Origin of the sequence: Mesorhizobium sp. LNHC209A00 (assembly GCF_000502915.1) — a bacterium.
GTDB lineage: Bacteria > Pseudomonadota > Alphaproteobacteria > Rhizobiales > Rhizobiaceae > Mesorhizobium.
On sequence record NZ_AYWT01000001.1, the window covers coordinates 57,672 to 113,995 of the forward strand.

The following is a 56,324-nucleotide window of genomic DNA, read 5'->3' on the forward strand; positions in this document are numbered from 1 at the left end:
TCAGTTCCTGCTGGTCGATCGGCCGCATCAGATAATCGTTGATGCCCAGTTCGAGCCCTCGGATGATGCGCTCCTCCTCGCCCTCCTCCGCCAGCAGGATGATCGGCACGAAACGGGTGCGGTCGAGGGAGCGCAGTTGCGAGCAGAGCCTGAGCGGGTCGAAATCAGCGAAGGCCGTCGAGATCATCACGCATTCATAGGGCGTCTCCGCGGCCTGGAAGAATCCGGCATGCGGATCGCCGGTGACGTCGAGGTCGGCTCGGTCGCGCAGCATCTTCTGGAGGCGCTCGACCGACGATTTGCGCTCGTCGATCAAAAGTACCTTCGGCGTCGTGTCCTCGGACGCGAAATTGCGGCTCAAAAGTTCTTCGATGCCGATGTTGCGCGTGGTCGAGGCGCGCAGCCGAAGCTCGTCGGTCAGTGACTTCAGTCGCACCAAGCTCTTGACGCGCGTCATCAGCTGCAAGTCGTTGACCGGCTTGGTCAGGAAATCGTCGGCGCCGGCCTCGAGCCCGCGCACGCGGTCGGTGACTTGGTCGAGCGCGGTGATCATCACCACCGGAATGTGCGACGTCGCCGGATCGCTCTTCAATCGCCGGCAGACCTCGAACCCGTCCATGTCGGGCATCATTACGTCGAGCAGCACGACATCGACCTTGCCGTTCTCGCAGGTCTCGATCGCATCGGACCCATTGGTGGCGGTCAGAACCTCGAAATACTCGGCCAGCAGCCGGACTTCCAGCAGCCTCACATTGGCAGGGATGTCGTCGACGACGAGGATCCGTGCAGTCATTTCACAACGCTCCGGCTCGGCTGGAAGGGTACATCAGGCATCGCCCAGATAAGATTTGATGGTTTCGATGAAACGCGGCACCGAGATCGGCTTCGAAATATACGCCTCGCAGCCGCCTTGGCGGATGCGTTCCTCATCGCCCTTCATCGCAAAGGCAGTCACCGCAATCACCGGGATGACGTGAAGATCGTCGTCCTCTTTCAGCCATTTGGTCACCTCCAGTCCCGACACTTCGGGCAGTTGGATGTCCATCAGGATGAGGTCCGGCCGGTGCTGGCGCGCCAGATCGAGCGCCTCCAGACCGTTTCGGGTGCGCACCGTCTCGTAACCGCTTGCTTCGATGAGGTCCCGAAAGAGCTTCATATTGAGCTCATTGTCCTCGACGATCATGACCTTCTTAGGCATCGACATCCCGTCCCGACCGTCCTCCGCCGGAGGTGGCCGTCATGCGCTCTTTCCTTGAACGCACCAAACCCTGCTTCACTATACGGCAATATCATTGACGAAACGGAAACCCGAAGCCTGCAAAGCAGCATGAATTCCGCCTCGCCTCCCTGCGCGTCCAAAGGGCGCGCCCTACGCTAATGGCTTGCCGCAAGCAATTCTTGCCATTACTGCGGGAGAGACTCATTCCACACACCGAAGGTAGTGATGGCAAACGCAGCGTCAATGCGCGAGGAGGCGGAAACCATTGCCGTGAAGGCACTGGGCTTCGTTGCCGCCGATCCGGAGCTTTTACCGCGCTTTCTGGCGATCACGGGAATAGAGGCGCATTCGATCCGCCGGGCGGCCGGCGAGCCGGGTTTCCTGGCCGGCGTCCTGCAGTTCATTCTCGCCCACGAGCCGACCTTGATGCGCTTCGCCGAGGAAACCGGCACGCCACCAGCGGCTGTCGGCAAGGCGTTGCGCGCCTTGCCGCTTGGCGATGACAATCACGAGTATTCCACATGAGCGATGATCCCGAAACCGCGCGCCAGATCGAGGAACTGGCGGCTGACGACCGACCACTGCTGGTGCTCGACGTCGATGACGTGGTGCTCGAATTCATCCGGCCTTTCCCGCATTTTCTCAAGGCGCGCGGCTATGGCCTGACGCTGGCTTCCTTCCGGCTGACCGGCAACATTGCCGAGACAGCGAGCGGCCGCCTGATCGAACAACCCGAAGTCACCGCACTCCTGGGCGATTTCTTCGACGCGCAAGCCGATTGGCAAAGCATCACCGATGGCGCCGCGGAAGCCCTGACGGGGCTCGGAGACCGCGCGGAAATTATATTGCTGACAGCCATGCCGCACCGGCATCGTGCCGTGCGACGCGCCCATCTCGATGCACTGGGGCTAGCCTATCCGCTGCTGACCACCGAGATGGCCAAGGGACCGGCGGTAGCCAAACTGCGCGGCAAGAGCGGCAGGCCGGTGGTCTTCGTCGACGATCAGCCGGCCAATCTGGCGTCGGTGCGTGACTCGGTCGCCGACGCAAATCTTTTCCATCTGATGGCCGACAATTCGCTGCGCAGATTCCTGCCATCGGTCCCGGACGATGTCATCGTCGTCCAGGATTGGCACGAAGCCGCGCCTAAGATCGCTGGCGCGCTGGGGTTCTAATCCAGGCGTTTTGGTGCGATCCCGGACAGAAAAACGGTTCGCACTGTTCCGGAATTGCTCGAGGGCAGAACACTCAAGGATTGAGCTTCGCCCCCGCCCCGCCGTCAGCGCCGCCGCCATTATCGCTGCCGCCATTATCGCTACCGCCATTGTGTCCGCCGCTCTCATCGTCCGAGCCGTCACCGCCGTCGACGCCATCGTCCACCGCAGGGTCGGCGGGCTTCAGCATGACACCGTTGACAGTGACCGAGCCGTCGGCCTTGGTGTTGATAGCCCATTCCAGCTTGCCGTCCGGCAGCGTCTTGGCAAAACCCTTCGCCATGAGAGCGACAGGCACATACTGCCCGACCTCAGGCTCCGCCTTCGCCGCTTCCTGCAGATGCTCCATGATCTTGTCGAAGCCGGCGACATCGACAGTGAGATTTGCGTCGGGTTTCTGGCCGAAGCTTGTCATCTCACCTTCCAGTGCGATCTCCATGTCCTTGTTCTTCACGATACTGTGGCCGATGACGACCTTCGGCGTCTTGGCGAGGAAGTCGGCTTTGAGCTGGTCGCCGAACTCGGCCGGCAGCGGCGGATCCTGGTTGAGATCAAAGGCTTCGATGGCCTTCTTCGCCATGCTGTCGAGATCGATGTTGGCGCCACCGAAATTCAGGTCGATATCGGTGGGCAGCAATGCCACGCTCCAACTCGGCAAAAGCTGCTGCGGCACGGTCAACCCCGAAGCCTTGATGCCATAGCTGACCTTACCGTTCTGGGCGACGCCGTCGGAACCGAACGCTATGCCGAACTGGGTTGCTCCGAACGTGCCGATCGGGCTGTCGACCCCGAAGTCCTTGAAGCCATAGGTTCCGTCGACACGCTCCCACACCGGAAGCGCTGCAAGCAGAAGCGACTTGAGCCGCGCCTGGTTTGCCTTCAGCGTCTTCTCGTCCTCGTTGGCCACGGCAAACGCCAGAAGATCGAGCAGAGGCTTGGTCTGCACGCCCTTGCCGCTGGCCTCCACGGAAAATTCCGGCGACTTCACGGTGACGGGAAAATTCAGCCCGCTCTCGGGATCGTTGAATTTTATCGCTTCGACGAAGTTCGAAATCTTTTGCGACGTCGTGAAATCGACGCCGCCATTGGTCGCCTTGGTCGCGGAAAGCGTCACGGAGCCGGCGCCGGCGGTCACATCCATCTTTTGCTTGGCATCCTGCGACGACATCGTCATCCCGGCCATCGAACTCGTGGCGTTGGTGAAGGCCGCCAGCTTGGGGTCGTAGACGCCGTTGCCCTTGCCGTCCTTGATCGAGAACTGCGTGCTCTGCTTTCCCTGAGGGCCGTTGAATTCAAAGGAGGCGCTCTGCGAAAAATCCATCGAGACATCCCAAGACCCGTCGCTGCGCGGCTTGACCAGCAGGGCGTAGGGCGCAAAGTCGAATTTCACCAGCTTCTGGTCGGGAAAGCTGCTGGCCAGCGCCTTGAAATCAAATTCGATCTTGTAGGCGTCCCCTTCTGTCGAAACCTTCAGGATCCCCTTGTCGAGCGCCTGTTTGCCGACATAGCGCGACAGATCATCGGACAATTGCTTGGCGCCCTGACTGTCGACGGACTGGCCGAAAGCAGGCGCGCTCAGCAGGAGCGCGGTAAAGGCAATAGGCAGCATACGGTTCACGGGAATTCTCCGTTCGCTCGAAAGGCAAAAATGGTTTCGTATCTCTGGTAGGGAAATACCATCGCGACTGCAAGCCGATGACAGTCAGGCAATCGGCTTCAACACCAGCCGCATCAGCGGCCGACCGGCCTTGCGCTCCACAAGCCTTTCGAACCCGGCTGTCTCGAACACCCCCGATGACCCGACAAACAGGCCGATCGAACGCGAATCGCGGGACAGGTCGATCGGGCAGGCCTCGACGAGCCGCGCCCCGTTCCTGCGGGCGAACTCGATGCCACTTTCGACGAGGCGGTGCGTGATGCCCCTGCCGCGCGCCTTGGCGCGGATGAAAAAGCACGAGATCGCCCAAACGGCCGGATCGGACGCGTCGGTGGGATCGATCGGCGCCGAGCCCCTACCCTTGTTGTTCCATTCGGGCACGTCGGCGCGTGGCCCGATCTGCATCCAGCCGACCGCCTTGCCGTCCTCGAAAGCCAGCAGGCCGGGCGGCGGGCCGGCTTCGATGCGCGCCTTGATGTGATCCTTGTTGCGTTCACGGCTGCTCTCGCGCCGCGCGGCCGGTGCCAGCCGGAAATGCGTACACCAGCAGCCGTAGCAGGCGCCCTGCTTGCCGAAAAGGTCCTCGAATTCAGGCCAGAGCTCCGGCGCCAGCGGCACTACGGTCGTGCTCATGCGTTCTCCCCAGGCCAGGCTTGTCGCTGGCCTTGCGCTGTCGTACCATTGGTTCTGTTCTCTTTATGTTCGCAGCGATGGCGGCCCCTGTCAACAATCCCGACCACGGTTTTTGTCGTGACTGCCTGACCTTTCAGCGCAGTGAAACGGGCCGTTGCGAACGCTGCGGCAGCCCTCGTCTTGCCCGCCATCCCGAGCTTTACCGGCTGCACCTTGCCCATATCGATTGCGACGCCTTCTACGCGGCCATCGAAAAGCGCGACAACCCTGCGCTCAAGGACAAGCCGCTGATCATCGGCGGCGGCAAGCGCGGGGTCGTCTCCACCGCCTGCTACATCGCTCGCATCCGCGGCGTGCGCTCCGCCATGCCGATGTTCAAGGCGCTCGAGGCCTGCCCGGAGGCCGTCGTGATCACGCCCAACATGGAAAAGTACGTGGCCGTCGGCCGCGAGGTACGCGCCATGATGCAGGCGTTGACACCGCTGGTCGAGCCGCTGTCGATCGATGAGGCCTTCCTCGATCTTGCCGGCACCGAGCGCCTGCACGGACTGCCACCGGCCGTGGTGCTGGCGCGCTTTTCGCTGGCGGTGGAGAAGGAGATCGGCATCACCGTTTCATCAGGCCTGTCCTATTGCAAATTCCTCGCCAAGATAGCGTCCGATTTCCGCAAACCGCGCGGCTTTTCCGTTATCGGCGAGGCGGAGGCGGTCGGCTTTCTGGCCACGCAGCCGGTGACCATGATCTGGGGCGTCGGCAAGGCGTTCAACGCCACGCTGGAACAGGATGGCATCCGCACCATCGGCCAGCTCCAGAAGATGGAGCGTGGCGACCTGATGCGCCGCTATGGGGTGATGGGCGAACGACTCTACCGGCTTTCGCGCGGTGAGGATGTCCGCCGCGTCGACCCCGACCAGGACGCCAAGAGCGTATCGGCCGAAACCACTTTCGACACCGATATCGCCTCACTGGACGAGCTTGTCTCGGTGCTGAGGGGCCTTTCGGAAAAAGTCTCGGCGAGGCTGAAGAAATCAGGTATCGCCGGGCGCACCGTGGTGCTGAAGCTGAAGACCCAGGATTTCAGGCTGCGCACGCGCAACCGTCAGCTCGGCGACCCGACCCGGCTCGCCGACCGCATCTTTTCGACCGGCGTGGAACTTCTTCGCAAGGAGACCGACGGAACGAAATTCCGATTGCTCGGCATCGGCGTCAGCGACCTCTCCGACGACGACAAGGCCGATCCGCCGGATTTGGTCGATCTGCAGTCGCGCAAGCGCGCCATGGCCGAAGGTGCCATCGATGCGCTACGCGACAAGTTCGGCCGCAAGGCGGTGCAAACCGGCTACACCTTCGGCAAGGGCCGCGACGCCCATCCGCCGGAGCCGCTGGAAGATTGAACCCGATCAGCTGCGTCGAAGATCGATGCGGCTGGTCACCACGCTCTTACCGGTCTTGGGATCGCGGTCGACCACGGTCAAGACAATGCCGTCCGCACCGTTTTTCTGCACGGTAAGCTGCGCGGCGCGGTCGCCATTGACCTCCTTGGCCCAGCGGATGGCAAGGTTTATCGCATTGCCGGAACGGCTTCCGTTCAACTGCGCCGGTCCGGTGCGCGATCCCACATAGACACCGCTGTATTTGGCGCCGCTGGTCTTCAGGCGAGCACTGATGGCGCGTGTCACCAGGATCAGGCCGCGGCAATTGCCGTCGAGGGACAGCGAAGACGATGTCGCATTCGATTTGAACGTACAGGAAACGCTGACCGTTGGCGCCTGCGTCGTCACCTGAACGGTTCCCTTGCCGGCGAAATTGCCCTTGAATGATTGGAGAAATTTGCTCTCGTCCGCATGCGCGGCAGTGGCCGCGACGGCCAGGCACCCGGCAAGCACAAACCGCGTGAGTAATGTCATCGAAGGTCTCCTTGTGACGGGTGGAACGGCGATCGGTGATGCTCAGGCGGACATCGCGACTCAACGCGGCTTGCCATGTCAGGTTCCGCCCGCGACAGGGCCGTTTTGCAACGTCGCGTCGATATCCCTGGCCCAGTCAAATGCGGCGGCTAGTGGTTGCGGCAAAAACCCCGGCTTGCGAGATAACTGACATGGCACCTACCCCCTCGATCCCCAAGGCCGCTTTCTGGATGGCGCTGTCGATCGCCTCGTTCCTGGCGATGTCGGTCGCCGGGCGCGCCACGACCGCCGAGCTCAACGTCTTCCAGGTGCTGGAACTGCGTTCGGTCATCGGGCTCTTCATTCTGCTGCCGCTGGTGATGATGAGCGGCGGCTTCGCAGCGATGCGCACGCAGCGTCCCACCGCTCATATCGCCAGAAACGTCATCCACTATACCGGGCAGGCGGCATGGCTCTACGCATTGACCTTGATTCCGTTGGCCGTGCTGATTTCGATCGAATTCACCACACCGATCTGGACGGCGATCCTGGCGGCGACCTTTCTTGGTGAAAGGCTGTCCCGGCCAAAGCTTGCCGCGATCGTGCTGGGCCTGATCGGGGTGGTGATCATCGTTCGCCCCGGTGTGGGCTCGATCGATCCTGGCCATCTCATCGTACTCGGCGCCGCGGTTTGCTTCGGGATCTCGGTGGTCCTGGTCAAGTCGCTGACGCGGACGGACAGCGTCGTGCGCATCATCTTCTGGATGCTGATCATCCAGTCCGTGGTCGGCCTCGTTCCAGCCCTTTACGAGTGGCGCAACCCGCCGCTGGAACTGTGGCCATGGATCGTGCTGATTGCCTTCACCGGCATGTCGTCGCATTTCTGCATGGCCCGTGCGCTTGGCTATGCCGACGCCACCGTCATTTCGCCGATGGATTTCCTGCGTGTACCGTTGTCGGCGCTCATCGGCTGGCTGCTTTACAGCGAGCAGATCGACGCCTTCACCGCTGGCGGTGCATTGCTGATCCTGACGGGCAATCTGCTCAACTTGCAGCGCAAGGCAGTCAAGCCGGCAGAGGTCGCGGCGTCGTAGCGTTGCCGGTCAGTTCCCTTCGTCTGGAATGTTGAGCACGTGTCCGCACGCCTTGCAGTGTACTGCGTCCGGCTCATGACGCTGCAACCCGCATTGCGGGCAGGGAAAGAACACCTTGGCCGGCCGAAAGATCGCCTGCGCCAGCCTCACGAACAGCGATATGCCGATGATCATGGTGACGATCGCCGTCAGCTTGCCGGCTATGCCCGGCAGCACGATGTCGCCGAAGCCTGTGGTCGTCACGGTCGCGACGGTGAAGTAAAGCGCGTCGATGTAGTTTTCCAGTCCGGCTCCGTCGCGAAAAAAGAACGTGTAGACGAAGCCCGTGATGACAAAGAGAAAGGTCAAAAGGCTGATGACCGCTTGGCTTGCCTGGCGCCAGGGCCGCAGACCGCGCATCTCGAAATGCCGCCAGATCGAACCGCTGCGCGACAGCGACCATAGCCGCAGGATGCGCAGAAAGCCGAGGCTCGCGAGAGCCGTCGGCATCAGCAGCGTCAGAAGGATGAAGGCATCCACCCATAGGGTCGGCTGCTTCATCAGGCGCTGCATGTCGTTGGAGGCGAGCAGCCTGGCAATCAGATCGAAGGCGACGAGAGCCGCCACGGCATAGTCCAGCCACAAAAACGAGGCCGACTGCTGGATGACCGGGGTGGCGATGAAAAAGCCGATGATGGCGAGGTCGATGATGACAGCCACCAGTTGAAACCGGAACGCGGCCGGCGAGCGTCCGTGATAGAGCCTGCGCAGCCTGTCGCGTAATCGCGCCGTCGCGGAAAGGTCCTGCGATGGGCGCCTCTCCTTGGCCTTCATGCTGGCATGAGCAGCCGGTGCTGGCCCGCGGATAGCCGCCTGTCAAGCGCGCGGATCACACCAGTTCCACTTCAATCACGCCCGGCACGGCGCGCATCGCCGAGGCGATCTGTGGCGAGACGCGATAGCCGCCTTGCAGAGCGATCTCGACCTCGCCCTGCGCCTCTTCCTTGATCACGATGATGCTCACCTGGCTTTCACCGCGCTGTGTGAGCTGGGATTGGATCATCGAGGCAGGTCCATCGTTCCTGACGAAAATGCGCAGCGCCTTCTGGATGCGGCTTGCCTCGTCTTCCAGCGATTGCACCGAGTTGATGCGCAGGTTGACGCCCTCGGGCCTGTCCTCCGCCGCGACGGTGATGACAACCGAGCGGCCGGCCTCGAGGAGGTCACGGTACTGCGCCAGCCCTTCCGAAAACAGCACCGCCTCGTACTGGCCGGAGGTGTCGGAAAAGGCCACCACGCCCATCTTGTTGCCGGTGCGCGTCTTGCGCTCCTGCTTGCTGGTAACAGTGCCGGCAAGCCGGCCGGCGGAAGCGCCGCGCTTGACGGCGGCGGAGAACTCCGCCCAGTTCTGCACCCGCATCTTCTGCAGCGCCGCCTTGTACTCGTCGAGCGGATGCGCCGAGAGATAGAAGCCGACGACCTGGAATTCACGGTGCAGCCGGTCGGCGGCGAGCCACGTATCGGTCGCCGGCAGATTGAGCGCCTGGGACTGTGCGCCGAGCGAGGCGCCGAAGATGTCGGCCTGACCCGAAACGGCGTTCTGCTGGGCGAGCGACGCCAGCCCCATCATCCGTTCGACGCCAGCCAACATCTGGGCGCGGTCGTGGCCGAAGCAGTCGAGCGCGCCGGCCATTATCAGGCTTTCGAAAACCCGTTTGCCGACGATCTTCGGGTCGACCCTTTCACAGAAATCGGCCAGGCTCTTGAACGGCTTTTCGCCGCGAACGGCGACGATGTGCTCCACCGCGGCATCGCCGACGCCCTTCAGCGCCGCCATCGAATAATAGATCCGGTTCTCGCCGACCTCGAAGGCACGGAAACTCGTCATCACCGACGGCGCCAGGACTTCGATGCCGAGGCGCAGCGCATCCTGGCGGAAGTCGGCGAGCTTGTCGGTGTTGCCCATGTCTAGCGTCATCGACGCCGCCAGGAACTCGACCGGATAATGCGCCTTCAGATAGGCGGTCTGGTAGGAGACGACGGCGTAAGCGGCCGCGTGAGACTTGTTGAAACCGTAGTCGGCGAACTTTGCCAGCAGGTCGAAAATGAAGTCGGCTTGCGGCTTTGCGACGCCGCGCTCGACCGCGCCGGAGACAAAGCGTTCGCGCTGCTTGTCCATCTCGGCGCGGATTTTCTTGCCCATGGCGCGGCGCAGAAGGTCGGCTTCGCCAAGCGAATAGCCTGACAGCTCCTGCGCGATCTGCATCACCTGTTCCTGGTAGACGATGACGCCTTGCGTCTCCTTCACGAGATGATCGATCTTGGGATGGATCGAGGCCATCTCCTCCTCGCCATGCTTTCTGGCGTTGTAGGTCGGGATGTTCTCCATCGGTCCCGGCCGGTAGAGGGCAACCAGCGCGATGATGTCCTCGATGCAGTCGGGCCGCATGCCGATCAGCGCCTTGCGCATGCCGGCACTTTCCACCTGGAACACGCCAACCACCTCGCCGCGCGACAGCATTGCGTAGGTCTCGGGATCGTCGAGCGGGATGGTCGCCAGATCGATATCGATGCCGCGCCGGCGGATCAACTTGACGGCCGTCTCCAGCACCGTCAGCGTCTTCAGGCCGAGGAAGTCGAACTTCACCAACCCTGCCTGCTCGACATATTTCATGTTGAACTGGGTGACAGGCATGTCCGAACGCGGATCGCGGTACATCGGCACCAGTTCCGACAAAGGTCTGTCGCCGATGACGATGCCGGCGGCGTGCGTCGAGGCGTGGCGGTAGAGGCCCTCCAGCTTCTGCGCCATGTCGAGCAGCGTCTGGACGATCGGCTCCTTCTCGGCCTCCTCGGCAAAGCGCGGCTCGTTGGCGATGGCATCGGCGAGCTTGACCGGATTGGCCGGATTCTGCGGCACCATTTTCGAGAGTTTGTCGACCTGGCCATAGGGCATCTGCAGCACACGGCCGACGTCGCGCAGCACGGCGCGCGCCTGCAGCGTACCGAAAGTGATGATCTGGCCGACCTGGTCGCGGCCGTATTTCTGCTGGACGTAGCGGATCACCTCTTCCCGGCGGTCCTGGCAGAAATCGATGTCGAAATCGGGCATCGACACGCGGTCCGGATTGAGGAAGCGTTCGAACAGCAGCGAGAAACGCAGCGGATCGATGTCGGTGATGGTGGTCGAATAGGCAACCAGCGAACCAGCGCCCGAACCACGCCCCGGGCCGACCGGAATGCCTTGCGCCTTGGCCCATTTGATGAAATCGGCAACGATCAGGAAGTAGCCGGGGAATTTCATCTTTTCGATGATGCCAAGCTCGAATTCGAGCCTCTCACGATACTGCTCGACCGTGTAGCCCGGCGTCGGTCCGTGCAGGGCGAGCCGCGCATCGAGCCCCTCGCGCGCCTGACGGGCCAGTTCCTCGGCCTCGGCCTTTTCGGCGGCGTCCTTGTCGGAGGCATCTCCGCCCGTGAAACGCGGCAGGATCGGACTGCGGGTTTTTGGATAGTAGGAGCAGCGCAGCGCGATCTCGACAGTGTTGTCGATGGCTTCAGGCAGGTCGGCGAACAATTTCGCCATATCGGCCTGACTGCGCAGGAAATTGTCCGGCGACAGCCGGCGGCGGGTGTCGACGGCGACAACCGACCCCTCGGCGATGGCGATCAACGCATCATGCGCCTCATACTCGTCGCGCGATGAGAAGAAAGCTTCGTTGGTGGCAACCAGCGGCAATTCATGGGCATAGGCGAGATCGATCGAGGATCTCTCGATCATCCGGTCGTAGCCCGAAACCCGGTCCAGTTCGACATAGAGGCGGTCGCCAAACATCGCCTTGAGCGTGAGCAGGCGCACTTCGGCAAGATCGCGGCGATCTTCCTTCAGGGCCATGCCGATCGGGCCGCGCGGCCCGCCACTAAGACAAATCAGGCCGTCACATTGGCCGTCCATCATTTCGGTGGTCAGGTGCACCGCTTCGCCGGGCGGTGTTTCGAGATAAACGCGGCTGACCAGTCTGACGAGGTTGGAATAGCCGGTTTCCGTGGCCGCGATCAGCACGACCGGCCGCATATCGGGACCTTGCCGACGGCGGTCACGCTGGCCGTCGCTGTTTTCGCCGGAAAAGGCGAGTGCGATCTGGCAGCCGATGATCGGCTGGATGCCGTCCTTCACCGCCTTCTGGGCGAACTCCAAGGCGCCAAACAAATTGTTGGTGTCGGTCACCGCGATCGCTGGCGCTTCGTCCTTGATGGCATGGCCTACAATCTTGCCGAGTTGCAGAGCGCCTTCCAGCAGCGAATAGGCCGAGTGCACGCGAAGATGGACGAACGGCCGCGCCGGCGCCTCCGGCCGCGCGGCCGCGATCGCGGCCTCGCGCTTCAGGGGATCGCGTGGAAGTCTCTCATCCGCCATGGTTTCTCGCGCTGTCCGTAAGGCTTGAGTCGATGGAGATGTATTGTCCGGGACCGGACGATGCCAGTCCAGCACAAACGACTACCGACCCACAGGCTTCCAGCCGTTCAGGCGAATTCCATGATCACCGCGTCGACGGCCAGGCTGTCGCCCGGCTTGGCGTTGAGTTTCGAGACGACGAGGTCGCGCTCGGCGCGCAGAACGTTTTCCATCTTCATCGCCTCGACCACGGCCAGCGTCTCGCCCGCCTTGACCTCCTGGCCTTCGGCGACAGCGATCGACACGACGAGGCCCGGCATCGGGCAAAGCAGCAGCTTCGACGTGTCCGGCGCTATTTTCTCCGGCATCAGCCGTTCCAATTCGGCGGTGCGCGGCAGCATGGCGCGCGCGGTCACCGACATGCCTTTCCAGGCGATGCGGAGGCCATTGGCGACAGGACGAATCTGGGCGGCAACCCTGCGCTTGCCGACCGTGCCGCGCCAGATCAGATCGCCAGGCCGCCAATCGGACGAAATGGTCAGCGCCTTGCCGCCATCTATGGACAGGTCCATTTCCATCGGGATGGAAATCATGCCTTCGAGGATCGACACCGACAAATACTCTTCGCCAATCTTCAACACCCAGTCGCGCTTGAGCGCTCCCGAATGCGGCGCCAGCCGCCCGCCCAGCCGGTCGAGACGATCGCGGCGCAGCAGTTCCACCGCGGTGGCGATCGATGCCAGCACGGCTTTTTCCTCGCTGTTCGGCACGACGGGGGCAAAACCGTCGGGATATTCCTCCGCGATGAAGCCGGTCGATATCGCCCCTTCCCGCCAGCGCGGATGCTGCATCAGGGCCGCCAGGAACGGGATGTTGTGCTCGATGCCGTCGACGACAAAGCTGTCGAGCGCTTCCGACATGGCGTCGATGGCCTCGAGCCGCGTCGGCGCCCAGGTGCACAGCTTGGCCAGCATCGGATCGTAGAACATGGAAATTTCGGAGCCTTCGGTGACGCCGGTGTCGTTGCGGATGACCACGTCGCCGAAGCGGCCTTCCTCCGGCGGCCGATAACGTGTCAGCCGGCCGATCGACGGCAGGAAATTGCGATAGGGATCCTCGGCGTAAAGCCGGCTTTCCACGGCCCAGCCGTTCAGTTTGATGTCGCCCTGCTTGAAGGCGAGCTTTTCGCCGGCGGCGACGCGGATCATCTGCTCGACCAGATCGACCCCGGTGACGAGTTCGGTCACCGGATGCTCGACCTGCAATCGTGTATTCATTTCAAGGAAATAGAACTTCTTGTCCTTGTCGACGATGAACTCGACGGTGCCGGCGCTCTGGTAGTCGACAGCCCTGGCCAACGCCACCGACTGCTCGCCCATCGCCTTGCGCGTCTTGGCATCGAGGAAGGGCGATGGCGCCTCTTCCGCCACCTTCTGGTTGCGGCGCTGGATCGAGCATTCGCGTTCGCCAAGATAGAGCGCGTTGCCATGCCCGTCGGCCAGTACCTGTATTTCGATGTGACGCGGATCGACCACGAACTTTTCGATGAAGACACGGTCGTCGCCGAACGAACTCTTGGCTTCCGAGCGCGCGCGGTCGAATCCGTCGCGTACTTCCGACCGGTCCCAGGCGATGCGCATGCCTTTGCCGCCGCCACCGGCCGAGGCCTTGATCATCACGGGATAGCCGATCTCGCCGGCGATCTTTTCGGCATGATCGGCATTCTCGATGACTCCGAGCCAACCCGGAACCGTCGAAACCTCGGCGGCGTTGGCGAATTTTTTCGACTCGATCTTGTCGCCCATCGCCTTGATCGCCTTGGGTTTCGGCCCGATGAAGACGATGCCTTCCGCTTCCAGGGCTTCACAGAACGCGGCTCGCTCGGACAGGAAGCCATAGCCGGGGTGCACGGCCTGAGCGCCCGTCGCCTTGCAGGCCGTGATGATCTTTTCAGGAACGAGGTAGCTCTGCGCGGCCGGCGACGGCCCGATATGCACCGCCTCGTCGGCCATTTCGACATGCACGGCATCGCGATCGGCGTCGGAATAGACAGCAACCGTGGCAATGCCCATCTTGCGCGCCGTCCTGATGACGCGGCAGGCGATCTCGCCACGATTGGCGATCAGGATCTTGGTGAACATGCGGGCAGAATTCCCCTCCGGCGGATGGTTCAGTTCTATGGACTAAGTCGCCAGGTCTCAAGTGCCGCGGTGGACGACATGACGAGCGTTCCTTGCCGGCGCTCTATCGCACTGCCCTGCCGAGCCGGGCTGGTTGTCGAGCGGTGTGCTATCTGCGTCAAGAAAGCCAAGATTTCGTCTCATCTGAGAGTTGATGAGCAGCCCAAAACCTGAAACCTTGAGCTCAAAAATCGCCTTTGGAGGAATTGCCCGATGAAAACCCGCGCCGCTGTCGCTGTCGCCGCCGGAAAGCCGTTGGAGATCATGGAGGTCGACCTCGATGGACCGCGCGATGGCGAGGTGCTGGTCGAGATCAAGGCGACCGGCATCTGCCACACCGACGAATTCACACTGTCGGGCGCCGATCCGGAAGGCCTGTTTCCGGCCATTCTCGGCCATGAAGGCGCCGGCGTGGTGGTCGATGTCGGCAAGGGCGTCACCTCGGTCAAGAAGGGCGACCATGTCATCCCGCTCTATACGCCCGAATGCCGTCAGTGCCCGTCGTGTTTGTCGAGGAAGACAAATCTGTGCACGGCCATCCGCGCCACCCAGGGCCAAGGGTTGATGCCGGACGGCTCGTCGCGCTTCTCGATCGGCAAGGACAAGATCTTCCACTACATGGGCTGCTCGACCTTCTCCAACTTCACCGTGCTGCCGGAGATCGCGGTGGCCAAGGTCAACCCCGACGCCCCCTTCGACAAGATCTGCTACATCGGCTGCGGCGTCACCACCGGCATTGGTGCGGTCATCAACACCGCCAAGGTCGAGCAAGGCGCGACATCGGTGGTCTTCGGCCTCGGCGGCATCGGCCTCAACGTCATCCAGGGCCTGAAGCTTGCCGGCGCCGACATGATCATCGGTGTCGATCTGAACAACGACAAGAAGGAGTGGGGCGAGCGATTCGGAATGACGCATTTCGTCAACCCGAAGGAGATCGACGGCGATATCGTGCCCCACCTCGTCAACATGACCAAGCGCGGCGCCGACCAGATCGGCGGCGCCGACTATACATTCGATTGCACCGGCAACACCAAGGTCATGCGCCAGGCGCTGGAAGCCTCGCATCGCGGTTGGGGCAAGTCGGTCGTCATCGGCGTCGCCAGCGCCGGCCAGGAGATCTCGACCAGGCCGTTCCAGCTGGTCACCGGCCGCAGCTGGATGGGCACCGCCTTCGGCGGCGCGCGCGGCCGCACCGACGTGCCGAAGATCGTCGACTGGTATATGGACGGCAAGATCCAGATCGACCCGATGATCACCCACACGCTGAAGCTCGAGGACATCAACAAGGGATTCGACCTCATGCATGAGGGCAAGTCGATCCGCAGTGTCGTGGTTTACTAAAGACAGCCACACGCCGCCGGCCATCCGGCCGGCGACCCCTGTGGTGAAACATGGGAGGAGAGAAAAAATGGCGGAGAAACTGCATCCGAAGATCGACAATGGGCTGCCCAGGGAAAGCGCCAGCTTTGCCGGCGGCACGCTGGTCTGCGCCTGCACCAGCAAGCCGGTCAAGGTGAAGGTCAAGGGCCAGATCGCCCACAACCACGCCTGCGGCTGCACCAAATGCTGGAAGCCAGAAGGTGCTGTATTCTCGGTGGTTGCGGTCGCCGGCACCGGCGATGTCACCGTCACCGAGAACGGCGACAAGCTCAAGGTGATCGACCCCTCGGCGCTGATCCAGCGTCATGCCTGCACCCAATGCGGGGTCCACATGCACGGGCCGGTCGAGCGCGACCATCCGTTCAAGGGCCTGTCCTTCATTCATCCCGAGCGCTTCGAGGAAGACGGCTGGTCGCCGCCGGGCTTCACCGCCTTCGTGTCCTCGATCATCGAATCGGGTGTCGATCCGAGCCGCATGGACGGCATTCGCGGCAGGCTGAGGACAATCGGGCTGGAGCCCTACGACTGCCTCAATCCGGGCCTGATGGACTACATCGCCACCTGGACGGCGAAGAAGTCCGGCGCCCTGCCGGCCTGATGGCCATGAGATTTCAGGCGGGGGCCGGATATGTTTCCGGCCCCCGCTCGTTTCCGGAGAGACAATGCCCGCACCCGCCATCTACGTCGACGCCGACGCCTGCCCGGTCAAGGCGGAGGTAGAAAAGGTCGCCGAGCGCCATGGCGTCGTCGTCACTTATGTCTCCAATGGCGGTCTGCGCCCCTCCCGCGACCCGATGATCCGCAATGTCGTGGTCTCCAAGAGCGCCGATGCCGCCGACGACTGGATCGTCGAGAACACCAAGCCCAACGACATCGTGGTGACGGCGGACATTCCGCTCGCCGCCCGCACTGTGGCGCTCGGCGCGCATGTGCTGGGACCGACCGGACGTCCTTTCACGCCCGAGACGATCGGCATGGCGGTGGCGATGCGGGACCTCAAGCAGCATCTGCGCGAAACCGGCGAGAGCAAGGGCTACAATGCCAGCTTCGCGCCGCAGGATCGTTCCCGGTTCCTGGGTGAACTCGACCGCATCTTGCGGCGCGCGCTGAAATCCGCCACACCGGGCTAGCAACAAAGCGCCATCCAGGTGGAGACCGCCATGGCCGCCGAAACCCCGATCAAGAAACCGATGCAGCGCCACATGCTGTTCGCGGTGTCGGCATGTATCGGTGCGTTTGCGCTGCTTTTGGCGTTGCTGCTGCACGCCCCACTCGCCTATTCGATCGGCGCCAACATATTTTTTGCCGCTTACGTCCTTCTTGTTGTCAGCCAGATGCCCAAATTCACCGGCAAGTACCTGAGCAAGAATGCACGCGCCACCGATCAGCCGGTGCTGGTGATCTTCGCCGTGACGCTCGTTGTCGTCTGCCTTGCCCTTGTCTCCCTGTTCCTGCTGATCAATCGCAAGGATGGGGATCACCCGATCGAACTCGGCTTCGCACTGCTGTCGATCCCGCTCGGCTGGTTCACCATCCACGCCATGGCAGCGCTCCACTATGCCCATGTCTACTGGATGGACGGCGACGCGGTCGACGCCGGCACCAACAAGAAGATCCCGGTCGGCGGCCTGCTGTTCCCGGGCGACAAACGCCCCGAGGGCTGGGATTTCCTCTATTTCTCGACCGTCATCGGCATGACGGCGCAGACCGCCGACATCAACATCTCGACGACGCATATGCGATGTGTCGTGCTTGTGCACTCGGTCCTGTCGTTCTTCTTCAACACGGTCATCGTCGCCGCCGCCGTCAATCTCGCCGTCAGCCTGGGCGGTCCGTAATAAATCCGTGATCGCATGAAACATCGGTTTGGATCGCGACGTATCAAGAGGACAATGAACTCTTAGGACAAGCCGCAAGGCCGGGAGACCAGACAAGATGGAATCGGTTGCCAGAAGCCAATCCGAAATTGGACCGGGCGCCCCCGCGTCAAAAGAGAAAACATTGATCTACCGGCAGTCGCGCTGGACGCGGCTGACACACTGGCTCTGGGCCATCTCGTTGTTTTTCATGCTGCTGTCCGGCCTGCAGATCTTCAATGCCCGCCCGCAACTCTACATCGGCAAGCAATCCGGCTTCGACTACAACAACACCATTTTCGCCATAGGCGCCGAAAACACCAATGCCGGGCCGCGCGGCTACACCGAAATCTTCGGGCACCGCTTCGACACGACAGGCGTCCTCGGCTGGTCGGGCCCGGCCGGTAACGAGACGGCGCGCGGTTTCCCGTCCTGGGCGACGATCCCGTCCTACTATGACCTCGGTACCGCCCGCGTGATCCATTTCTTCTTCGCCTGGATATTGACGACGACCTTGATCGTCTGGCTCGTCGCCAGCCTGATCAACGGCCACATACGCCGCGACCTGGCGCCGCGCCTGGATGACCTCAGACGCTTGCCACGGGACATCGCCAACCACGCCAGGCTTAAATTCCACCACACGCGCGAATACAACACGCTGCAGAAGATGGCCTATGGCGGCGTGCTGTTCGTGCTCTTGCCGCTGATGATCATCACCGGCCTCGCCATGTCGCCGAGCATGAATTCGGTGCTGCCCTTCCTCAATGAATTGACCGGTGGCCGGCAGACGGCACGCACCATCCATTTCACCGTCATGCTGCTGCTGGTCGCCTTCTTTGTCATTCACATCCTGATGATCCTCGCCGCCGGCCCAATCAACGAACTGCGCTCGATCATCACCGGCTGGTACCGCACCGATCCTCCCGTTCATGACGACAAAACGTCACAGAGGAGTGCCTGAGATGGCGAAATTTGAGATAAGCCGCCGAAAATTCCTCACCGCCGCCAGCCTCGGCGCTTCCGGCATCATGCTGTCTGGCTGCGACGCCTTCGACAGCCAGCTCAGCATCGGCAGCGGCCTACGCAGCTTCCTCGAAAACGCCAATGGCCTGACCCACAAGGCACAACGGTTGCTCGGCGGCGGCAATTCGCTGGCGCCGGAATTCACCGAGGCTGATATCCGTCAGCCAATGCGGCCGAACGGCGTGACCGCGCCGGACGACGACGCTTACAAGGCCCTGCTCACCAACAACTTCGCCGATTGGCGCCTGGAGGTGTCAGGCCTCGTGGAAAAGCCGCTGTCGCTCACCCGCGAGCAGCTCATGAACATGCCGAGCCGCACCCAGATCACCCGCCACGACTGCGTCGAAGGCTGGAGCTGCATCGCCAAATGGACGGGCACGCCGCTGGCGCTGCTGCTCGACCAGGCGGTGGTCAAGCCACAGGCGCGCTATGTCATGTTCCATTGCCTCGACACGATCGACCGCAGCCTGTCAGGCGATATTAAATATTACGGCACGATCGACCTAATCGATGCTCGCCATCCGCAAACGATCCTTGCCTACGGCCTGAACGGCAAGCCGCTGCCGGTCGAGAACGGCGCGCCGCTGCGTGTCCGCGTGGAGCGCCAGCTCGGCTACAAAATGCCGAAATATCTCTACAAGATCGAACTGGTCGACGGCTTCGCCACTATCGGTGGCGGCCGGGGCGGCTATTGGGAAGACAACGGCTATGACTGGTATGGCGGGATTTGATGGTCCCTCGCATACGGGCCGAGCACGATTTGTCCCCCATGGAATTGAGTTCGCTCGAGGAGCGTCTCCACCGCGATAACCGACGTATGACGGACCGCGACGATGACCGAGGGCTGGCCTTTGTCATCCGCGATGGTGCGGGACACGCAGTCGGAGTAGCCGCCGGCTATTCCTGGGCGGGCACGTCCGAACTGACCTTGATGTGGATTGCCGAGGCTCACCGAGGTCGCGGCTACGCAAGGCAGTTGCTCGACGCCTTTGTCGCGGAGGCCGCCGATCGCGGCGTCAGGAAAATCTGGGTCTCCAGCCACGACTTCCAGGCACCAGGCCTTTATGAAAAGGCTGGCTTCGAGCGCATGGCCGAATTCTCGGGATGGCCCGAAGGTCATTCCAATATCATTCTTTGCAGAACGATAGCAGCGGACGGCGGGGCTTAGGCAACCTTGTCGAGCAACGGCTTCAGCGCCGGATGAATTTCCGGCGAGGCATGCTTGATCAGGGTCAGCAGTGCGCGCTCATTTTCGTACAAGGGCCGGTTCACCCCGATATGTCCGACCAGCCACTTTGCCTCACCGGCATCGATCGTCTCGGCACGGCGGGCCAGCGCCTCGATGGCCCTGTTCTTGGCTTCCCATTCGGTCTCTATGTCGTCAGGAGAGCGGTAGGCCTCGATGATACCGGCAAGACCACCGGAGATCATGCGGCTGAAGAAGCCGCCGATTTCCGGATCGGCATGATCGAGGAACGTTTCCTGGCGCAGCGCCACCTCGCGGGTGGGCGCCTCATAACCGGCCGAGCACATGACAAAATTGGCGATCGCCTTGACGAACAGGTCGTTCCAGGACGGATCATTATTGGCCTGGGCGGTCCGCTCGTTGATCCTGAACAGCACCTCGGCCTCGGCCTGGGTGATGGCAATGTTGCCGTCGCCACCATGGGCATGGAGGATGCGGCGCAAAAGCTCGACTTCGGCCCTGGCGATCAGTCCGGGCACCAGAGCGCCGCCGAGCATCAGCGCTCCCTTACCGTCGACGACGGCGTGGGCGACCTGCTCCAGCGCGTAGACGCAAAGCCGGCTCGGCGAGGATTTCGCCTCTTCCAGCACATGGACCAGCAATTCGAGTTCGGTCCGGCTGTCGACCATGCCGTCGCGCGAAATCGTGCGGACCAGCCAGTCGGCATTCTCCTCCGAAATGTAGCCCAAGGGCTTTTCCTGATGGACGATGTGGTCGGTGACCGCCTCGACGAAGAACGGCGCCCATTCAGCGCATTTGTCCCGCGCCGTCTGGTCGAGCGCGAACAAAGCCTCGGCTTCGCCCCGGCTCACCACGCCGTCGGCGAACACGTCGCGGCGCAGCATCACGACATCCTCTGAAGCAATGCGGTTCTTCGAAGTCAGCCCCGCCACCGGAGCACTCATGATCAACTCGCCCATCTGTCGTCCCCGTCCCCAACGCGTCACGTCGGTCAGCTTTATCAGGAGTGTCTTGAAAAACCGGCAAACGGCGTGGTTAGCGAAGACTTGTCAGAACAATGTCGCTGGGAGGTGACAAGGTGTCGTCGACGGGCTATGGATGGCGCGTCGAGGGCTCAGGGTTTTGAGTCCTACCTGTTTGCGGGAGAGAGCAGCGAGAGCTGCCGCCGAAGGGGAAATCGCCCGAAATCTCTCAGGCAAAAGAACCGTAGACGGGAAAGACACTCTGGAAAGTCGGGGCTTGCCCCCGCGCCGAAGGTGTAAGCGCCGCTGACAGAGTTCCGGCTGCGCGAGTCTCTCAGGCTTCAGACAGAGGGGCACGGACTGGTCGCCATCAGCGGCCGATTGCGTGCGACTCTGGAGGCGACATGACGGGCGACGACGACAAACACCTTCCCCTCGAAGATATGCATGCGGCTGCCGGAGCGCGCTTCGGCGCCTTTGCCGGCTGGTCGATGCCGCTGACCTATCCGGCCGGCGTCATGAAAGAGCATCTCCACACCCGCGAGCATGCGGGGTTGTTCGACATCTCGCATATGAAACTGTTCGAGGTCAGCGGGTCGGAAGCGGTTGCGCTGTTGAACCGCGCCTGCCCGCTGGACGCCGACGCGCTCGAAATCTCGCAGTCAAAGCTATCCTTCTTCCTGAATGAAGCAGGCGGCATTCTCGACGATCTGATCGTCACCCGGCTCGGCGACAGCAGGTTCATGGTGGTCGCCAATGCCGGCAATGCCGTCGCCGACGAAAAGCATTTGCGCGCCCTGGCGACCGATTTCGAAGCCAAGGTCGAGCCGCTCGACCGCGTCTTCCTGGCGATCCAGGGCCCCGAAGCCTGGGCTGCCCTCTCCCGCGCCGGCATCGAGACCGGCTCACTGCTGTTCATGCATGGTGTCGAGCCGCGAAAAAACTGGTTCATGAGCCGGTCCGGCTACACTGGCGAGGACGGTTTCGAGATCGGCCTGCCGGAGGCCGATGCGCGTGACCTTGTCACCAAGCTGTTGGAAGATGAACGCGTGCTCTGGATCGGCCTTGCCGCGCGCGACAGCCTGCGGCTGGAGGCCGGCCTCTGCCTGCATGGCCAGGACATCACGGCGGAGACCGACCCGGCCGCGGCGGCGCTGATGTGGGCGATCCCGAAAGAAATCCGTTCCTCCGGCACCTTCATTGGCGCCGAACCCTTGCGCGCCGCCGTGGAACGTGGCCCGGCGCAAAAGCGCGTCGGGCTGAAACCGGAGGGTCGCCAGCCGGTGCGCGCCGGTGCCGCGCTGTTCGAAGCCGACGGCAATCCTGCCGGCCATGTCACATCGGGCGGCTTCGGCCCTTCCGCCGGCCATCCGGTCGCCATGGGCTATGTCGCCACGCCGCTGGCAAAGCCCGGAACGCGGATTTTCGCCGACGTGCGCGGCACCAAGATCCCAGTCGATGTCAGTTCTCTGCCCTTCACCCCTCATCGCTACCGCAAAGGATGAATTCCATGGCAACAACCTATTTCACATCGGATCACGAGTGGCTCAGCGTCGAGGGCGGCATCGCCACTGTCGGCATCACCGACTACGCGCAGGAGCAGCTCGGCGACCTCGTCTTCGTGGAACTGCCGGAAACGGGAAAGAAGCTCGCCAAGGGCGACACCGCCGTCGTGGTCGAATCAGTCAAGGCAGCCTCGGACGTTTATGCGCCGGTCGATGGCGAGATCACCGAAGCCAATGGCACGCTGTCCTCCGACCCCTCGCTGGTCAACTCGGCGGCAACCGGGGCCGGTTGGCTGTGGAAGATGAAGCTCGCCGACGAAAGTCAGCTCGCCAGCCTCATGGATGAGGCAGCCTACAAAGCCCATATCGCCTGACATCAGGAATTTATTGACATGACCGCAGCTCCCTACCCGTTCTCGGCCCGCCACATTGGACCCGGCCTTGCCGACGTCAGAGCCATGCTCGCCGTCATCGGTGTTCCCTCGGTCGAGACGCTGATCAGCCAGGCCGTGCCGAGATCGATCCGGCTCGACCAGCCGCTGGACCTCCCGGCGCCCGCCAGCGAAGCCGAAGCTCTCGCCGAATTGTCGGTGATAATGGCAAGGAATATGGTGCTGAAAAGCTTTATCGGCGCTGGTTACCACGGCGTTCACGTGCCGCCGGTCATCCAGCGCAATCTGTTCGAGAATCCGGCCTGGTACACCGCCTACACGCCCTATCAGGCCGAGATCAGCCAGGGCCGGCTCGAAATGCTGTTCAACTTCCAGACGCTGGTCACCGAACTGACCGGCCTGCCGGTGGCATCAGCCTCACTGCTGGATGAAGCGACAGCGGTCGCCGAAGCGGTCGGCATTGCGCTGCGCCACCACCGCGACAAGCGCACCAAGGTGGCGCTTGCGGGCACGCCGCACCCGCAGACGCTGGACGTCGTGCGCACCCGCGCCGAGCCGCTCGGCATCGAGATCGACGGCGAGACGATCGACGACAACACCGCCGCCCTGCTCGTCTCCTGGCCGGACACCTTTGGCGTCTATGGCGACCACAAGGCGGCGATCGAAAAAGCGCGCGCCACCGGCGCGGTTGTCGTCTTTATCGCCGACCCGCTTGGTCTGACGCTGACCGACGCGCCGGCGAAACTCGGCGCCGACATCGCGGTCGGCCCGATGCAGCGCTTCGGCGTGCCGATGGGCTTTGGCGGCCCGCATGCGGCCTATTGCGCGGTCTCCGACAAGCTGACGCGGCTTATGCCCGGCCGCCTGGTCGGCCAGTCGACCGACAGCAAGGGCCGTCCCGGCTACCGCCTCGCCTTGCAGACGCGCGAGCAGCATATCCGCCGCGACAAGGCGACGTCCAACATCTGCACCGCACAGGCCCTGCTTGCCAATATGGCCACCGCCTACGCCATCTGGCACGGCCCGGTCGGCCTGCAGGCGATCGCCGGGCGCATACACGCGCTGGCCAACTGCCTGGCAAGCGGCCTCGAGGCGGCGGGCGTATCGGTGCTCGGCTCCAGCCGCTTCGACACGGTGACGGTGGAGACCAACGGCAAGGCCGCCCAGATCGCGGTCGCCGCCGAAAAGACCGGCCGGCTGCTGCGTGTGCTCGATGCCGACCATGTCGGCATCAGTTTCGACGAGACCTCGACCGACGCCGATCTCGACGCGATCGCGGCCTTGTTCGATGCCAAGGCTGCCGCTTCCGCCGACAGCACGGTGCCCGGCAAGCCGCGTGGCACGGAGTTTTTGACCCAGCCGGTCTTTCACCAGAACAAGTCGGAAACCGAGATGATGCGCTTTCTGCGCCGGTTGGCCGACAAGGACCTGGCGCTCGACCGCGCCATGATCCCGCTGGGCTCCTGCACCATGAAGCTCAACGCCGCGGCGGAAATGATGCCGGTGAGCTGGCCGGAAATCGCCAATTTGCATCCCTTCGCGCCCGCAAGCCATTCGGCCGGTTACCGCGCCATGATCGGCGAACTGGAAGGCTGGCTGTCGGAGATCACCGGCTTCGACGCCGTGACCTTGCAGCCCAATGCTGGCAGCCAGGGCGAATATGCCGGGCTGCTCGCCATTCGCGCCTACCACCGCTCGCGCGGCGAGGGCCATCGTACCGTCTGCCTGATCCCGTCTTCCGCGCATGGCACCAATCCGGCGAGTGCCGCGATGGCCGGCATGAGCGTCGTCGTCGTGCGCTGTCTGGAAGACGGCAACATCGACATGGACGATATGCGCGCCAAGGCCAACGAGCATTCCAAGAATCTCGCGGCGCTGATGTTCACCTATCCCTCCACCCATGGCGTCTACGAGGAAGGCGCGCGCCACCTCTGCGCACTCATCCATGAGCATGGCGGCCAGGTCTATTTCGATGGCGCCAACCTCAACGCGCTGGTCGGCCTCGCCCGGCCAGGCGACATCGGCGCCGACGTCTGCCACATGAACCTGCACAAGACCTTCTGCATCCCGCATGGCGGCGGCGGCCCGGGTGTCGGTCCGATCGGTGTCAGGGCGCATCTGAAGCCCTATCTGCCGGGCCATGTCAGCGAAGGCTCGGCTCATGCCGTGGCCGCCGCTCCCTTCGGCAGCGCTTCCATCCTGCCGATCACCTGGATGTACATCCGCATGATGGGCGCTTCCGGCCTGAAGCAGGCGACCGAGACAGCGATCGTTTCGGCCAATTATGTGGCGACACGGCTCGCCCCGCACTTCCCGCTGCTTTACAAGGGCCGGAGCGACCGCGTCGCCCACGAATGCATCCTCGACACCCGCGTGCTCAAGGAGAGCGCCGGCATCAGTGTCGAGGACATTGCCAAGCGCCTGATCGACTATGGTTTCCACGCGCCGACCATGTCGTTCCCGGTCGCCGGCACGCTGATGGTGGAGCCGACCGAGTCCGAGCCCAAGCGCGAGTTGGATCGCTTCTGCGAGGCCATGATCGCCATTGCCGGCGAAGCGGCGAAAGTGGCCAAAGGCGAATGGCCCTTGGCCGACAATCCGCTGGTCAACGCGCCGCACACGTCTGCCGAGGCGCTGGCCGGTCAATGGACCCACCCGTATTCGCGTCTGGAGGCGGCTTATCCCGCCGGCGATGCCGACACGGCGACGAAGTACTGGCCGCCAGTGTCGCGCATCGACAATGTCGCGGGCGACCGTAATCTGGTCTGCTCCTGCCCGCCGCTGTCGGATTATCTTGGCGCGGCCGAATAGCTACTCGGAACGCAAGGCCGGCCTGACCGGGTCGGCCTTGCCCGTCCTCTTGCAGCCGATGACGCAATTTCGCCCCGCGCGCTTGGCGCCATAGAGCGTGAGTCGGGCCCTGGCCATCACCTCGTCGAGGGTGCTGCCGTCGGGCGCCAGCGCGATCTGGCAAAGCAGCGGATCGGGCTCCCTGGTATAGCGCCAGAAGAGGATCACATGCGCCACGAGCACGATAATGCCGCACGCCACCGTCAGCACGAAACCCGCCCGCGGCGCCGTGAGCCAGATCGCAACCATGGTAGCGGCTGACAGGTACCCGACAGCGCGGCTGCGAGCAGGAGCGAACTGAAATCCAGCATATCGGGCGGGGGCCTCTCGAGCGTCGGCGGTTGCGCCGCATTCTAGGTCAGCGGCAGCCCTCGCACATGGCTTGGGCGATATCTCGACCCAAGCCGCGGATAGGGTTTACAAAGCGTCGATGCCAACTGTGCCGAAATCGCCCTTGGACGGCGCGACCATCAAACGGCATCAGCCCTTGTTCAGCAAGGCGAGGTTGGCGTCGACAACGGTGGGATCGGTCATGCCGGTCTTCGCCTCGAGCAGCAGCGCCCGGGCCTTCTTCTTGTTGCCGCGCAACAGTTGCGAATAGCCCATATTGTTGACGATCTGCGGCTTGCGGCCGGCAACCTTCAGGAGCTGGCCATAGGCGCGGTCGGCGAAGTCGAAGCGGCCAAGTTCGTCATACGAAGCCGCAAGCCCCATCCAGGCCTCGGCACTGTCGGCCTTCAGCTCGACGGCCTTGCGGAAATGCGCTTCGGCAAGACCATAATTGGCATCGCGAAACTGTGCCTTGCCTTCCGCCAGGTCGGATGTGGCGACATCCTTCCCTGCCGGCTGGATTGCAGTGGTCTTGGTCGTGTCGACGTTATTGTTCGTCGTACACCCGCTGATCATTAGGGCGGCTGCCATCATGGCCATCGCCGCAAATTTTATCTGACGCATGCCCTGCCCCGTCGCCCGATTTGCCGGGTCGTTCTTCGGGAAAGAGACTACAGAAGAGCGATTAAGCTTCGGTGCCGAAATGCAGCTAACTTTCAGTTTCCGGAATAGCAATCATTAACCACCGGGCGTGCCATCTCAAATCTCCGCGGACGCGAGCGGCGGCGGGGCGAGGCCCAGCAAGAGGGTGCGCAAGACATTTGCATGGGACCTGTCACTCATTTAAGGCCGTTGCAGGTCCGATTTACCCCTGCCGTACCCAATAACTTTCTTGAAATCGCCTCGACGGACTTTTGCACGGTGAACACCATCACCTCGCCCGCACTCCAAATTACAGCTAATGGGCCGTCAGTTTGACGATGATGGGAATGACCGCGATCATCAACACCACCGGCAGGATGCAGACCACGACCGGCACGGACATCTTGGCCGGCAAGGCATGGGCCTTCTCCTCTGCCAACGACATGCGCTTGTGGCGCATCTCGTCCGAAAACACCCTGAGCGCGCCCGACAGGCTGGTGCCGAGTTCCTTCGACTGCTGCAGGAGCGTGGCGAAGGAGCGTACCTCATCCAGGCTGAGGCGATCGGCGAGCGCCTTCAGCGCGTCGTCCAGGCTGCGCCCCGCCCGAAGTTCCAAGCACACGAGCTGCAGGTTCTGGCTGAGCGACGGATAGCTCTTGGCGAGTTCTTTCGAAACGCGCTCGACGCCGGCTTCCATGCTCATGCCGGCATCCGAACAGACGATCATCAAGTCCATGAAATCGGGGAAGCCGTTGCGGTATTCGCGCATCTTCTCGCGCACCTTCTGGGTCAGCACCAGGCCCGGCAAAAAATAGCCGGCGGCCCCCGACAGGATGATGAAGGTCCACCGGCTGGTCATGGTCGCGTCGGGACTGGCCATCCACCGATTGAGCACGAAGACGGCGAACGTCGTGCCGATCATTGCCGTGAACCGGATGAGGAAGAACATGCCGACGGCGCGCGGCTCCATGTAGCCCGCCTGGATGAGCTTCAAGCGCAGGCGAGCGACATTTTCCGGGTCGCTCTTTGCATAGAATTCCTGTGCCCTCTTCATCGCTTGCTCGCGCACGACGCCGCTATTCTTCTTCTGCACCGGTTCGGGTCTGGCGGCCACCGGACCCTGGTCGACCTTGAGCCGGCGCTTGACGTCGTTGCGGTCGCCCTTCGCCACCACCATCGGCCATGCGACAGCGGCCGCTCCCGCGGCCAGCAGGAGGACGGCCACCGGCATCAGCGAGGTCGGCGCGAGGGAAGCGAGGAATTCAATGACGCTTTGCATGTCAGAACTTGAAATTCGACATTTTGAACATGATCAGATTGCCCAGCATCAGCCAGCTAACCGAGCCGCCGATCATGTACCATGTCTTCGCCACGCCCCAGACGTCGCTGTAGTATCCCGGCATCATGGCCATGATGGCGGTGAACAGCAGCGCCGGTACGGCCGTCAAAATATAGGCCGAGAGGCGGCCTTCCGTCGAAATGGCGCGCACCTTGCGTCGCAGCTTGCCGCGTTCGCGGATCGTCGTCGACAACCCATCGAGGATCTCGCGCAGGTTGCCGCCCGAACTGGTCTGGATCGACACGGCGGTGATGAACAGCGGCAGATCCTCGTGTCCGACCCGGTCGAACAGTGCATTCAGCGCCGTGACCAGGTCGGAACCATAAGTGACTTCGTCGGCAATGACGCCGAATTCCGTGCCGATCGGATCGGGCATCTCGCGCGACACCATGGCGATGGCCACCGGCACCGGATGACCGGCCTTGAGGCCGCGCGTGATCAGCTCGAGCGCTTCCGGCAGCTGCATGCCGAAACGCTTCAGCCGGCGCTTGCGCATGGAGCGCATCGCCATGACCGGCAGCAACGGCACCAGCACGACGAACAGGATGAGCCCCATCAGCAGCGGCAGCCCGCGCCAGATCGCGGCCAGGGCAACGGCCGTCGCCACACCGCAGGTGATCGTCAGGAATTTCGAAAGCGGCATCACCATGCCCGACTGCGTGCGCAGGGCACGGAACCGGTCCGGCGAAAACAGCGACGTTCCCGCGTCGAGACCGCGCTCCTTGCGCAGCTGGATCAGCACCTGTTCCTGGCTGATCTTGCTTTCCTGCAGTTTCATGCGCCGGTTGATGGCGGTGCGCTTGTCGCTGCGTCCGGCGTAGAGCAGGTAGACGGCCTCGGCCACCATGATGCCGGTCAGTGCGGCTCCGGCATAGACCACATATATCGCGCTGAACCCGTCGAACACGCCGGCTACTCCTGCGGTCGGCCGGGTTCGAAATAACGTCCGGGAAAGTCGATGCCCATGGCGCGCAGGTCTTCCAGGAAACGCGGCCGAATGCCGGTCGCCTCGTAGTAGCCAAGGATCTTGCCATCGGCCTCCATGCCGGTGCGCACGAAGCGGAATATCTCCTGCATCTGGATGACATCGCCCTCCATGCCGGTCACCTCGGCGACGCTCGTCACCTTGCGCTTGCCGTCGGAAAGTCGGGTCAGCTGGACGATGATGTCGATGGCGCTGGCGATCTGGCTGCGGATCGACTGCACCGTCATCGGCATGCCGGTCATGCCCAGCATCTGCTCGAGGCGCGAAATGCAGTCGCGCGGCGTATTGGCGTGAATGGTCGCCATCGAGCCTTCGTGGCCGGTGTTCATGGCCTGCAGCATGTCGAAGGCTTCCTCGCCGCGGCACTCGCCGAGGATAACGCGGTCGGGACGCATGCGCAGCGCGTTCTTGACCAGGTCGCGCTGTTTGAGCTCGCCATGGCCTTCGATGTTGGCGGGACGCGTCTCCATGCGTGCGACATGCGGCTGCTGCAATTGAAGTTCCGCCGCGTCCTCGATGGTGATCAACCGCTCGTCTTCTGGAATGAACGCCGACAGCGCGTTAAGCATCGTCGTCTTGCCGGTGCCGGTGCCGCCCGAAATGATCGTCGTCTTGCGGGCGTGGACGGCCGCGGCCAGCACTTCGGCCATGTTCTGCGTGATGGCGCCGAATTCGACCAGCCTGTGCAGGCCAAGCTTGTTCTTGGAGAACTTGCGGATCGACACCAGCGGGCCGTCGACGGCCACCGGGCGGATGGCTGCGTTGAACCGCGAGCCGTCCAGCATGCGAGCGTCGACCATCGGCTGCGATTCATCGACGCGGCGACCGACGGCGGCCACGATCTTGTTGACGATTCTGAGCAGATGCGCCTCGTCCTTGAACGGGATATGGACCTGCTGCAGCTTGCCTTTCTTTTCAACGAAGCAGTTCTGATGGCCGTTGATCAGGATATCATTGATATCGGGATCCTTGAGCAGCGGCTCAAGCGGGCCGAGGCCGACCATCTCGTCGACGATGTCGTCAACCAGCGCGTCGAGTTCGGCGGTGTTGATCGCCATCCGCTCTTGGCGGGTCTTTTCCGAAACGAAATCATGCACTTGCCGGCGCATCTCCTCCTTGGGCAAGCGCTCCAGCGCGACGAGATTGATCTCCTCGAGCAGCAGCCGGTGGATGCGCACGCGGGCATCGAGCACCTTGTTGGCATTCTTTGCCGGCGCCGCCTCCGCCTTCGCAGGCAAAGCCTTTCGGCTGGTCGGGATGACGACTGCGTGATGCGCGACCGGCGTCGATTCAGCCGGGCGCGGACGCGCGTCACGGTTCTGCAGGGTGGAAAAACGGCTGGTCATCCAGCTTTCCTTTTCAAGAGGCCCCTGCCGAAGCCGAACAGCGACTTCGACTTGCTCGCGGTTGCCACCGCCTCTTCCGGAAGGATGATCTTCTTCAGGTCGTTGACGACATTGGCATTGGGATCGATCTCGTGCAGCGGCACGCCGCGGTCGACAGCCTCGCGCACCAGCCGGTAATTGTTGGCGATGCCGCCGACAAAATGCTCGCCGAGGATTTCCTGGACGTCCGCGTGCTTGATGCCGTTGTCGAACATCTTCTGCTCGAAACGGTTGACGATCACGTTCGGCTTCACCTCCTTGCCGGCGGTCTCGTAGACGGCCTGGATCAGACGCTGCGTATGGCGCAGGCACGGCACCGTCATTTCGGCAACGATGTAAAGCTTGTTGGAACCGAGCAGCACCGTTTCCGTCCACGGAAACCAGGTGCGCGGCATGTCGATGACGACATTGTCGAAATAGGCCGAAACCAGGTCCAGCATGCGCACCACGACATCGGTCTTGAACGAGCGCATTTCCGACGGATGCGTCGGCGCCGCCAGCACACACAGCCCGCTGGCGTGCTTGGACAGCATCACATCGAGCAGTTGCCGGTCGAGGCGCTCAGGCTGGTTCTCGATTTCGGTGATGTCGAAACGCGGCTCCAGGTCGAGATATTCAGCGCAGGCACCTTGCTGGAAATTGAGGTCGACCACGCAGGTTGAGGCGCCGCGCGTCACCGAATGATGCAGCTGGAACGCGGTCTGCAGCGCCAGCGTCGTGGTGCCGACGCCGCCGGCGGCCGGCATGAAGGTATAGATCTGCGACTCGCTGTTTTCCTCGCGCCCAGGCCCCTGCAGAGCCCGCACCACCGAACGCACGAGGTCTGCCGTGGTGATCGGCTTGACCAGGAAGTCGGCGACCTTGAGCTGCACCAGGATGCGCACGGCCGCGGCGTTGAACTCTTGGGTGACCACGACCACCGGCGCCTTGCCCTCGAGCCGGCGCATGACGCGCTGCAGTGACTCGATCTCCTCGAGTTTCGCCGCATCCATGTCGACGATGACGACGCCGAACTCGGCTTCCTGGACCTCGCCGCGCAGCTCGGTGACGTTCTTCTCCACCGTTATGAGCTGGATGACCTCGGAAGCGGCAAAGGCCGTCTTCGTGTCCTGCGCGAAGGTCCGGTCTGTCGATACGAGCAGGATTTTCTTGGTGCTGTTGTTTGCCATTCTCGCCGCCTGTGAGGTCGATCGCCGTCTGGATCAGTTGTCGGTGGTCGTTTGCGCAGCCTTGGCACCGGCCGCCTGATCGGGCGCGACGGGGCCGGCACTGCCACGCTTGGCAGGCACGAGAAGTGTCGTGTTCTGGACGCCGTACTTCCACGGGTCGACCATCTGCATGACGGTGTTGGCGGCCTGTGCCTCGCCGGTGCCGGACGTCACCCCTTCGCTGCGCACGTAGTCGTCGCTGGTGCAGCCGCTTGCCAGACCGGCAAGAAGCAGGGCGATGCACCATTTCAGGATCAGACGCATGGCTCAGTCCTTCGGCAGGTCGAGGAAATGACCGACTTTGGTGGCAGGAGCGGCCCGTGCCGCACTGCCATCGGCCAGCGCCAGCGCGCGGCCCGTATCCGACGCCTTCACCTCCTCGGTGTTGTTGAGGAAATAGTCGACATTGCTGGCGGGCTGGGTGCCGTCGGTCGGCTCGGCCAATTTCTTCGACGGATCGACCGGCTTGACCAGGTACGGCGTGACGATGATGACCAGGTCGGTCTCGCGCCGCTGATAGGATTTCGACGAAAACAGCGCTCCAAGCACCGGCATCTTGCCAAGGCCGGGAATGCGAGACGTGGTGATGTCGTTCTGGGACTGCAAAAGCCCGGCGATCATGAAGCTCTGGCCGTTCTTCAGGTCGACCGAGGTCTTGGCGCGGCGCACGATGAAGCCGGGCACGGAAATGTTGCCGATATTGTAGGATGCCGACGCATCGATCGAGGAGACTTCCGGCGCGATGTCGAGGCTGACCAGCCCGTCCTTGAGTACGGTCGGCTTGAAATCCAGGCTAACGCCATATTTCTTGTAGCTCACCGAAATCTTGCCGTTGTCCTCCGAAACCGGGATCGGAAATTCGCCGCCGGCCAGGAAGCTCGCTGTCTCACCTGAACGCGCGATCAGGTTCGGCTCAGCCAGCCGACGGGCAAGGCCGCGCTCTTCCAGCGCCTTGATGGCAATGTCGATCGAGACGCCGTTCGACAGCAGTCGGCCGATGATCTCGCCGTTCCCCGCCGCTGGCACCGTGCCCGGATCCAGTGAAACGTCGCGACCGCCGAAGCCGTAGGCGAAATTGGCGCTGTATTTCGCGCCCAAGTCCTGCCCTGCCTGGCGGTTGATCTCGACGAACCGGACATTGAGCTGAACCTGCTGCGACGACGAGATATTGACCGAGTTGATCACTTCCTCATTGCCGGAAAAGCGGCTGGCGATCTTGCTTGCCTTATCCGCCGCAACGGCGTCATCCGCCTCACCCGACAGCACGACACGGCCGTTGGCCGAGCCGACCTTGATCTTGGCGTCCGGCACACTGGCACGGATTGTGTTCGCCAATTGGTCGGTGTCGAGCGTCACCTCGATGTCCACGGTGCCGACGAGCTGCTTGTTCTGGTCGAACAGCGCAATGCCGGTGGTGCCGAGATTGTTGCCCAGCACATAGAAGGATTTGTCGGTCAGCGGGTTGACGTTCGCGATTTCCGGATCGCCGATGACGATCTGGTAGAAGGCGGCGCTCGTCATGATCGTCTTGGGCTTGCCCTTGGCAACCTTGATCGACGCATTCTTCGTCGACGAGACATAGACGATGTCGTTGTCCGCCTTTGCCGCTCCGGGCAAGGCGAGCACGCCGCTCGCAGCCAGGGCAAACGCCGTTGCCAGGGCGCGCACGAAGCGCGACCGAGCCGTCATTCGATATAGGGTACGCATCAACATTGTCCCGTCCCGCCCGGTCCCCACCGGTCTTTACTTCTGGTCCCGCGTTGGAACCTGATATTCCTCGGCCTGCGTGCCGCGCGTCACGATGATCGTCTTGAATTTCGGCTTCTCCGGCTCCTTCGCTATGGCATCGAACAAAGAGCCGGCCACGGCCTGTGTCTTGGAAGCGACGGATCCGCCGAAGGAAGAGATGGTGGTGACGCCGTTCTTGCCATCGCCGCCTTCGCTGGCGGAGCGAAGCGACAGCGACAGCGTTCCGACGGTACGGGCAAGCGCCACTTTCTGCGCGCCGTCGCTCGTCACCTCGAGGGTCACGGAATTGGCCACCTGCGGCGTTGTCTGGCGCTCGTCGGCGCCCTGCCCGACGCTGAGCACCTTGGCGTCGGCAACGACGATCTCCGAGGTGATGGTCGAACCGGCAGCCCCTTGCGCGTTCTTGGCGACTTCCTGGATTTCGCCGGCGTCGCGGGTCAGCACGACATCGACCCGGTCGCCCGGCGTGACGAAGCCACCGACGCCGGCGATCTCGTCAGTGCGGATGGTGACCGCCCGCATTCCGGGCGTCAGCATGTTGGACAGCGTCGCGCGGCCGTTCGGTCCCGACAGCTTGGTGAGCAGCACCGGCTCGTTGATCTCGATCGGCGACAGCGCGACCCGGCCGCCTTCGCCAAGCAATCCATCGATGGTGGCAAAGGCGCCCTGCGGAAGGGAATCCTGCGGCCACGGGATTTCGCTGAGCTTGGCGCGGTCGAGTTCCATGCCGTAGCGCAATGGCGCGTTCGCCACCACGATGGTCTTGAACTCGATCCTGGGCGCGGCCGGAGCAGCGATCGAGGCCGTTTTCTCCTGGGCATCGGCCTTGGCCTGGCTCTTGACCCAGAAATCCGCGACAAAGATCGAGATCGCCCCGAAAACGGCGGCGATGCCGATCATCGTTATGGCCTTGCCCCTCACGCCGAAAACCCCTGATGCCGGTCGTTTCTTGTTATGTTGGGCTCACGCTAGGCGGCATTGTTAAAGAATCAGGAATATTGCGCGGCGGCATTTGAGCTATTTCCGCCCGCTTGGTTATCGAATGGTTTTAGGGTAAGAGCAGTTAAATCCCCGAACGTAACAGGAACCTCCGTCGCTTGGCGCTGAAAAGCGTGGCAGTATCGACGGGGTGATTCGCAGCTTGGACTCTATGGCAGGCATGGACGACAACAACGATCTTTTCGGCAATCTGGAGAAACAGCCGCAGCCGGTTCGCACGCCGGCGCGCCCGGCGGATCCGCTGGTGCAGGCGGCCGCCAGGCGGCCAGCCGCAACCAAGGATGGCAGCGAGGGCTACAGCGCCGCCGACATCGAGGTGCTTGAGGGCCTTGAGCCGGTGCGCCGCCGGCCAGGCATGTATATTGGCGGCACCGACGACAAGGCGATGCACCATCTCTTCGCCGAGGTCATCGACAATTCGATGGACGAAGCGGTTGCCGGCCATGCCACCTTCATCGATGTCGAACTCTCCGCCGACGGCCATCTCACAGTCACGGACAATGGCCGCGGCATTCCGGTCGACATGCACCCAAAATTCAAGAAGCCGGCGCTCGAAGTCATCATGACGACGCTGCATTCGGGCGGCAAGTTCGACTCCAAGGTCTACGAGACATCAGGCGGCCTCCACGGCGTTGGCGTCTCCGTCGTCAACGCCCTGTCGGATCATCTCGAGGTCGAGGTCGCGCGGGGCCGCCAGCTCTATCGCCAACGCTTTTCGCGCGGCGTCCCGGTGACCGGACTGGAGCAACTCGGCGAAGTTCACAACCGGCGCGGCACAAAAATCCGCTTCCACCCCGATGAGCAGATATTCGGCAAGGGGGCGGCCTTCGAGCCGGCGCGTCTCTACCGCATGACGCGTTCGAAGGCTTACCTGTTTGGCGGCGTCGAGATCCGCTGGACCTGCGATCCCTCCCTGATCAAGGAAAAGGATCAGACACCGGCCAAGGCGGAATTCCATTTCCCAGGCGGCCTCAAGGATTATCTGAAGGCGTCGCTCGGCGACGACTTCCAGGTGACGCGCGAAATCTTCGCCGGCAAGAGCGACAAGCAAGGCGGCCATGGCTCGCTGGAATGGGCGGTGACCTGGTTCGGTGGCGACGGCTTCATCAATTCCTACTGCAACACCATCCCGACCGGTGAAGGCGGCACCCACGAAGCCGGCTTCCGAAACGTGCTGACGCGCGGCCTGCGCGCCTATGCCGACCTCGTCGGCAACAAGCGCGCCTCGATCGTCACGTCGGAAGACGTCATGATCTCGGCCGCCGGCATGCTGTCGGTGTTCATCCGCGAGCCGGAATTCGTCGGCCAGACCAAGGACAGGCTGGCGACGATCGAAGCGATACGCATCGTCGAGACCGCGATCCGCGACCCGTTCGACCATTGGCTGGCCGATAATCCGCAGGAAGCCTCGAAGCTGCTCGACTGGGTGATCGCGCGCGCCGACGAACGCGTGCGCCGCCGCCAGGAAAAGGAAGTGTCGCGCAAGAGCGCGGTGCGCAAGCTGCGCTTGCCGGGCAAGCTCGCCGACTGCACGCAGAACGCGGCGGCTGGTGCCGAACTCTTCATCGTCGAAGGTGATTCCGCCGGCGGCTCGGCCAAGCAGGCACGCGACCGTGCCAGCCAGGCCGTGTTGCCGCTGCGTGGAAAAATCCTCAACGTCGCCAGCGCCGGCAATGACAAGCTTGCCGCCAACCAACAGATATCGGACCTGATCCAGGCGCTCGGCTGCGGCACGCGGTCAAAATACCGTGACGAGGATTTGCGCTACGACCGCGTCATCATCATGACCGATGCCGATGTCGACGGCGCCCACATCGCTTCGCTGCTGATCACCTTCTTTTACCAGGAGATGCCGGCGCTGGTGCGCGGCGGCCATCTCTACCTGGCGGTGCCGCCGCTTTACTCGATCAGGCAAGGCGGCAAGGTCGCCTATGCCCGCGACGACGCCCACAAGGATGAGCTTCTGCGCACCGAGTTCACCGGCCGCGGCAAGGTCGAGCTTGGCCGCTTCAAGGGCCTGGGCGAAATGATGGCCGCGCAGCTCAAGGAAACCACCATGGACCCAAGGAAGCGTACCTTGCTTAGGGTTGATGTGAACGAAATCGATTCCGCCACCAAGGACAGGGTCGATGAGCTGATGGGCACCAAGCCCGAAGCCCGTTTCCGCTTCATCCAGGAACGCGCCGAATTCGCCGAGACGGAAGTGCTGGATATCTAGCCGCTGGCGCGTTTAGCTTGCATTCCTGACATGGAGACCAGCATGTGACCTGGCCGCGGCTGAAGACCTATTTCGAGACGAGCCTGGCCGGGCTGACGCAACCGACACGCTCTGACTGGATTTTTGCGCTCCGCACCGTTTCGGCCGGCATGATCGCATTGCTGGCCGCTTACGCGCTGAAGCTCGACCATCCGCAATGGGCGATGATGACGGTGTTCATCGTCGCCCAGCCGGTTGCCGGCATGGTGCTGGCGAAAGGTTTCTACCGCCTGCTCGGCACGCTGGCCGGCGGTGTCGCGGCAATCGGCATCACCACGGCGTTCGGTACCGGCCCCTGGATTCTGGTGACGGCGCTTGCCGTCTGGATTGGCATTTGCACCTTCGTCTCGTCGCTGCTGCGCAATCCCGAGGCCTATGGCGCGGCCCTTGCAGGCTACACCGCAATGATTATCGGCCTGCCCGCTTTCGGACAACCGCATCTGGTCGTCGACCTCGCGGTCGCGCGTTGTGCCGAGATCGTGCTCGGCATCGTCTGCGCCGGCCTGACTAGCCGGCTGATCTTGCCAAAACTGGCCAGCGACGCCATCGTCTCGCGGCTGAAACGCTGCATTCTCGACCTCGCCACCTATGCCGGCGGTGCGTTTTCAGGCGGCGACCGGGGAACGCTGATCGGCCTGCACCGGAAGCTTGTCGCCGATACCCAGACGCTTGGCGAGATGCGCGCCTATGCCAGGCTCGAAGCGCCGAGCTTCGCGCCGCGCGCGCATCCGGTGCGGCGCACCATCGGACAACTGCTTTCGGCTCTTTCGGCGGCGCGCGCGCTCTATTCGCATGCCGCTCCGAAAAACGCGGCCCTCATCCCGGTGCGCTCGGAACTGCAGGCCCTTGTCAGCGAACTGGCAGCCAAGCCGGGAGCGCTGGACGATACCTCATCCTGGGTGGCGCGGCTCGACGCGATCTCGATCAAGGCCCGGCAAATGCCCGACGCCTCGACCGACCAGGGTGAGGACAGGGTCGGCACCATTACCCGCCTCACCGTAGCGGCCGATTTCGCCGAGGCGCTGAAACAGGTGCTGCGTGGCCTCGACGCCTTGCGCGCGCCGGTCACGCGCCGTCCAGGTCCCGGCAGCCAGCAGCCGGCCCTGGTGGTGCATCGCGACTATCCCGGTGCTGCGCGCAACGCCATCCGTGCGGCCGTTGCCACGCTGCTGGTCGCTGCTTTTTGGCTGACGACGAAGTGGTCGGAAGCGGCCGGCACCGTCATCCTCGTTGCCGTGGTGTCGAGCCTGTTTGCCGCTCGCCCCGACCCCGTGCAAGTATCCTGGGGGTTCTTCAAGGGCACGCTGCTCGCTTTGCCTTTTGCCTTTCTCGTCGGCCAGGTTGCGCTCCCCGCTCTGCCCGGCTTCGGCTGGTTCATGCTGTTCGTCGTGCCCATCATGGTGCCAGCGGCACTCGCCATGGCCAATCCGCGCTATGTTGGCGTGGCGACAGCCTTCGCCATCAACTTCCTGGCCTTTCTCAGCCCACATCAGGCGATGACCTACGATCCCGGCCCCTTCTTCGCCGGCTCGGCATCGATCCTGGTCGGCATCCTCTTGGCCATCGGCGTCTTCATCGTCGTGTTGCCGGCCGATCCCTGGCTCGCGGCCGACCGCATCGTGCGCGCCATGCGGGAGGATCTGGCGCGGCTTTGCCTGCATGAGCGCGTGCCGAGGCGTTCGGCCTTCGAGAGCCTCGCTTATGACCGGGTCAATCAGTTGATGCCGCTGGTCCAGAATTCCGGCAGGAAGGGTGAGGCGGTGCTGGGAGGCGGCGTCGCTTCCGTCACGGTCGGCTTGGAGATCCTGCGACTGCGCATTGCCAGCCAAAACCATGCCATCCCATCGGAAACGACGCTTTCAATCGCCAATTTCCTGAGGGGACTGGCGCGCGAGCTGCTTTTCCGTACCCTTGGCGATCCGCAAACAGCGACCATTGCCGTCGCCCGGCAGTATGCGGCAGGCATCGCCCAGCGAAACGCCACTGGGGACATGCTGCGGATCGCGGCGTCCCTGCGCATCATCGCCGCGGCGATGGAGGACTTCCCGGACTTCTTCGCGAGGGAAAAGATTTAAGCTGCGGCGATCGCCAGCGCATGGCCGCGTGCATTCTCACGCAGGGCGCCGAGATGGATCGACTTGACCAAGGCGGCAAGATCGCCTTCGGCGGATTGCCCGCCTAATTCCTTGAGCATCAGCCAACTGACTTCCTGCACGCCGGCGACGCGCTTACCGTTGGCAACCTCGCGCCAGATTTTCAGGGCGCGCAGGATGACGGCATGCGTGGCGGCAGCCATGCCGGCACCGCGGAACAGCGCCTGCAGGGCCACGTCGTGCCCGCCGGCCAGCAGCGCCCTCACCCGTGCTTCGGACTGCTGGCTGAGCGCGACCAGCGCCGAGCCGAAGAAATCGACCTTGCCATGCGCGATTGTGCGGATCAGGAAGCTCGCGGTCAGGTCGCCGCGCAGCCTGAGATGCTCGATCAGGGCCGCGTGCTCTTCTTGGCGCGTGCCCTCGATCAGCGTCACCGAGGCCTTGACGCAAGCATCGCGCATGACCCGGTCGGCACGCGCGGCTCCCATCAACGCCATGACCAGCGGCGATGTCTTCAATGTCTCGCCGAGCTTGACGAGCAGCATATGCCGGCAGTCGGCAGGCAGCCTGATGTCCGAGATCAGCGCCTCGCGCACCAGAGGCAGATGCCCATGGCGTTCCGCCATGCGCCGGAAGCTGAGTGACGCGATGTCGGCGCCGCTATTGGCCAAAAGCACGGCGCAGGCCTCCGCCTCGCCGATCTCGGCGATGGCCGCCGAAAGCGCCATCGAGACTACAGGCCGGTCGGCGATCAGCTTCTGCGTTGCTTTCTGGCTCGCCGCCACGCGGTTGATCAGGTCGGCGTCGGTGAGCAGCGGCGAGCGCGCCAGCACGACCCCGGCGACCTCCGGCTGGTCTGCGGCAAGCGCACTGATGATCTGCAACGGCGCGTGATGGCTCATCGAGAGCGCTTCCGCCATCGCCAGCCGCACTTTCGACGAGGCGTCGTCGAGCAGCAGCGTCAGCGCCGCCTCGGCGGCGCAGCGATCCTCGAACGGCAATTCGCAATTGACATAGGCTCGGGCCAGCGCATGGGCCGCGGCGGCGCGCTCCGACACCCTGGCCGTGTAGATCCATTTCAGAAAATGCGAAACAACAACCATGCCGTCTGCTCACGCCCCTCGCCGGAGGGTTTCCGGCCCCGTGAGTAGGGTAGGCAGAAATGGTTTACGAACGGTTCACCATGTTCATTAACTGGCTTGCGAGGGCCTGAAGCAGCGCCTATCAACCGTCAGACAGCGCAGGAGGCGGAAGATGGCAGGGCTATATCTCGAGGAGTTTATTGTCGGCCATGTCTTCCATCACACGCTGCGCAAGACCGTCACCGAGAGCGACAACATGCTGTTTTCGGTGATGACGCTGAACCCGCAGCCGCTGCATATCGACTTCGATTTCGCCGCCAAGAGCGAATGGGGCAAGCCGCTGGTCAACTCGCTGTTCACGCTCGGCCTGATGATCGGCATTTCGGTCAACGACATCACGGTCGGCACGACGGTAGCCAATCTCGGCATGAAGGAAACCGTGTTTCCTCACCCGGTCTTTCATGGCGACACCATCCGCGTCGAAACATCTGTCGTCTCGGTGCGCGAATCCAGGTCGAAGCCCGACCGCGGCATCGTCGAATTCGAGCACCGCGCCTACAACCAGCATGGCGATCTGGTCGCCAAATGCATCAGGCAAGCGATGATGCTGAAGAAGGCAGACTGATGCGCTCGCTGCTGTTCGTTCCAGGCGATTCCGAACGGAAGCTGGAGAAGGGATTTGGCGCCGGCGCCGACGTGGTCATCGTCGATCTCGAGGACTCCGTGGCGCCGCGGAACAAGGAGCGGGCGCGCGAGATCGCGGCGCGCTTCATCCTCGAACGCAGGGGGCAAACCAACTCGGCGCTCTATGTCAGGGTCAATGACCTCTCGACCGGGATGACGGACGATGATCTTGCCAAGCTCGTTCCGGCAAGACCGGACGGCATCATGCTGCCTAAATCGAACAGCGGCCAGCATGTGCAGCAGCTCGCGGCCAAGCTCAGGGTCCGGGAGGCTGAAAACGGCCTGCGCGACGGGTCGATAAAAATCCTGCCGATCATCACCGAAACTCCGGCGGGTGTGCTCGCCGCCGCCACCTATGCGGGGACAAGCGCACGGCTCGCCGGTCTCACCTGGGGCGCGGAAGACCTGTCGGCGGCGATAGGCGCACGCTCTGCCCGCGACGAGCACGGCCGCTACACCGATCTCTTCCGTCACGCCCGTCTGACGACCATTCTCGCGGCCGGAGCCGCGGAAGTCGCCGCGATCGACACCGTATTCCCCGGCTTTCGCGACATGGCGGCCCTCGCCGCGGAATGTGCCGAGGCCGAGCGTGACGGTTTCACCGGCAAGATGGCGATCCACCCCGATCAGGTGTCTGTCATCAACGCTGCGTTCACGCCCTCTGCCGAGGCGGTGAGACAGTCGGCGGCTATCGTAGCGGCCTTCGAGGCGGCCGGAAATCCGGGCGTCGTCGGCATCGACGGCAAGATGTTCGACCGCCCGCATCTACGGCTGGCCGAACGGCTTCTGGCCCGCGCGAAAGCCGCCGGCATATCCGCCTGACGGCTACTCCTTGCCCCAGCGCGGCCGGCGCATCGCAAAGACCTCGTCGACGCTGGCATAATCCATGTAGCCGAGACGCGCCACATTGCCGGCCTTGGTGATGTCGAACAGGCCGTCTTTCAGGAAAGCATCCTCGATGTGCACGCCGATCACCTCACCGGCGACGACAAAGGCACTCGTTGGCGATCCGTCCAGCGCCTTTGGGTGAAACACTTCCGTAACCCGGCATTCGAGCGCCGCGGGTGCAGCCGCCACGCGCGGCGGCTTGACGAGACGCGAAGGCGCCATGGCGAGATCGGCATAGACGAACTCGTTGACGCCGCGCGGCGCGTCGACGGATGTGTAATTCATCTTCTCCGCAAGATCGCGGCTGACCAGGTTGGCGACGAACTCGCCGGTTTCCTGCGCAAACGAGGCGCTGTCCTTCTCGCCTTCGGAGGAAAACCAAACGATGAAAGGCCGGGTCGAGAGGGCGTTGAAGAACGAATATGGTGCCAGATTGACCTCGCCTGCCTTGTTCAGCGTCGATATCCAGCCGATCGGGCGCGGCGCCACGATCGCCTTCGACGGATCGTGCGGCAGTCCATGCCCCTTGGACGGCTCGTAGAACATTCAGCCCGCCCAGGGTCCGGCGTAATCGGTGTAGAGCTTGGCCGGATCGGGCCGTGGCCGCTCCGGCGCCGGACCGGCGTAGGAGCCGATATGGATGAAACCGACGACGCGCTCCTGCGGCGCCAGTCCGAGGATCGCCCTGCCCTCCGGCACGTCGGAATACCAGTTGCTGATCATGTTCGTGCCATAGCCCAGTGCATTGGCCGCGATCACCAGGTTCATCGCCGCCATGCCTCCGGATAGGAACATCTCCCATTGCGGGATTTTTGGGTTTTCCCTGGCAATGGATACGACACCGATCACCAGTGGGGCGCGCGAGAACCGCGCCAGTTCCTGGTTGCGACGGCCTTCCGGCAACGGCCCCTCGCGCTGTTCGGCCAAGGCCGCTAGTTTCTTGCCGATCTCGATGCGGGCTTCGCCGCGATAAAGGATGAAGCGCCAGGGTTCGAGCCGTCCATGGTCGGGCACGCGCGTGGCGGCAGTGATCATCGTGGCGATATCGGCGTCGCTTGGCGCCGGTTCCCTGAGGTCGGGGATCGGCGCCGAATTTCGGGTCAGCAGGAAGTCGATGATCGGCGACGCCATGGACGCAAGTCTCCTGAAACACTCTGTCTTGAGCTGAAGCGCACCATCGGGAATCGGGTGGCTTGGGCAAAGGCGCGCTAACGCCGGGCTGAAGAGTCCCGGATCGGACTCTTAAGCCTTGAAATTGCCACCGCCATGGGCTTCAACGCAAGGCATGTTTGAGGGGCGACTGCGTCTTTTCCTGGTTCGGCTCTGCGCCGCGCTGTTCCTGCTGCCGGTCTCCATGGCTGTCGCGCAGGAAAAGGACGGCGTCGGCGACCTGAAACTTCCCGGAATTTCGAGCTATGCAACGCCGAAGAGCGAGACCCCGCTGGCGCTTGGCGGCGGTGGCGCCATCACGCTCTCGGCCCAGTTGACCGACAAGGGCACCGACATCACACGTGGACTAGTCTGGCGTGTCTTCAAGCCCGAAGCGGTCAACGGCAAATTGCCGATGGTCGCCTCCTCCCATGGCGGCAGCGCCGTCTTCCAGCTCGAGCCCGGCAGTTACCTGGTCCACGCTTCCTATGGCCGCGCCGGCGCCACCAAGCGCATCACCGTCGGCAAGGAAGCCAAGCGAGAAAGCCTCGTGCTCGATGCCGGCGGCCTGAAGCTCGACGCGGTTCTGTCCGGCGGCGTGCGCATTCCGCCGAAGAAACTGCGCTTTTCGATCTATGAGGGCACCGCCGAGGCCAATGGCGACCGCGCGCTGATCATTCCCGATGTCGAACCCAACAGCGTCGTGCGGCTCAATGCCGGCATCTACCATGTCGTCTCGACCTACGGCGCGGTCAATGCGGTCATCCGATCCGACATCCGCGTCGAGGCCGGCAAGCTGACCGAAGCCACCGTTGAGCATCACGCCGCCGAAATCACCATGAAGCTGGTGCGCGAGGCGGGCGGCGAAGCGATTGCCGACACCTCGTGGTCGCTGCTCAACGAGTCCGGCGATCCGATCAAGGAAACCGTCGGCGCCTTCGCTTCGATGGTGCTGGCCGAAGGCGACTACACCATCATCGCCAAGAACCGCGACCGCATCTACCAGAAGGATTTCACGGTCGTTGGCGGGCAGAACCAGGAGATCGAGGTTCTCGCCACCGAAGCAGCGGCGATGGATCCGGAGGAAGGCGCGGACTAGCTTTCAGGCAGCCAACTTGGTTCGTGCCGGGAGGAACGGAATGCGACGGCGCGGCAGGCTCGGCGCCAGATCGAATACACCGCGATAGAGACGGTCGAGCAACGTTTTGCGGTCGCGCAACGGCTCCAGTTCGTTCCAGCTCAGCACATTGCCGACACGCACGTCGATCGCCCTGCCGGACAGCCGCGCGAATTCACGAATGAGCAGCGAGGTGCGCAAGGTCAACGAGGCCTTGCCGACGAATTTGGCCACACGCCCGTCGCGCTCGGCCATGTTCATCGGCCCACTGACCAGATGGAAAAGCCTGCCGTTCTGGCCGGAGAAATGCATCGGGATGACCGATGCCTTGGCCTCCTGGACGAGACGGGCGGGAAACATCTTCCACGGCAGGTCACGCGCGCGGCCAAAACCCTTGGGCGCTGTGGCGACGCCGCCGGCCGGAAACACCACGATCGTGACACCTTCCCTGAGCAGCCGCACTGCTTCATGCCGCACGGCCATGTTGTTCTTCACCGCGTCCTTGGTCTCGGAAAAGTCGATCGGCAGCGAATACGGCTCCATCTCGCGGATCCTGAGCAGGTCCTTGTGGATCATCACGCGGAAGGGCCGGCCGAGTTGCTCAGCCAGCGAGAGCACGGCAATGCCGTCGCCGATTCCGAAGGGGTGGTTGGCGACGATCACCAGCGGCGTATTGGGCAGATCCTTCGGCGGCCATTGGTCCGGGCTTTGCACGCGCACGTCGATGAGGTCCAGCATTCGGCTGAACACACGTTCGCCCGGCGGAACCACCTGGCGGCGCCAGAAATCATAAAGCGCGGCAAAGCGATCGCGGCCCGACAGGCCTTCGACCGAATGGATGAACCAGCGCGCCAGCGCCGGCTGGTGCGGATTGGCATAGGAAAGCTCTGGGAACGGTCGTTCGCGCGATTTCAGCTTGAGCATAGGGGCTCGTTACAACGTTGCCATGACAGGGATATGAAAATGGCGGTGGATCGCTCCACCGCCATTCGATCGAAAACACTCCGATTCAAGCCGCGCGCTTGCGTCGGCGGTCAGGTGTGATCGCTTCTTCGGTCAGCCGTTCGATTGCTTCGGCAAGGCCGAGCGATTCCTGGTCGCGCGAACCGAGGCGGCGGATGTTGACCGTCTGCTCCTCCGCCTCGCGTTTGCCACAGACCAGAATGACGGGCACCTTGGCCAGGCTGTGCTCGCGGACCTTGTAGTTGATCTTCTCGTTGCGCAGGTCGGCTTCCGCCAGCAGGCCGGCGGCCTTCAGTTTCGCCACCACCTCGGTCGCATAGCTGTCGGCGTCTGACGTGATCGTCGCCACCACCACTTGCAGCGGCGCGAACCATAGCGGGAAATGGCCGGAATAATTCTCGATCAGGATGCCGAGAAAACGCTCCATCGAACCGCATATGGCGCGGTGCACCATGACCGGCTGCTTCTTCTCCGAATCCGAGCCGATGTAGAAGGCGCCGAAGCGTTCCGGCAGGTTGAAGTCGACCTGCGTCGTGCCGCATTGCCATTCGCGGCCGATGGCATCCTTCAGCACATATTCGAACTTCGGCCCGTAGAAGGCGCCCTCGCCCGGATTGATCGAGGTCTTGATGCGGTTGCCGGACCTTGTCCGGATCGTCTCCAGCACGCCGCCCATGATCGCCTCGGCATGATCCCAGGCCTCGTCCGTGCCGACGCGCTTTTCGGGCCGTGTCGACAGTTTGACGCTGATTTCGTCGAAACCGAAATCGGCATAGGTCGACAAGATCAGGTCATTGATGCGCAGGCACTCGGAAGCCAGCTGCTCCTCGGTGCAGAAGATATGCGCATCGTCTTGCGTGAAGCCGCGCACGCGCATCAGCCCGTGCAGCGCGCCCGACGGCTCGTAGCGATGCACATTGCCGAACTCCGCCAGCTTTACGGGCAGGTCACGATAGGATTTCAGCCCGTGCTTGAAAATCTGCACGTGGCCCGGGCAGTTCATCGGCTTCAGCGCGAAGATGCGGTCATCGTCGGTTTCATCGCCGGCGACTGTCACCTTGAACATGGCGTCGCGGTACCAGCCCCAGTGGCCCGACGTCTCCCAAAGGCTCTTGTCGAGCACCTGCGGGGCGTTGACCTCCTGGTAGCCCTGCTCGTCGAGCCGGCGCCGCATGTAGTTGACCAGGTTCTGGAACATCTTCCAGCCCTTGGCGTGCCAGAAGACCACGCCCGGCCCCTCTTCCTGGAAATGGAAAAGGTCCATTTCGCGGCCGAGCTTGCGGTGATCGCGCTTCTCGGCCTCCTCCAGCATCGTCTGGTAGGCTTCGAGCTGCGCCTGGTCGGCCCAGGCCGTGCCGTAGATGCGCGTCAGCATCGGGTTGTTCGAGTCGCCGCGCCAATAGGCGCCAGCCACCTTCATCAGCTTGAAGGCGTTGCCGATCTGGCCGGTCGAGGCCATGTGAGGACCGCGGCAGAGATCGAACCAGTCGCCCTGCGCATAGATCTTGAGATCCTGGTCCTCGGGAATGGCATCGATCAGTTCGAGCTTGTAGCGCTCGCCCTTGTCGGCGAAGACTTGTCTCGCCTTGTCGCGCGACCAGACCTCCTTGGTGAACGGCTTGTTGCGCGCGATGATCTCGCGCATCTTCTTCTCGATCACCGGGAAATCGTCCGGGGTGAACGGCTCGTTGCGGGCAAAGTCGTAATAGAATCCGTTCTCGATCACCGGCCCGATGGTGACCTGCGTTCCCGGCCATATCTCCTGAACGGCTTCCGCCAGCACATGCGCGGTGTCATGGCGGATCAGTTCCAGCGCGCGCGGATCTTCGCGGGTGATGATCTCGACCTTGCCGGATTTGCCGAGCGGGTCCGAGAGATCGCGCACGGTGCCATCGATGGCATAGGCCACGGCCTTCTTGGCCAGCGACTTGGAGATCGATTCGGCCAGGCCGGCACCGGTCATCGCGGCATCGTAGTCACGCACGGAGCCATCGGGAAATGTCAGGGAAACGGAATTCAGCATGTGTATCTCCTATCCAGTCCCGCAAACGAGCGCGGGTGGTAAATGCAGACATCAGCGGTTCGGGCTGCGACCTGCCAGGGTGCCGGATGCGTCCGGCGGCGGCAGTCTTTTATGAGCAGATGCCGCCGCCGTAAAGCCCGGCTCACTTAATCAGCCGTGGCAGGTCCTTCAGGAACGCGGCCCGTGTCGCCAACCCCTTCGGCATATCGGTGCGCTTCGTATCGACGACGAGCCGGGCGAACACGATCTGGCGGCCGTCTTTCCCAGCCCAGCCGACAAACCATCCGAGCGAGCGCTTGTCGTTGCCGCCCGCGCCGAGCCTCGTCGTGCCGGTCTTGCCCTGAACGGCCCAGTCGCCAGCCTTGAAGTTCGGCATGATGGCGCGTGTCATTTCATGCGCCCTGGCAGACACCGGCATTGTGCCGGCGAGCAGTTGCCGCAGGAAGGCAACCTGTTCGACTGGCGTGATCTTAAGCGAGGAGTTGACCCAGGAATGGGTGAGCCCGTCATCCTTGCCAGGATTGCCGGTAACGTCACCATTGCCATAGTTGAACTTCGATACGTAGCCGGCAAATTTCTGAGTTCCGAGCCTGCGGGTGATTTCGCGTGAGAACCAGATGATGGAATCACGTTCCCAGATCGTCGGATCGACGGTTTTCTGGTCGCGTTTCACCGCGTTGAACTCGAGCTTGTAGTCCCATGCCGGGGTATGTTCATCGCCAAGGATGCCTGCGTCGTAACCGATCAGCGAAAGCGGCACCTTGAACGTGGAGGCTGGGCTGAAGCGCTGGTCGCATGTACCGTCCTGGTAAAGCGTCTTGCCGGTTACAGCATCGGCGATCAGCGTGCATTGCACATCCGCGAGCGGCTCGGACTGCGCGCGCATCGGAAATCCCAGCAGCCAGGCGAGCAGGAACAGGACACCAGCCATGATAAAGGGAAGACGATCGACATTGCGCATTTTCTGCTCGCTCCAGAAGGGGGTTCGCGAGCGGGCTTAGCGAGGTCTCTTGTCTCGATTTTGTCTCAAATGCGCAGTTGTTGTGCAGGCTTCCGTTAACCCTACCGGAGCGTAAACAGCGCGGCGTGACCAGCCACTTAGCCCTGCGCTTCGCCGCGCTTGCGGCCGATCCGCCAGTACCGCCATGGCATGAACCAGACGTAGTGGGATGGAAGCGCCTGCGGCACGAGATCAACGCCGTGCGTGCCGAACGGACCGCAGCGCAGCACGCGGAACAACCCCATCCAGCCGCCGGCCCAAAGGCCATGGCGGGCGATCGCCTCATGCGCGTATTCCGAACAGGTCGGCAGATGACGGCAGGAATTGCCGACAAAGCCGGACAGCGTCAATTGGTAAAGCCGCACGAGCGAGGTGCCGAGCAAGCGCCCAGGCGTCTTGCGCCAGGGGCCGGGCCAGTTGCGGCCGCGCCTCGACGCTCCGGCAGTATGCGCATGCCTGTGCTGGTCGCCCACTGCGATCTCCGCGTTTTCCAGCTGATAGATGTGCGCTTGCACTGGAGAACGCAATCCCGATCGCCGTGCGGTCACGGGCGGGAACGGCGAAATGGCCGCCGGCTGGCTGGCGGCGCCCACTGGCCAGGATGAGACCACTCTTCGTGATGCCTTGTAGCGCGTCTTTCGTCGCGCCATTGGAACGTAGCGATCCGTATGACGTCGCCAAGGATCTCCAGCAACTGAATCATGGCGGCATCTCCTTTGACGAGATTAGACTGCCGCTGGCGCTCCCCTTCAAACGAGTATAATTTCCATTTCGGATAATCCTGGGTTATGCGAAATGAAGCGTGGACGCTTGCCCCTTACGGCTTTGAGGAGCTTCGAGGCGGCGGGGCGGCATTTGAGCTTCAGCAAGGCCGCCGAGGAGCTTTTCGTCTCCCAGGCGGCGATCAGCCGGCAGATCCGCGAACTCGAAACCTTCCTGTGCCAACCGCTTTTCGACCGGCACCATCGCCGCGTCGAACTGACGGACGCAGGCCGTCGGCTGCTTGCTCAACTGGTCGGAAGTTTCGACGATATCGACAAACTGCTCTCGGAACTGGTCGCGGTCCCCGCGCAGGCCGTGGTTCGTGTCAGCGTCGAGCCGTCGATTGCAGCCGTCTGGCTGGTGCCCCGGCTCAACCGGTTTCGCCAGTTGCGGCCCGATATCGACGTCTCCCTCGAAGTGGACCCAAGGCTGATCGAGTTCCGCAGCGACCAACCCGAACTTGCCTTACGTTTCAGCTCGAACGCGACGTCATGGCCCCGCAGCGAAGCCGAGCGGCTGGCCTCGACAGTCGATTCGCCAGTTCTGTCGCCGGCGCTGCTTTCATCGGGCCCAGCCCTCGAGAAGCCGGCCGATCTTGCTCGCTTCACGCTATTGCACGAGGAAAATCGCCAGGGTTGGGCGCGCTGGTTCGAAGCGGCGGGCGTACCTGCCAACGCCATGCCCACGCGCGGGCCGATGCTTGCGGACGCCTCACTCTCCAAGCAGGCCGCGCTGCTCGGCCACGGCGTGGCGCTGGGCGATCTCCTGCAGATTGGAGAAGAATTGGAGACCGGGGCACTGGTCAAACCGTTCGACATCGATGTCGCATCCGGGGCCTATTGGCTGGTGGCCAGGAGTTTGCACGGTCTCTCGGAACCGGCAGCGGCCTTCGCCAACTGGCTAAGAAGCGAATTCATCGAAAGCAGGCGAACGCTGAAAGCTCCGGCCTGAGCCGTGCGCTGGACGAACCCGGATACGTTACCTTCTTGTATTTTCCGAAAAGCTTATCGAGGTCGTTGATATCCATGGACGGATCTCCCGCCGCCGGGTCGACTGCTGGATTGAATGTGACGACGATGTCGCGTCACAAATCATACCGGGCGCCCCGGTATGCCAGGTTCGGGAAACGGCGCGCAACGCGTGATCGCCCGAATGGCGGCTTCGGCAACCAGGCTATGGCATGAACGACCGCTCTGGCGGGACCCGCTCGTCGTAAGGTCGAAGCCCACTTCAGGCCGCTTCGCCGGCGCGCTTCTTCTCGATCTGGCCGATGGCGTCGACCACGGCGTCGAAGGTCAGCATGGTCGACGCATGGCGCGCCTTGTAGTCGCGCACCGGCTCCAGATAGCCGAGGTCGGCGAAGCGGCCTTCCGGCGGCGCGCCGTTCTCCTTCAGCATCTTCAGCATGGTCTGGCGCACCGCGCGCAATTCCTCGGCACTGGCGCCGACTACATGTTGCGCCATGATCGAGGACGATGCCTGGCCGAGCGCGCAGGCCTTCACGTCGTGGGCGAAGTCGGTGACCACACCGTCCTCCATCTTGAGGTCGACGGTAACGGTCGACCCGCACAGCTTGGAATGCGCCTTCGCGGTCGCGTCGGGATGATCGAGCCGGCCGATGCGGGCGATATTTCCGGCAAAACCGAGAATTTTCGCGTTGTAGACGTCGTTGATCATTATTTTCCAATCCATCGCCGCCAAGCGAACAGCGATTGCCGTTGCTGCGTCTTTCATTCGCTCGGCACGACCATATATAATGCTGGCAGTCCGGTATCGACAAGGCGGCGAACGCCACTGTCCTTGCCGGGAAGTTCACGCCGCTTACGGGGCTGGAAACGGGGCGAGTTTCCGACACCGAAAGGTCGTGGTCCGTTCAACTCGTTCCTCCTCTGAGAGGAACTACGGGAGACGCCTTTTATGGATGCCGTCATCAAGAAACTCATGCCCCAGTCCGCCTACATGGAAAAGCCGGTCACCGACCGCCCGAGCGAGGCCGAAGTCGAGGCCGCCGTGCGCACCTTGCTGCGCTGGACCGGCGACAATCCGGATCGCGAGGGTTTGATCGACACGCCCAAGCGCGTGGCCAAGGCCTATCGCGAGATGTTCGGCGGCTACGACATGTGCCCTGCCGAGGAGCTTGGCCGTACTTTCGAGGAGGTCGCCGGCTACGATGACCTGGTCATCGTCAAGGACATCCAGTTCCATTCGCATTGCGAACATCACATGGTGCCGATCATCGGCAAGGCGCATGTCGGCTATCTGCCCGACGGCAAGGTCGTCGGCCTGTCCAAGATCGCGCGCGTCGTCGATATATTTGCCCATCGGCTGCAGACGCAGGAAGCCCTGACCGCCCAGATTGCCGGCGTAATCCAGGACGTCCTCAACCCGCGCGGCGTCGCCGTCATGATCGAGGCCGAGCACATGTGCATGGCCATGCGCGGCATCCGCAAGCAAGGTTCCACCACGCTGACCTCCACCTTCACAGGCGTCTTCAAGGATACGCCTGAAGAGCAGGTTCGCTTTGTCACCATGGTGCGCGGCGGCAGGGCGTAAGCCCCTTGCCGACGTCGCGGTCAACAGGAAGATAGACCGGCAATGTCGGCACTGGAATTTCCGGAAGCTCCCTCGGACAAGAAGGCCCTGGAGGAAGGCGCGGTGTTTTCGCCGCGCTTCGATCCCGCCGGTCTTGTCACCGTCGTCGTGACCGATGCCGCCGACGGCATGCTGCTGATGGTCGCTCACATGAATGCACAGGCGCTGGCTCTGACGCTTGAAACAGGCATTGCCCACTACTGGTCGCGCTCGCGCACCACGCTCTGGAAGAAGGGCGAAACCTCGGGCAATTTCCAACATGTCGTCGAGATGCTCACGGATTGTGACCAGGATGCGGTGTGGCTTCGCGTGAAAGTGTTGGGCCACGACGCAACCTGTCACACCGGCCGGCGTTCATGCTTTTATCGGACGGTGGGGCTGATCGACGGCAAGGGGACGCTTGCCGACGACGGCAGCAAGCCGCTGTTCGATGCGGAAAACACGTATCGAAAGCCATCAATTTGAACCTTCTGCCTGAGACCGACCACATAGATTCATCATTTCGATACAGCCCGTCAGTATACTAGCCTGGGACAAGGGAGATCATGATGCTCGAATGGGCGTCATTGCGTAACAGACCAGATGTCAGGGAGGCCAATGGCCTGTCCTCGGCAGGCGGCGCGTCCGAAACAACCTCCCCCAAGAAAACAGGCATTTCGCTCGCGCTCGGTGGCGGTTGCGCCAGAGGCTGGGCTCATATCGGCGTACTGCGCGCGCTCGATGAAGCCGGCATCGAAGTCTCGATGATCGCCGGCACCTCGATCGGCGCCCTGGTCGGAGGCTGTTACCTCGCCGGCAAACTGGATGAGCTGGAAGAGTTCGCCCGCAGCCTCACCAGACGACGCATCTTCGGCCTGCTCGATCTCAACCTGCGCGGCAGCGGCCTCTTCGGCGGCATGAAGCTGGACGCGCGCCTGCGCGAGCACGTGGCCGGCATCCGCTTCGACGATCTGCCCAAGCCATTTGTCTGCGTCGCATCGGAAATCCGTACCGGCCACGAGATCTGGCTGTCGAGCGGTTCGCTGATCACCGCCATGCGCGCGTCCTACGCGCTGCCTGGCGTGTTCGAGCCTGTCGATTGCAACGGCCGCGTGCTGGTCGACGGAGCGCTGGTCAACCCGGTGCCCGTTTCGGTCTGCCGCGCCTACGAGCAGCCGCTCGTCGTGGCGGTCAACCTCCACTACGACCTGTTCGGCCGCGCCGCCGTGATCAAGCACAGCGCCGGCGAGCTGGTTATCGAAAAGGATGCGCCAAGGCCCGGCCAGGTCGACGCTCAACACCAATCGCACCAGACGCGTCTGGGCATCACCGGCGTGATGGTCGAAGCCTTCAACATCATCCAGGACCGTATTTCGCGGGCGAGACTTGCTGGCGATCCGCCCGACATGTCGCTGCAACCCAAGCTCAGCCATATCGGTCTCACCGAATTTCACCGGGCCGATGAGGCGATCCAGCTCGGCTACCAAGCGACGATGGCGCAGATCGGCGAACTGACGCGGCTGCAGACGGTTCTCGCCTAGACCGTTTCCTGTATTTGGCCTCAGGACGAACTGATTGCAAAACGCAATTGGTTATGATGATCTGCGTCGATCGAGGCGGAGGTGCCGATGGCCAGGATTGTCTATTCCATGCTGACGTCGTTGGACGGCTATATCGCCCGATCGAACGATGACATCGGCTTGCCGGTGCCCGAGGCGGAACTGCACCAGCATTTCAACGACATGATGAGACAGGCCTCCGCCGTGCTCGCCGGACGGCGCATGTACGGAACCATGCGCTTCTGGGACAGCCCTGAACGCGAGACCGGCGCCACCCAGGTCGAGCGGGATTTTGCCCATGCATGGCGCGAAACGCCGAAGATCGTCTTCTCGACCACGCTTCGGCAAGTCGGGCTCAATGCCCGGCTGGTGGATGGCGATGCGCAGGATGCGGTACGATCTCTCAAGGCGCGGACCAACGGCCTCGTCATGATTGGCGGCGCCGATCTTGCCGCCTCTCTGGCACGAGCCGGCCTCATCGACGAATACCGGCTCTACATGCATCCCGTGGTGCTGGGTGGCGGCAAACCGTATTTTCAATCCGGCCTGTCGCTTGCGCTGACCCCGGTCGGCACCCAAAGTCTCCCCCAGGGCGTGACGCTGTTGCGTTATGCGCCGGCCGGCTGAATTGCCCGGGTTTCCGGCACGCGCCTACGCCCGCGCGGCATCGATGATGCGAAACTGCACCGTACGGTTGCCGTTCCAGTAATTGCCCGACAGCGAGCCGGCGACATGCACCGTCTTGCCGCGGTTCTTGAACAGGAACTCGCCGAGCACTGTATCGACGGCGCGAAAGGCGATCGCCTGGATGCGGCCGCCGCTCTCCGACTGTAAATCGGCGCGAATGTGGCTGGTGCCGACCGGCCTGATATCGGCCAGCCGATGGCGTGGCAGCGCGAAAACCGGCGCGACATGCCCGGCCCCGAAGGGGCCCGCCTTTTCCAGGGCATCGAGCAGGCCGAGCGTCGCGCCTTCGGCGGCAAGCGCGCCGTCTATCGCCAGGCTTTCCTCATCCTGCAATCTGAAAACGTCGGCGGCCGCCCGCTCCTCGAAGAAGGCCCTGAGCTCACCCAGTCTTGCCCGCTCGACGGTGATGCCGGCAGCCATGCCATGGCCGCCGCCCTTGACGATGAGCCCGGCATTGGCAGCTTCGCGCACCAGCCGGCCAAGGTCGAAACCCGACACGGAACGACCGGAGCCCGTGCCGGTGCCGTTGGCGTTGAAAGCGATAGCGAATGCCGGCCGCCGTGCGTGATCCTTCAGCCGTGAGGCAAGCAGGCCCACGATGCCGGGGTGCCAACTGTTGCTGGCGGTGACGACGATCGCAGGGCCGCTGCCGCCCGCGAGTTCGGCATCGGCCTCGGCGCGCGCGGCGGCGAGCATCTCCTGCTCCATCAGCTGCCGCTCCTGGTTCAGCCGGTCGAGCGTCTCGGCGATGGTCTGCGCCTCGACCGGATCGTCAGTTGCAAGCAGCCGGCTGCCGAGTGCTGCATCGCCGATGCGCCCGCCCGCATTGATGCGCGGACCGATCAGGTAGGCGAGATGGAAGGTGCTGATCGGCTCGCCAACGCGTGACACCCTTGCCAGCGCGGCCATTCCTTCATTCTTCTGCTGTCGCGCCACCTGCAAACCCTTGACAACGAAGGCGCGATTGACGCCCGTGAGCGGCACCACGTCGCAGACGGTGGCAAGCGCCACGAGATCGAGCAGGGAAAGCAGGTCGGGCGGCGTGACATCGCTCAGGCCACGCAGCACCTTTGCAGTCTGTACCAAGGCGAGGAACACGACACCGGCGGCACAGAGATGGCCCTGTCCGGAAAGGTCGTCGTCGCGGTTTGGATTGACGACGGCAATTGCCGCGGGCAAGACGCCGCCGACCTGGTGGTGGTCGAGCACCACGACATCGGCACCGGCGGCATTGGCCGCGTCGATCGAAATGGCGCTGTTGGTGCCGCAATCGACTGTGACGATCAGCGTCGCGCCGCGAGATACCAGTTCGCGCATGGCATCGGGATTGGGACCGTAGCCCTCGAAAATACGATCCGGGATATAGATTTCCGACGGCACCGAGAAATGCGTGAGAAACCGCTTCAGCAAGGCCGACGAGGCCGCGCCATCGACGTCGTAATCGCCGAAGATCGCAATTTTCTCCCGCGCCATGACGGCGGCGGCGATGCGGATGGCGGCCTTGTCCATGTCGGTCAGCGAGGCCGGGTTCGGCAACAGGTCGCGGATCGTCGGGTCCAGAAACCGCTCCGTCTCCTCGACGGCCACGCCGCGTCCGGCAAGAACGCGCGCGACGATGTCGGGCACGCCATGACCCTGTGCGATGGCAAGCGCGATCATGTCCTGCCGTTCGGTCAGCCGGTGCTCCCAGGAGAGACCGGTTGCCGACTGCCTGACATCGAGGAAAAGGCGCCTTTCGCCCATCATGCGCTTTGCCAACTCATGGTTGGCGGCAGGATAAGCCAAAGGCCGCCAAAGCCAAGTTCGCGGTGACGCGCCGTGCGGGAGAAGTTCAAGAAATTACGCTTTCCGCCTTTCAGCTTGGCGCCGAAGCCATTCGTCTGCCGCATCTCCCATCGTCTTCTCCGCACCGTCCTTGAGCCAGGCCATAAACGGTCGGTCGAACCTGAAAGCATTACCGCATTCACGGGTGAAAAAGCGGCGCACATTCTGGGTGTTGCGGTAGAATTTCGTGATGGCGGTGGCGCGCGAGATCGTATCCGCGTGCCAGTCGAACGGCTTCATCGTCAAATCCCTGCGGCCAGCATCATCCGATGCAGCCACAGGGCTAACGACTGCGATGCACGTTCGCAAGCACTAAGGCCGACAACAGGATGGAACCTAGAACTTATCCAGATCCTGGTGCCTGGCCTTGATCTCGCGCACGGTCCGCGATGACGATCGCAGCACGATCGTGTGGGTGGTGATGTATGTGCGGCCAAACTTGACGCCGGCCAGCATATTGCCATCGGTGACACCGGTGGCCGCGAACAGCACGTCGCCGCGCGCCATGTCTTCCGCTTGATAGATCCGCTTCGGATTGGAAATGCCCATCTTTGCGGCACGTGCGACCTTTTCCGGCGTATCGAGGATCAGCCTGCCTTGCATCTGGCCGCCGGTGCAGCGCAACGCCGCGGCGGCCAGCACACCTTCCGGCGCGCCGCCGGTGCCGAGATAGATATCGATGCCGGTTTCTTCCGCGTCCGTGGTGTGGATGACGCCGGCGACGTCGCCGTCGCCGATCAGCCGGATCGCGGCGCCCGTGGCCCGCACGGCATCAATCAGCTTGGCGTGGCGCGGACGGTCGAGAATGCAGGCCGTGATGTCGGCCACAGCAACGCCCTTCGCTCGCGCGAGGCTGGCGACGTTTTCGGCCGGCGAGGCGTCGATATCGATGACCCCTTCTGGATAACCCGGACCGACCGCGATCTTGTCCATGTAGACGTCGGGCGCGAACAGCAGGCTGCCCTTCTCGGCGATCGCGATCACGGCGAGCGCGTTCGGCAGGTTCTTGGCGCAGATCGTCGTGCCTTCGAGCGGATCAAGCGCGATATCGACCGCAGGCCCTTTGCCGGTCCCGACCTCCTCGCCGATATAGAGCATCGGCGCCTCGTCCCGCTCGCCCTCGCCGATCACCACCGTGCCCTTGATGGCGAGGCGGTTGAGCTCCTCGCGCATGGCATCGACGGCGACCTGGTCGGCAGCCTTTTCGTCGCCGCGGCCCCGCAACCTGGCGGCCGCGACCGCGGCCCGTTCGGTGACGCGCACCAGTTCCATGGTGAGTATCCGGTCAAGGCCGGCGACGATGTTCTGGGCCACATTCATTCGGCAAATCCTCGTTTGATGCCGCCTCCCGCCAGAGGCGTGCTTGTTTTGTCAAACGACCATGACAACGGCAAGACCTGCCGGGTGGTTAATCGAAAGCTTAGCAATAACAATCGATTGAACCGAATCTTTGAAAACAATGCCGGCCCGGTTTGAGATGAACCGGGCCGGCACAGAACAGAAATTGCCGTGCTTCGCGGTCCTAGAAAACCGCGAGGTATTTGAGCAGCGAAATAATGCCGATGATGATGACGATGACCTGCACGATCTGCCTC

Annotated in this window: 54 protein-coding genes and 1 riboswitch (2 of these 55 cut by a window edge); of the genes, 24 read left to right on the top strand and 30 right to left on the bottom strand. The window is 63.0% G+C overall.

All coding sequences use genetic code 11. The annotated features are described in order from the left end of the window. Both X739_RS165445 and X739_RS165440 read right to left on the bottom strand, forming a co-directional pair. Positions 1–793, bottom strand: partial view of a PleD family two-component system response regulator gene (locus tag X739_RS165445; RefSeq protein WP_023770055.1) — the 5' portion only. 581 nt of this gene lie to the left of the window's left edge; the window shows 793 of its 1,374 coding nt (coding positions 1–793); it begins with the start codon at positions 791–793; the stop codon falls past the left edge of the window. Positions 794–826: 33 nt separating this feature from the next. Next, positions 827–1,198 (bottom strand): response regulator, encoded by a 372-nt coding sequence (locus tag X739_RS165440; RefSeq protein WP_006334976.1) that lies wholly within the window; start codon positions 1,196–1,198, stop codon positions 827–829. A gap of 246 nt (positions 1,199–1,444) precedes the next feature. On the opposite strand from X739_RS165440, the gene X739_RS165435 reads away from it, so the two are divergent. Continuing rightward, positions 1,445–1,744: a DUF3572 domain-containing protein gene (locus X739_RS165435; protein WP_023770054.1), complete on the top strand. Its 300-nt coding sequence runs from the start codon at positions 1,445–1,447 to the stop codon at positions 1,742–1,744. After that, the gene (locus X739_RS165430) at positions 1,741–2,394 is read left to right on the top strand and encodes a hypothetical protein (RefSeq protein ID WP_023770053.1); all 654 of its coding nucleotides are present in this window, start codon (positions 1,741–1,743) and stop codon (positions 2,392–2,394) included. The genes X739_RS165435 and X739_RS165430 overlap by 4 nt, the downstream gene beginning before the upstream one ends. Positions 2,395–2,467: 73 nt before the next feature. Here the strand turns inward: X739_RS165430 and X739_RS165425 are convergent, their stop codons facing one another. Next, positions 2,468–4,042: a hypothetical protein gene (locus tag X739_RS165425; RefSeq protein ID WP_245273773.1), complete on the bottom strand. Its 1,575-nt coding sequence runs from the start codon at positions 4,040–4,042 to the stop codon at positions 2,468–2,470. A 93-nt stretch (positions 4,043–4,135) separates the two neighbouring features. Next, complete coding sequence (locus X739_RS165420; RefSeq protein WP_023770051.1) at positions 4,136–4,723, bottom strand: GNAT family N-acetyltransferase; 588 nt, start codon at positions 4,721–4,723, stop codon at positions 4,136–4,138. A 65-nt stretch (positions 4,724–4,788) separates the two neighbouring features. Here X739_RS165420 and X739_RS165415 point away from each other — a divergent pair, with 65 nt between their 5' ends. Beyond that, on the top strand, positions 4,789–6,117 hold the full coding sequence (locus X739_RS165415; RefSeq protein WP_023770050.1) for a DNA polymerase IV: 1,329 nt from the start codon (positions 4,789–4,791) through the stop codon (positions 6,115–6,117). Positions 6,118–6,123: 6 nt separating this feature from the next. On the opposite strand, the gene X739_RS165410 is transcribed toward X739_RS165415, so the two are convergent. Beyond that, positions 6,124–6,630, bottom strand: coding sequence for a hypothetical protein (locus tag X739_RS165410; protein WP_015317615.1), 507 nt, complete (start codon positions 6,628–6,630; stop codon positions 6,124–6,126). Positions 6,631–6,821: 191 nt separating this feature from the next. On the opposite strand from X739_RS165410, the gene X739_RS165405 reads away from it, so the two are divergent. Next, positions 6,822–7,703: a DMT family transporter gene (locus tag X739_RS165405; protein WP_023783237.1), complete on the top strand. Its 882-nt coding sequence runs from the start codon at positions 6,822–6,824 to the stop codon at positions 7,701–7,703. 9 nt (positions 7,704–7,712) lie between these two features. Here the strand turns inward: X739_RS165405 and X739_RS165400 are convergent, their stop codons facing one another. The 3 genes from X739_RS165400 to X739_RS165390 form a co-directional block, all read right to left on the bottom strand. Beyond that, on the bottom strand, positions 7,713–8,516 hold the full coding sequence (locus tag X739_RS165400; protein WP_023791426.1) for an ion channel: 804 nt from the start codon (positions 8,514–8,516) through the stop codon (positions 7,713–7,715). A 55-nt stretch (positions 8,517–8,571) separates the two neighbouring features. Continuing rightward, positions 8,572–12,099 (bottom strand): DNA polymerase III subunit alpha, encoded by a 3,528-nt coding sequence (gene dnaE, locus X739_RS165395; protein ID WP_023791430.1) that lies wholly within the window; start codon positions 12,097–12,099, stop codon positions 8,572–8,574. Between the two features lie 107 nt (positions 12,100–12,206). Further along, complete coding sequence (locus X739_RS165390) at positions 12,207–14,219, bottom strand: acetyl/propionyl/methylcrotonyl-CoA carboxylase subunit alpha (protein WP_023791434.1); 2,013 nt, start codon at positions 14,217–14,219, stop codon at positions 12,207–12,209. A 252-nt stretch (positions 14,220–14,471) separates the two neighbouring features. Here X739_RS165390 and X739_RS165385 point away from each other — a divergent pair, with 252 nt between their 5' ends. The 7 genes from X739_RS165385 to X739_RS165355 all read left to right on the top strand — a co-directional run bounded on the left by X739_RS165385 (position 14,472) and on the right by X739_RS165355 (position 19,685). Continuing rightward, positions 14,472–15,599 (top strand): S-(hydroxymethyl)glutathione dehydrogenase/class III alcohol dehydrogenase, encoded by a 1,128-nt coding sequence (locus X739_RS165385; protein WP_023791438.1) that lies wholly within the window; start codon positions 14,472–14,474, stop codon positions 15,597–15,599. Positions 15,600–15,666: 67 nt separating this feature from the next. Further along, positions 15,667–16,236: an S-(hydroxymethyl)glutathione synthase gene (gene gfa / locus X739_RS165380; RefSeq protein ID WP_023770043.1), complete on the top strand. Its 570-nt coding sequence runs from the start codon at positions 15,667–15,669 to the stop codon at positions 16,234–16,236. Between the two features lie 64 nt (positions 16,237–16,300). Continuing rightward, positions 16,301–16,768 (top strand): YaiI/YqxD family protein, encoded by a 468-nt coding sequence (locus X739_RS165375; protein ID WP_015317609.1) that lies wholly within the window; start codon positions 16,301–16,303, stop codon positions 16,766–16,768. A gap of 30 nt (positions 16,769–16,798) precedes the next feature. Beyond that, positions 16,799–17,476 carry a DUF1345 domain-containing protein gene (locus X739_RS165370; RefSeq protein ID WP_023783234.1) on the top strand — a complete coding sequence of 226 codons (678 nt, stop codon included), beginning with the start codon at positions 16,799–16,801 and terminating at the stop codon, positions 17,474–17,476. Positions 17,477–17,573: 97 nt separating this feature from the next. Then, positions 17,574–18,455 carry a cytochrome b/b6 domain-containing protein gene (locus X739_RS165365; protein ID WP_023770040.1) on the top strand — a complete coding sequence of 294 codons (882 nt, stop codon included), beginning with the start codon at positions 17,574–17,576 and terminating at the stop codon, positions 18,453–18,455. A gap of 1 nt (position 18,456) precedes the next feature. Continuing rightward, on the top strand, positions 18,457–19,248 hold the full coding sequence (locus X739_RS165360; protein ID WP_023791444.1) for a molybdopterin-binding protein: 792 nt from the start codon (positions 18,457–18,459) through the stop codon (positions 19,246–19,248). Positions 19,249–19,286: 38 nt separating this feature from the next. Further along, the gene (locus tag X739_RS165355) at positions 19,287–19,685 is read left to right on the top strand and encodes a GNAT family N-acetyltransferase (RefSeq protein ID WP_031240951.1); all 399 of its coding nucleotides are present in this window, start codon (positions 19,287–19,289) and stop codon (positions 19,683–19,685) included. Here X739_RS165355 and X739_RS165350 read toward each other — a convergent pair. Beyond that, entirely contained in the window at positions 19,682–20,683 is a 1,002-nt protein-coding gene (locus tag X739_RS165350; RefSeq protein ID WP_023791448.1) for a hypothetical protein, read from the bottom strand. The genes X739_RS165355 and X739_RS165350 overlap by 4 nt on opposite strands. A gap of 171 nt (positions 20,684–20,854) precedes the next feature. Continuing rightward, positions 20,855–20,941: riboswitch (glycine riboswitch) on the top strand. Between the two features lie 149 nt (positions 20,942–21,090). On the opposite strand from X739_RS165350, the gene gcvT reads away from it, so the two are divergent. The 3 genes from gcvT to gcvP are packed head-to-tail and all read left to right on the top strand — an operon-like array spanning position 21,091 to position 25,394. Then, a complete protein-coding gene (gene gcvT, locus X739_RS165345; RefSeq protein WP_023791451.1) occupies positions 21,091–22,191 on the top strand; it encodes a glycine cleavage system aminomethyltransferase GcvT in 1,101 nt (366 codons plus the stop codon). A gap of 5 nt (positions 22,192–22,196) precedes the next feature. After that, positions 22,197–22,565 (top strand): glycine cleavage system protein GcvH, encoded by a 369-nt coding sequence (gene gcvH / locus X739_RS165340; RefSeq protein ID WP_015317602.1) that lies wholly within the window; start codon positions 22,197–22,199, stop codon positions 22,563–22,565. Between the two features lie 18 nt (positions 22,566–22,583). Continuing rightward, positions 22,584–25,394: an aminomethyl-transferring glycine dehydrogenase gene (gcvP, locus tag X739_RS165335; protein ID WP_023791456.1), complete on the top strand. Its 2,811-nt coding sequence runs from the start codon at positions 22,584–22,586 to the stop codon at positions 25,392–25,394. Here the strand turns inward: gcvP and X739_RS1000000170205 are convergent, their stop codons facing one another. From X739_RS1000000170205 to cpaB, 9 genes are all read right to left on the bottom strand, one after another. Further along, positions 25,395–25,682, bottom strand: a complete 288-nt coding sequence (locus tag X739_RS1000000170205; RefSeq protein ID WP_023770034.1) for a hypothetical protein — start codon at positions 25,680–25,682, stop codon at positions 25,395–25,397. A gap of 231 nt (positions 25,683–25,913) precedes the next feature. Further along, entirely contained in the window at positions 25,914–26,387 is a 474-nt protein-coding gene (locus X739_RS165325) for a tetratricopeptide repeat protein (protein WP_023791460.1), read from the bottom strand. Positions 26,388–26,721: 334 nt separating this feature from the next. Continuing rightward, positions 26,722–27,684: a type II secretion system F family protein gene (locus X739_RS165320; protein ID WP_023783227.1), complete on the bottom strand. Its 963-nt coding sequence runs from the start codon at positions 27,682–27,684 to the stop codon at positions 26,722–26,724. Position 27,685: 1 nt separating this feature from the next. Further along, complete coding sequence (locus X739_RS165315; protein ID WP_023791464.1) at positions 27,686–28,651, bottom strand: type II secretion system F family protein; 966 nt, start codon at positions 28,649–28,651, stop codon at positions 27,686–27,688. 5 nt (positions 28,652–28,656) lie between these two features. Then, positions 28,657–30,075, bottom strand: a complete 1,419-nt coding sequence (locus X739_RS165310) for a CpaF family protein (protein ID WP_023770030.1) — start codon at positions 30,073–30,075, stop codon at positions 28,657–28,659. Next, positions 30,072–31,283 carry a response regulator/pilus assembly protein gene (locus X739_RS165305; protein ID WP_023770029.1) on the bottom strand — a complete coding sequence of 404 codons (1,212 nt, stop codon included), beginning with the start codon at positions 31,281–31,283 and terminating at the stop codon, positions 30,072–30,074. The genes X739_RS165310 and X739_RS165305 overlap by 4 nt, the downstream gene beginning before the upstream one ends. 33 nt (positions 31,284–31,316) lie before the next feature. Next, positions 31,317–31,586 carry a hypothetical protein gene (locus X739_RS165300; RefSeq protein ID WP_023783225.1) on the bottom strand — a complete coding sequence of 90 codons (270 nt, stop codon included), beginning with the start codon at positions 31,584–31,586 and terminating at the stop codon, positions 31,317–31,319. A 3-nt stretch (positions 31,587–31,589) separates the two neighbouring features. Then, positions 31,590–33,035 (bottom strand): type II and III secretion system protein family protein, encoded by a 1,446-nt coding sequence (locus tag X739_RS165295; RefSeq protein WP_023770026.1) that lies wholly within the window; start codon positions 33,033–33,035, stop codon positions 31,590–31,592. 30 nt (positions 33,036–33,065) lie between these two features. Then, positions 33,066–33,992 (bottom strand): Flp pilus assembly protein CpaB, encoded by a 927-nt coding sequence (gene cpaB / locus X739_RS165290; protein WP_245273760.1) that lies wholly within the window; start codon positions 33,990–33,992, stop codon positions 33,066–33,068. 238 nt (positions 33,993–34,230) lie between these two features. On the opposite strand from cpaB, the gene parE reads away from it, so the two are divergent. Both parE and X739_RS165280 read left to right on the top strand, forming a co-directional pair. Beyond that, positions 34,231–36,288, top strand: a complete 2,058-nt coding sequence (parE, locus tag X739_RS165285; protein WP_023770024.1) for a DNA topoisomerase IV subunit B — start codon at positions 34,231–34,233, stop codon at positions 36,286–36,288. Positions 36,289–36,332: 44 nt separating this feature from the next. Next, positions 36,333–38,402, top strand: a complete 2,070-nt coding sequence (locus tag X739_RS165280) for an FUSC family protein (protein WP_023791473.1) — start codon at positions 36,333–36,335, stop codon at positions 38,400–38,402. On the opposite strand, the gene X739_RS165275 is transcribed toward X739_RS165280, so the two are convergent. Next, on the bottom strand, positions 38,399–39,523 hold the full coding sequence (locus tag X739_RS165275; RefSeq protein WP_023791477.1) for a DUF2336 domain-containing protein: 1,125 nt from the start codon (positions 39,521–39,523) through the stop codon (positions 38,399–38,401). The two genes, X739_RS165280 and X739_RS165275, sit on opposite strands and share 4 nt — an antisense overlap. A gap of 151 nt (positions 39,524–39,674) precedes the next feature. Between X739_RS165275 and X739_RS165270 the strand changes: the two genes are divergently transcribed. Continuing rightward, on the top strand, positions 39,675–40,127 hold the full coding sequence (locus tag X739_RS165270; protein ID WP_023791480.1) for a MaoC family dehydratase: 453 nt from the start codon (positions 39,675–39,677) through the stop codon (positions 40,125–40,127). Next, complete coding sequence (locus tag X739_RS165265; protein WP_023770020.1) at positions 40,127–41,008, top strand: CoA ester lyase; 882 nt, start codon at positions 40,127–40,129, stop codon at positions 41,006–41,008. Before X739_RS165270 ends, X739_RS165265 begins: the two co-directional genes overlap by 1 nt. Before the next feature lie 3 nt (positions 41,009–41,011). Here X739_RS165265 and X739_RS165260 read toward each other — a convergent pair whose 3' ends face one another. Then, positions 41,012–41,620 carry a flavin reductase family protein gene (locus tag X739_RS165260; RefSeq protein WP_023783220.1) on the bottom strand — a complete coding sequence of 203 codons (609 nt, stop codon included), beginning with the start codon at positions 41,618–41,620 and terminating at the stop codon, positions 41,012–41,014. Next, complete coding sequence (locus tag X739_RS165255; protein WP_023791485.1) at positions 41,621–42,205, bottom strand: nitroreductase; 585 nt, start codon at positions 42,203–42,205, stop codon at positions 41,621–41,623. It abuts the gene before it with no gap. 154 nt (positions 42,206–42,359) lie between these two features. On the opposite strand from X739_RS165255, the gene X739_RS165250 reads away from it, so the two are divergent. Then, a complete protein-coding gene (locus X739_RS165250; RefSeq protein WP_023783218.1) occupies positions 42,360–43,322 on the top strand; it encodes a hypothetical protein in 963 nt (320 codons plus the stop codon). A gap of 3 nt (positions 43,323–43,325) precedes the next feature. Here X739_RS165250 and X739_RS165245 read toward each other — a convergent pair whose 3' ends face one another. From X739_RS165245 to yidD, 4 genes are all read right to left on the bottom strand, one after another. Then, on the bottom strand, positions 43,326–44,264 hold the full coding sequence (locus X739_RS165245) for a GNAT family N-acetyltransferase (protein ID WP_023783217.1): 939 nt from the start codon (positions 44,262–44,264) through the stop codon (positions 43,326–43,328). 85 nt (positions 44,265–44,349) lie between these two features. Then, positions 44,350–46,326 carry a threonine--tRNA ligase gene (gene thrS / locus X739_RS165240; RefSeq protein WP_023791490.1) on the bottom strand — a complete coding sequence of 659 codons (1,977 nt, stop codon included), beginning with the start codon at positions 46,324–46,326 and terminating at the stop codon, positions 44,350–44,352. Between the two features lie 142 nt (positions 46,327–46,468). After that, positions 46,469–47,287, bottom strand: a complete 819-nt coding sequence (gene blaOXA / locus X739_RS165235; RefSeq protein WP_023791493.1) for a class D beta-lactamase — start codon at positions 47,285–47,287, stop codon at positions 46,469–46,471. Between the two features lie 137 nt (positions 47,288–47,424). Beyond that, positions 47,425–47,799, bottom strand: coding sequence for a membrane protein insertion efficiency factor YidD (gene yidD, locus X739_RS165230; protein WP_023791496.1), 375 nt, complete (start codon positions 47,797–47,799; stop codon positions 47,425–47,427). Between the two features lie 322 nt (positions 47,800–48,121). Here yidD and X739_RS165225 point away from each other — a divergent pair, with 322 nt between their 5' ends. Beyond that, on the top strand, positions 48,122–49,039 hold the full coding sequence (locus tag X739_RS165225) for a LysR substrate-binding domain-containing protein (RefSeq protein ID WP_023791499.1): 918 nt from the start codon (positions 48,122–48,124) through the stop codon (positions 49,037–49,039). A gap of 279 nt (positions 49,040–49,318) precedes the next feature. Here the strand turns inward: X739_RS165225 and X739_RS165220 are convergent, their stop codons facing one another. Further along, positions 49,319–49,765 (bottom strand): iron-sulfur cluster assembly scaffold protein, encoded by a 447-nt coding sequence (locus X739_RS165220; RefSeq protein ID WP_023770011.1) that lies wholly within the window; start codon positions 49,763–49,765, stop codon positions 49,319–49,321. 240 nt (positions 49,766–50,005) lie between these two features. On the opposite strand from X739_RS165220, the gene folE reads away from it, so the two are divergent. The 4 genes from folE to X739_RS165200 all read left to right on the top strand — a co-directional run bounded on the left by folE (position 50,006) and on the right by X739_RS165200 (position 52,845). Further along, complete coding sequence (gene folE, locus X739_RS165215) at positions 50,006–50,641, top strand: GTP cyclohydrolase I FolE (protein ID WP_023770010.1); 636 nt, start codon at positions 50,006–50,008, stop codon at positions 50,639–50,641. A gap of 42 nt (positions 50,642–50,683) precedes the next feature. Continuing rightward, the gene (gene hisI / locus X739_RS165210) at positions 50,684–51,145 is read left to right on the top strand and encodes a phosphoribosyl-AMP cyclohydrolase (RefSeq protein ID WP_023791504.1); all 462 of its coding nucleotides are present in this window, start codon (positions 50,684–50,686) and stop codon (positions 51,143–51,145) included. 83 nt (positions 51,146–51,228) lie between these two features. Continuing rightward, positions 51,229–52,200 (top strand): patatin family protein, encoded by a 972-nt coding sequence (locus tag X739_RS165205; RefSeq protein ID WP_015317575.1) that lies wholly within the window; start codon positions 51,229–51,231, stop codon positions 52,198–52,200. A gap of 87 nt (positions 52,201–52,287) precedes the next feature. Continuing rightward, positions 52,288–52,845, top strand: coding sequence for a dihydrofolate reductase family protein (locus X739_RS165200; RefSeq protein WP_023791508.1), 558 nt, complete (start codon positions 52,288–52,290; stop codon positions 52,843–52,845). Positions 52,846–52,869: 24 nt separating this feature from the next. Here the strand turns inward: X739_RS165200 and recJ are convergent, their stop codons facing one another. The 4 genes from recJ to X739_RS1000000167485 form a co-directional block, all read right to left on the bottom strand. After that, positions 52,870–54,651, bottom strand: coding sequence for a single-stranded-DNA-specific exonuclease RecJ (gene recJ / locus X739_RS165195; protein ID WP_023791511.1), 1,782 nt, complete (start codon positions 54,649–54,651; stop codon positions 52,870–52,872). A gap of 93 nt (positions 54,652–54,744) precedes the next feature. Continuing rightward, complete coding sequence (locus tag X739_RS165190; protein ID WP_023770006.1) at positions 54,745–54,969, bottom strand: DUF6434 domain-containing protein; 225 nt, start codon at positions 54,967–54,969, stop codon at positions 54,745–54,747. Between the two features lie 96 nt (positions 54,970–55,065). Beyond that, a complete protein-coding gene (glpX, locus tag X739_RS165185) occupies positions 55,066–56,049 on the bottom strand; it encodes a class II fructose-bisphosphatase (protein WP_023783209.1) in 984 nt (327 codons plus the stop codon). 202 nt (positions 56,050–56,251) lie between these two features. After that, on the bottom strand, positions 56,252–56,324 hold the 3' portion of the coding sequence (locus X739_RS1000000167485) for a Thivi_2564 family membrane protein (protein WP_023770004.1). It continues 95 nt past the right edge of the window; the window shows 73 of its 168 coding nt (coding positions 96–168); its start codon lies off the right edge, out of view; the stop codon is at positions 56,252–56,254.

Coding starts and splice junctions, on each gene's coding strand:
- X739_RS165440 (WP_006334976.1), bottom strand. CDS start 1,198: ATGCCTAAGAAGGTCATGATCGTCGAGGACAATGAGCTCAATATGAAG.
- X739_RS165435 (WP_023770054.1), top strand. CDS start 1,445: ATGGCAAACGCAGCGTCAATGCGCGAGGAGGCGGAAACCATTGCCGTG.
- X739_RS165430 (WP_023770053.1), top strand. CDS start 1,741: ATGAGCGATGATCCCGAAACCGCGCGCCAGATCGAGGAACTGGCGGCT.
- X739_RS165425 (WP_245273773.1), bottom strand. CDS start 4,042: ATGCTGCCTATTGCCTTTACCGCGCTCCTGCTGAGCGCGCCTGCTTTC.
- X739_RS165420 (WP_023770051.1), bottom strand. CDS start 4,723: ATGAGCACGACCGTAGTGCCGCTGGCGCCGGAGCTCTGGCCTGAATTC.
- X739_RS165415 (WP_023770050.1), top strand. CDS start 4,789: ATGTTCGCAGCGATGGCGGCCCCTGTCAACAATCCCGACCACGGTTTT.
- X739_RS165410 (WP_015317615.1), bottom strand. CDS start 6,630: ATGACATTACTCACGCGGTTTGTGCTTGCCGGGTGCCTGGCCGTCGCG.
- X739_RS165405 (WP_023783237.1), top strand. CDS start 6,822: ATGGCACCTACCCCCTCGATCCCCAAGGCCGCTTTCTGGATGGCGCTG.
- X739_RS165400 (WP_023791426.1), bottom strand. CDS start 8,516: ATGAAGGCCAAGGAGAGGCGCCCATCGCAGGACCTTTCCGCGACGGCG.
- dnaE (WP_023791430.1), bottom strand. CDS start 12,099: ATGGCGGATGAGAGACTTCCACGCGATCCCCTGAAGCGCGAGGCCGCG.
- X739_RS165390 (WP_023791434.1), bottom strand. CDS start 14,219: ATGTTCACCAAGATCCTGATCGCCAATCGTGGCGAGATCGCCTGCCGC.
- X739_RS165385 (WP_023791438.1), top strand. CDS start 14,472: ATGAAAACCCGCGCCGCTGTCGCTGTCGCCGCCGGAAAGCCGTTGGAG.
- gfa (WP_023770043.1), top strand. CDS start 15,667: ATGGCGGAGAAACTGCATCCGAAGATCGACAATGGGCTGCCCAGGGAA.
- X739_RS165375 (WP_015317609.1), top strand. CDS start 16,301: ATGCCCGCACCCGCCATCTACGTCGACGCCGACGCCTGCCCGGTCAAG.
- X739_RS165370 (WP_023783234.1), top strand. CDS start 16,799: ATGGCCGCCGAAACCCCGATCAAGAAACCGATGCAGCGCCACATGCTG.
- X739_RS165365 (WP_023770040.1), top strand. CDS start 17,574: ATGGAATCGGTTGCCAGAAGCCAATCCGAAATTGGACCGGGCGCCCCC.
- X739_RS165360 (WP_023791444.1), top strand. CDS start 18,457: ATGGCGAAATTTGAGATAAGCCGCCGAAAATTCCTCACCGCCGCCAGC.
- X739_RS165355 (WP_031240951.1), top strand. CDS start 19,287: ATGGAATTGAGTTCGCTCGAGGAGCGTCTCCACCGCGATAACCGACGT.
- X739_RS165350 (WP_023791448.1), bottom strand. CDS start 20,683: ATGGGCGAGTTGATCATGAGTGCTCCGGTGGCGGGGCTGACTTCGAAG.
- gcvT (WP_023791451.1), top strand. CDS start 21,091: ATGACGGGCGACGACGACAAACACCTTCCCCTCGAAGATATGCATGCG.
- gcvH (WP_015317602.1), top strand. CDS start 22,197: ATGGCAACAACCTATTTCACATCGGATCACGAGTGGCTCAGCGTCGAG.
- gcvP (WP_023791456.1), top strand. CDS start 22,584: ATGACCGCAGCTCCCTACCCGTTCTCGGCCCGCCACATTGGACCCGGC.
- X739_RS1000000170205 (WP_023770034.1), bottom strand. CDS start 25,682: ATGGTTGCGATCTGGCTCACGGCGCCGCGGGCGGGTTTCGTGCTGACG.
- X739_RS165325 (WP_023791460.1), bottom strand. CDS start 26,387: ATGCGTCAGATAAAATTTGCGGCGATGGCCATGATGGCAGCCGCCCTA.
- X739_RS165320 (WP_023783227.1), bottom strand. CDS start 27,684: ATGCAAAGCGTCATTGAATTCCTCGCTTCCCTCGCGCCGACCTCGCTG.
- X739_RS165310 (WP_023770030.1), bottom strand. CDS start 30,075: ATGACCAGCCGTTTTTCCACCCTGCAGAACCGTGACGCGCGTCCGCGC.
- X739_RS165305 (WP_023770029.1), bottom strand. CDS start 31,283: ATGGCAAACAACAGCACCAAGAAAATCCTGCTCGTATCGACAGACCGG.
- X739_RS165300 (WP_023783225.1), bottom strand. CDS start 31,586: ATGCGTCTGATCCTGAAATGGTGCATCGCCCTGCTTCTTGCCGGTCTG.
- X739_RS165295 (WP_023770026.1), bottom strand. CDS start 33,035: ATGTTGATGCGTACCCTATATCGAATGACGGCTCGGTCGCGCTTCGTG.
- parE (WP_023770024.1), top strand. CDS start 34,231: ATGGACGACAACAACGATCTTTTCGGCAATCTGGAGAAACAGCCGCAG.
- X739_RS165275 (WP_023791477.1), bottom strand. CDS start 39,523: ATGGTTGTTGTTTCGCATTTTCTGAAATGGATCTACACGGCCAGGGTG.
- X739_RS165270 (WP_023791480.1), top strand. CDS start 39,675: ATGGCAGGGCTATATCTCGAGGAGTTTATTGTCGGCCATGTCTTCCAT.
- X739_RS165265 (WP_023770020.1), top strand. CDS start 40,127: ATGCGCTCGCTGCTGTTCGTTCCAGGCGATTCCGAACGGAAGCTGGAG.
- X739_RS165260 (WP_023783220.1), bottom strand. CDS start 41,620: ATGTTCTACGAGCCGTCCAAGGGGCATGGACTGCCGCACGATCCGTCG.
- X739_RS165255 (WP_023791485.1), bottom strand. CDS start 42,205: ATGGCGTCGCCGATCATCGACTTCCTGCTGACCCGAAATTCGGCGCCG.
- X739_RS165250 (WP_023783218.1), top strand. CDS start 42,360: ATGTTTGAGGGGCGACTGCGTCTTTTCCTGGTTCGGCTCTGCGCCGCG.
- X739_RS165245 (WP_023783217.1), bottom strand. CDS start 44,264: ATGCTCAAGCTGAAATCGCGCGAACGACCGTTCCCAGAGCTTTCCTAT.
- thrS (WP_023791490.1), bottom strand. CDS start 46,326: ATGCTGAATTCCGTTTCCCTGACATTTCCCGATGGCTCCGTGCGTGAC.
- blaOXA (WP_023791493.1), bottom strand. CDS start 47,287: ATGCGCAATGTCGATCGTCTTCCCTTTATCATGGCTGGTGTCCTGTTC.
- X739_RS165225 (WP_023791499.1), top strand. CDS start 48,122: ATGAAGCGTGGACGCTTGCCCCTTACGGCTTTGAGGAGCTTCGAGGCG.
- X739_RS165220 (WP_023770011.1), bottom strand. CDS start 49,765: ATGATCAACGACGTCTACAACGCGAAAATTCTCGGTTTTGCCGGAAAT.
- folE (WP_023770010.1), top strand. CDS start 50,006: ATGGATGCCGTCATCAAGAAACTCATGCCCCAGTCCGCCTACATGGAA.
- hisI (WP_023791504.1), top strand. CDS start 50,684: ATGTCGGCACTGGAATTTCCGGAAGCTCCCTCGGACAAGAAGGCCCTG.
- X739_RS165205 (WP_015317575.1), top strand. CDS start 51,229: ATGCTCGAATGGGCGTCATTGCGTAACAGACCAGATGTCAGGGAGGCC.
- X739_RS165200 (WP_023791508.1), top strand. CDS start 52,288: ATGGCCAGGATTGTCTATTCCATGCTGACGTCGTTGGACGGCTATATC.
- recJ (WP_023791511.1), bottom strand. CDS start 54,651: ATGATGGGCGAAAGGCGCCTTTTCCTCGATGTCAGGCAGTCGGCAACC.
- X739_RS165190 (WP_023770006.1), bottom strand. CDS start 54,969: ATGAAGCCGTTCGACTGGCACGCGGATACGATCTCGCGCGCCACCGCC.
- glpX (WP_023783209.1), bottom strand. CDS start 56,049: ATGAATGTGGCCCAGAACATCGTCGCCGGCCTTGACCGGATACTCACC.